This window comes from Haloferula sp. A504, assembly GCF_044385805.1.
In the GTDB taxonomy this organism is placed as follows: Bacteria; Verrucomicrobiota; Verrucomicrobiia; order Verrucomicrobiales; family Akkermansiaceae; genus Haloferula.
The window spans coordinates 1-57,671 of sequence record NZ_JBISBU010000031.1 but is presented as its reverse complement, the minus strand read 5'-3'; the positions used below and the strand labels follow the sequence as shown (position 1 = coordinate 57,671).

Here is a 57,671-nt window from a genome sequence, read left to right as displayed (position 1 = left end):
GTCCAATTTCCCCCGACTTCGCGACATCGTCGTCAGTATCATTCCGACGCTTTCGGAAGATGAGATTCGGGAGCTAAGGTTGCCTCTTGGTAAGGTTTTTGATGCGATAGCTGATGCCTCTCGCAACCAGTAGCATGAAGGGGCAATGCGCTATATTCTTGCCGATAACAAGCGTTCCAAGGAAGCTGGCACTGCGATAGCAAAGCTTCCTGTCGGCGACGTTAGGCTTGAGATTGTAAACGGTAAGGAACCCGATAGTGGTCAATCGGAACTGCTTTCAGCGGCAGAAGTAGTGTACTGTGTTTCCGTTCGAAAGAAATACCGGAAGAAGCTACAAGACCACGGTGTTTCGATACTTTCATTCGAGACCGTCGGTGCAGCAATAGCTGAAATTGAGCGGTCAGAACCTGCTAGCCAAGATGCGCCATTGCCAAGTGTCTCGCTGAAAAGATTTAGCGAGAATGGATTGGGTGGGGTGCTTTTCGCGCAGGATTGGGATCGATTCGCGGATGAAATCACCAAGGGGAGATGGCGGTTTGTTATGGAAGCAACCTCTGCCTTGATCGACTATGTGAAAGATCTTTCGGTGGCGCAGCAGGGTATGGATTCCTATTTTGAAAGCAGAAATCTTACCTTCGCGAACAATGGCGTGGTTATTTTCTCATATCGGGTTAAGGATAACAAAGGAGCGGTGGTTGTAGAGGGTTCTGCAAGATGGCACTTAAAAGAGGGTGATAAAACGACTCCTGAGGATGCGGCGAGGATCTATTTTGCTACCAAGCGTGTCGCTGGGGTATTGTTTTTGATTTTACTTAGAGTCGGGCCGCATCCGGCGAAGGGGACCATTTGCGTGGACGTTCCGTACCCCACATAATGTGAAAGCGAACGGCGGAGTTCGCCGCCAAGCACGGTCGCCCGTGGCTGCACCTGCGACTCGACGGGATGACCGACAGGGACGCTCAGGAGGCGCTGAGGGCCTTTGTCGAGGCGCACGGGGTCAAGTGCCTGAACGTCGCCGGGTCGAGGGGCAGCAAGGAGCCGGGGCTTCACGGGAGGGTCGTGGAGGTGTTGCGGGCGGCGCTGAGGGAGTCGGAAGGTTGAGGGGGCACAGGGGGGGCTTTGTCCTCCGAGGAAGGTGCAGGCAAACCTGCTGCCCTATAGGGTAAACTGTCACCTGCACCCTTACGGGAAGGTGCAAGCGGGGGCGCTGAAACGCCCCCCGCATGCACGCATCCCTTCCATCCGCTTGCAATCAACGTGCAGGCGGCCTGCACCCTCCCTTTTCCCTTTAGAATCAAGGATTTCCCGGGGAAGGTGCAGGCGAGGTGCAGGCTAGACCTCGGCAAAGTCCCCATCGAACCCCCCCCGACCTTCGGGCTTGAGGTTCCATTTCGTGGTTTTGCCCGGTCCGGGGGCGTCTTTGTGAAGCCATCCCCGCTTCACGAGCTTTTCGAGACGCGGCAGGGCGCTTTGCCGCTTCACGTTCCACAAGGCCCCGGCATCGGCGGTAGTGAACGCTCCACGTTCCGCAAGCTGTCGTATCCCTTCCAACCATCCCTCTTCCTCCTCGAAAGCCCTCTCCCGCCGTTGGCGCTCAAGCTCCGCCTCGGGGATGGAGTCGAAGGCGTAGGTCTCCGGGTTGAATCGTGCATGCACCCGGTTGACCCCGTAGAACGTCCGTGCATCGATGTTGAGGACGAGGACATCCTCCTTCGTTACCTCGATGGCAACGAGGGTGCTTGCGCTCGCCTGCTTCACGAATGTTCCCACGAAGCGGTTCCGCGCCTTGTCGTCACCCGCCTTGCGGAAGTGATCGACCACGATAACGCCCGCGTTCGTTTCCTTCGCGAAGCGTTTCGCGACGCCGAGGATGTCCGCGACTTTCTCCGTCTCGTTGCCGTCGGGCACAAGGCGATAGAGGCAATCGATGATGACAAGATCCCCGGGGGAGACCGTCGCCTTCAGCTCCGCAAGAAGCCTGCGGATCTCATCCCCGGTCAAGCCGTCGAGGGAGTATGCCCGGACGTTGTCGGTGGCACACTTCGCCAGTACTGGCGACTCCGCGAAACGGTGCGCCCGGGCCTTGGCGAAGCGGTATTTCACCTCCGAGTCGTTCAGCTCCAAGTCGAAGATATGCACCTTCGCCTTGTTGGTGGCGAATCCCCCCATGCCATCGGCGGCGGCGAGCCAAGGAGTCCCTGTTGCCAGAGAGAAGCCAGCATCCTGGACAAGCCACGATTTGCGGCTTTTCGACTCGGCTCCGACCATGGCCACTTCCGCTTGCCTGAGAAAACCGTCGATCACGTAGGGGGGGCGGAGTGCATCGATCTGCTCGGAGGAAAGCGAGAGGGTGGCGGAATGATCGACCCGATAGTCGGCAAGTGATCGTCGAGTCTGCACGGGTTCCGATTTCTCAGCGGCAACCCTGAAAAGGTCGGGCGGGTCGGACAGGTCCGGCAACGCGTCGAACATCTTAGCCGGATCGTCGGGATCCACGCCGAGTCCGTGGAGTGAGCCCCACGTTGCATCGAGAGTATCGGGAGGATCGCCCGCGTTATCATGGTCGGGTTTCACCGCCGGGAAGAACTCATCGACCAACGCGTTGCCGAGGTCGAAGCCGACCCCGTCCCGGGTCGCTCCGAGGATGTGGAGCCACTTGCGGCGCTTCTGGTCAGGGCCGATCTTGTCCACGAGTTGCTGCAAGACCTTGCGGACGTGCGCGGGGTCTTCCGTGCCGTTGCTTGGGGTCCGCTCGCGTTTCAGCTTCTCGGGGACGGCAACGGGCTCCAACTCCTTGGCGGACGCCTTCCACTTGGCATCGGGATCGTAGGAGACAAAGCAGAACCGGAACGGGTCCGCCGTGTTCTCGTCCAATGTGAGCCCGCAGGCGGCGAAGTGCTGGCGGGCGGCTTCCCAGCATCCGAGGTGCTGGTCGAAGTCCGCCGGAACCCTGACAAACGCCTTCAGACCGTCACCGGAAGGGGAGGCGAACACGCCTTGCACGAAGTCCGCCGCCAAGACGATTCGGCGGAGGTCGTCGAGTGTGTGGTCGGGGTTGTCCTTGCCGTCGAAGTCGAGACAGATGTAGCCGGAGTGAACAGCGCCCCGTTCTTCGTCGCTGACGCTTCTCCTGCGAGTCTTGACCGTGCCAGTTGAGATTACTGCGGGGAGTGTCTTCTTGGCTTCCTGGTAGGCCCTCAGCCCTGCCTCCGTTCCTTTTCGGAGATGCTTCCGGCATGCGTTGACCTCCGAACGCCAATCCCCTTCCCGGATGCGGCGGAAGAGTTCTTCGAGGGTGATGCTTTCCGTTTGCTCGGTTGCCGTTGCTTTCGGAAACAGGGACAGAAGAGGCGACGCCGGAGCATTGTCCTCGGACACTTGCGGAGCGGATTGGGTGGCTGGTGCGATCATTGGAGACCCCCTTCCGGTTCGACGGAGGCGATGCTGGCTCCGTAGATTGCGGCGAGGCAAAACGCGGTGGCCATGCCCTTGAGAAGGGCGTCTGATTCACGGCGGGTGAGGTCGCAGGCCCGGACCCCCTCGGGATGCTTCTTCGCCAGCCTCTCAAACAGGGGGCGGATGCCTTCAAGTTGGCTTCGATGGCACTTGTCGATTGAGTGGTCAAGGAGTGCCGCGATGCCTGCGGTGAAATCGGAGACAACGATGGTGCCTCGTCCTTGGGCGAATTGATCGAATGCGTTTATGCTCATGGCAAATCAGTCGGTTAGGTGTTGATTTGCCGGGGTGAACGGGTATCCTCCTCAGGCGTCCTAAGCATGATTCCGAAAGCCCTCGTCCTGACCCGGCGGGGTTTTCGGTTTTACTGGTTGGGGGTGAAGTTGTGGGCGGGAATCGGCTGGACACGGAAGCGACGATCCAAGGCACGCCGCACGTCCTCGGGATCAAAGAAGGTCCGCCGCCCGATGCGGTGGAACGGAATCCAGCCCCTCGCCTGCCACGTTCGAAACGTGCGAAGCGCGGGACGGGAATTCTCGCTTGGGAAGACGGCCGCGATGCACTCAGCGGCCCCGACTAGTTGCGTTGATGGATTCATTGCGCAACAAGCCTTCCACCAAATGCATCTTAAGTCTTCTGGCCAAAACTCCCCTAAGTTTTGGGGAGGCCCGAAAGCCCGAGCTTCTTTCGGATCTTCTCACTGTTGCTGTCCCCATGGTCCTGCTTGAGAAAGCCCGCCTTGTGATTGAAGGCCAAAATCGTTGGAAGCCGCTCGTTGTCGATCACATACCGGCAGAACGCCTCCCAAGCCTTTCTCTTTTCGACTTGGCTCTTGTCGGCACTAATCTTCCCAGACGCGGCCTTCAGCAAACGCTCGAACGCTTTGCTCCGCTCTTCTTGGGGCAAGGCTGCCATGCGACAAAATTCGTCTCCGATTCGTCCAACTGTCCATTCCCTCCCTTCATCGTAAGCGAGCAACTCCGGCGGCTCCCCGTCTCCAAAATACAGAAACTTTCGCTTGTAGGCCATCTCAGCCGCCTTGAGCAATTCAGTCTCCGCCCGGTGCCTTGACGCCACCAGACCGTCAATCGCCCGATGCCGGTTCCGCCACTTTTCGTAGGGATAAAACGCCTTCCAAAACGCTCTCTTCTCAGCGGTGGTGTTGTCCATGTGCTTCAGCATGACTTCCCAGAAGTAGGAATCTGCCATTTCGCGGATTTGGTCCGGATCGAAGTCTTTCCCCGAGAACTCCGACCAATACTTGTCGGCATCGATTTCGACCCAATCGCTTTCGAGTGGTTTCGCGTCTGGGAAGTTAGAGTTCCAGTAGGGGTTGAGCACCTTTGTAAATCTTCGACTCATACAGCCTTCAAATGTGTTGCAGCCGATTGCGTCGGAGCGTCTGTCAAAACCGCGCCCCGCCCACCCGGCGCGATGCGGAAAAAGGCACTCCCCTCTTCCCGCGTGTGGGTGTTGAGGTAGTGGCGCTTCACGATGCTCTCCGAGTTGCCTGCTTGGAGGGCCGCGTCTCCGATGCTCCGGTGAAGGGCGACATGGTAGGAAATGAAAGAGTGCCGCGCTTCGTCGTGGCTGAGGTCGTATTTCTTCCGAATCCGCTTTGCCAGACGGTCGAGGTTGCTAGGCACGGCGGGGGCGGGTGCGGCTTCCAGCCACGCGGCGAGATTGTCGGCAATGTGAATCTGCCGCTCGTGTCCCGTCTTCGACACGTCCGCAGGAACCGTGATCGTCCGGGTTGCGAGGTTGATCAAGTCCCCTTCCCTGTCCTTCATCCGCTTGAGTTCTTCGGGCCGGATTCCCGCAAAGTAGAGAAGCGCAAAATGCTTTAGCATCACGCCACTCCGCCAACGAGAAAGGGCGGTGAACATCCGCAAGACCTTCTCCGGGTCCGTGGTGGTCGGCTTGCCTGACTGCTCTTCCCGGACCTGACGCGCCGTGAACTTCCGCACGCTGGCCACCGGGTTCTCGAAAGTGAAGGGGCGGTTTGAGGCAACGTCCGGCGTCTTGGCCCACTTGAAGAAGCCGTGAAGGTCGTTGCGGTAGTTGTTCCAGGTCTTCCGGGTTGCCATTGATTCGCCGTCCTTGGCCCGCAGACCGCGCAAGAACTTCTCGACCGTCTGCGGCGTGACCTCATGTGTCCAAGGATCGTCCGCCGCGTCGCGGAACTGCTTCAAGACGCTCCGAATCGCCTTTCGGGATCGTTCCCGGATTCCATCCCGCTCCCTGTCTTCAAGGTAAGCATCAATAGCCTCTCCCAGCCTGATCGTGAATTCTGGGGGGCGGTGATGCCGGAGAAAGAAGCTAACCACTTCATCGAGCGAGTAGATTTCCCCGAGGCGGTCGAAAGCTTGCCGGGCTTCCTCATGCTGCTCTTCGGTGAGAACGCTCATCACCATACGGAGCGCCCTGCCCTGATTCTCCATCGACACCTTGAGTTCGGCAGCAAAGGTCTCCGCCTTCTCCCGGAGCTTGAACCGCTTCCGCTGCCACTTGCCGTTCACCTGCCAGCCTTGGACCATGTAGAAGGGGTATCCTTGCGCATCGACCTTCGAAACGATTGTGATTCCGGTCGAGGAGGTCTTGGGGGCGAGCGTGCGGGTCCGTTTAGCTGGTCGGCTCATGGATACATTTAGATGCATCGGAATAGCACTTACAAGACTTTATTGCATGGAAACACGCACGGAAACTCCCATGGCCCTTATTTACTTGGATGTGTGTCAGGCTCATAACCTGAAGGTCACAGGTTCAAATCCTGTCCCCGCCACCATGAAGGCCACAGTTCACACACTGTGGCCTTCGCCGTTTTTGGAGCGGTGAAGTACGACCACGTCTACGGGCTGAATCACAGTGATGCGGGTGACGGCGTCGGCTGAAATCGACGGCTTGAAGCCGCTCCATCGGTCACCGCCTGCGGAAGGTTGTGCAGAAATTCCTATCCGGTGTGCACTGCGCAAATTTTGCGGCTTACTCACGGTAGTCTCTGCAACGCGTCATTCCGTCGTCGAGATCCCGGTCCATCCATCCTGCCCGTGGGACGGTGCCCGGACTCCGGACGGCGCCAAACCCCGCCCGCCATGCACATCGTCGTCTGCGTCAAACAGGTACCCGACACCGCCAACGTCCGGATCAACCCCGAAACCAACACCCTGATGCGCGAAGGGGTGGAGAGCATCGTCAATCCCTTCGACGAATACGCCCTCGAACTCGCCCTGCAGCTCAAGGACCGCCACGAGGCCAAGGTGACCGTGCTGACCATGGGCCCGCCCCAGGCCGACATCGTCCTGCGCGACTCGATGGCGCGCGGAGCGGACGACGGAGTCCTGCTCAGCGACCGGACCTTCGCCGGTGCCGACACCTGGGCGACCTCGTATGTGATCGGCCAGGCCATCAAGAAGCTCAAGCCGGCGGTCGACATGGTGCTCTTCGGCAAGCAGGCGATCGACGGCGACACCGCGCAGGTCGGCCCGGGGGTTTCCGAGTTCCTCAAAATGCCGCTCGTCACCTACGTCAGGACGCTCGAGGTGAACGATGGGCGCTTCAAGGTCGAAACCCTGATGGACGACGGGGTCGACGTCCTCGAAGGACCGCTGCCGGTGGTGATGACGGTGGTCAAGGAAGCCGCCCCGCCCCGCTTCTCCAGCCTGAGCGGCTGGATGGATGCGAAGCACGCGAAAGTCCGCGTCTGGGGCACCAAGCAACTGCAGGCCACCCCGGACCTTTGCGGCCTCAAGGGCTCGCCCACCAAGGTGGTCAAGATCTTCGCCCCACCCGTCAAGTCCGGCGGCACCAAGATGGACGGTCGTGAACTGCCCTCCGCCGCGGTCGAGGCGATCCTCCAGGTTCTTCAAAAGAAAGGCATCAAGTCATGAGCGACTCACCGATTCTCGTCAACCAGGAGAACTGCAAGGGCTGTGGCAAGTGCGCCAGTGCCTGCCCCTTCGGCGTGATCCACATGGAAGGCAAACTCGTCGTGCTGAATGCCGACGAATGCCGCGGCTGCAACGCCTGCGTGGAGGCCTGCCCCTTCGACGCGATGACCTCGGTGACCACCGATGACATCAAGGACGAGAGCCTCAAGGAGTTCAAGGGAGTCTGGGTCTTCGCCGAGCAGCATCACGGCAAGGTCGAGGAGGTCGCCTACGAACTGCTGTCCACCGGCCGCCGCCTCGCCGACGACCGCGGCTGCGAGCTGGCCGCCGTGCTGCTCGGTCACGACATCACCTCCGCCGCCGGTCATCTCATCTCCGCCGGTGCCGACAAGGTCTATGTCGTCGACCGCCCCGAGCTCGCCGACTACGAGGCCAACGTCTACACCGACGCCCTTCACCAGCTGATCGCGAAGCACAAGCCGGAGGTCGTGCTGGCCGGTGCCACCGCCATCGGCCGGGCCTTCTTCGCCAAGGTCGCGGTGCGCTGCTACACCGGGCTCACGGCCGACTGCACCGCGCTGGCGATCGATCCGGAGACCACCCTGCTGCACCAGACGCGCCCGGCCTTCGGCGGCAACATCATGGCGACGATCATGACGCCGAACCACCGTCCACAGATGGCAACGGTGCGTCCTCACGTCTTCAAGATGCGGCCACCGGATCCGAAACGGAGCGGCAGCACGCTGGTTGAGGAGCTCGACCTGATCTCACCGATCACCCGCATCATCGAGTCGATCCCCACCCGCTCGGGGGTGAACATCTCGGAAGCCGAGATCGTGGTCGCCGGCGGCCGCGGCCTGAAGAAGGCCGAGAACCTCGAGTTGCTCAAGCGCCTCGCCGACCTGCTCGGCGGCGTGGTCGGCGTGTCGCGGGCCTGCGTCGATGCCGGCTGGATCTCGGCCGCCCACCAGGTCGGCCAGACCGGCAAGATGGTGGCACCGAAGCTCTACCTCGCCTTCGGCATCTCCGGTGCCATCCAGCACCTCGAGGGCATGCGTGCCGCCGAGACCATCATCGCGGTCAACAGCGACCCCAACGCCCCGATCTTCGACGTCGCCGACCTCGGCATCGTCGGAGACCTGATGGAGATCCTGCCGCTGCTGGTCCAGACGCTCGAGAAGCGCCGCCAGTCCAACTGACTCCAAGCCCCTACAAGCCATGTCCGACCCGGCCAAACAACCGATCCAGACCGACATCCTGTGCGTCGGCGGCGGCATCGCCTCCCTCGCCACCGCCCTCGCGACCCTGCGCAACCTCAAGGCACGCGGCGACGAGCAGGCATTGCCGCGGATCACCATCCTCGACAAGTCCCGCAGCATCGGCAACCACGTGCTTTCCGGCGCGGTCATCGACCCGGCCGGCTTCAAGGGACTGCTCACCGACGAGGAAATGGAGCAGTTGCCGATCGACGCCCACGTCACCAAGGAGTCGTTCCGCTTCCTGCTCAACGACAAGCGCTCGGTCCCGATCCCATGGGTGCCCGGCCTGATGAAGGCCCACGGCTATCCGCTCGGCTCGATGACCAAGATCACCCGCTACTTCGCCGCGCTCTGCGAGCAGGAGGGTGCCGAGATCTTCCCCGGCTTCGCGGCGGTCGAGTTGATCGAAGATGAAAGCGGCCGCGTGATCGGCGTGCGGACCGGCGACAAGGGGGTCGACCACAACGGCAAGCCGAAGTCGAACTTCACCCCCGGCGAGGAAATCCACGCCAAGGTCGTGGTGCTCGGCGAAGGGGGCTTCGGACGCCTCACGGAACAGCTCGTCGCCCGCAAGGGGCTCGCGACCAAACGCGGGCAGACCTTCGCCCTGGGAATCAAGGAAGTCGTCGAGGTGCCCGAGGACGAATCGCGCGCCGGTGAAATCGCCCACACCTTCGGCTACCCGTCCGACCAGACCACCTACGGCGGCGGCTTCATCTATCACGTGTCACCGACCCAGGTGATGGTCGGCTACGCCTACGCGCTCGACTACAAGCGCTCCGAGGCGGACCTCCACCACCTCTTCCGCGAGTTCAAGGCCCATCCCGCGATCCAGTCCCACATCGCCGGCGGCAGGGCGGTCGCCTATGGCGCCAAGGTCATTCCGGAAGGTGGCTACTACTCGATCCCGCAGCTCGCGACCGACGGCGCGATCATCGTCGGTGACGGTGGCGGCCTGCTCGACTCGCTGCGCATTAAGGGCGTTCACATCGCCGCCCAATCCGGCCAGGCCGCCGGTCAGACGCTGGCCGACTGCTGGGCCGGGGACGATTTTTCCGTGTCCGCACTCAAGGCCTACCCGGAAAAGTTGAAGAGCTTCTCCGGCTGGAAGGAACTGCAGCGGGTGAAGAACGTGCGGGCCCCGTTTTCGACGCATGTCGCCCTTGGCGTGATGAGCGCCGGATGTGCCTGGGCCACCGGCGGTCGCCTGCCCTTCTGGGAAGTGCCGATCCATCCGGACCACGAGGGGCTCAAGCCCGTCCGCAAGGACAAGGAGCCGAAAAAAATCGAGGCCACCCCGCTGTCACCGGACCGGCTGACCGACCTGTTCATGTCGGGCACGATCCACGACGAGGACCAGCCGTGCCACCTGAAGATCCTCGACCGCGACCAGTGCGTCGAATGCATCGAGCTCTACGACGCGCCCTGCCAACGCTTCTGCCCGGCGGAGGTCTACCGGCTCGAGGATGGAAAGATCCACATCGACTTCTCGAACTGCCTGCACTGCAAGACCTGCCAGATCAAGGACCCCTACCAGAACATCGAGTGGACCTTCCCGCAGGCCTCCGACGGCCCGCGCTACACGCGAATGTAGCGCAGGCAAGGGCATGGCCATGCCCTGGAGGGTCATGGGTGAAATGGCCCTCCGGGCCGTTTGGCAAAACAGTGGGCTTCACTTGCTCTCGCCACCCTTCACCATCGTCATCATGCGCGTGATCCATTTCCTCGCCGCCTCTGCTCTCCTGCTGCTCGCGACCGAAGCCGTTGCAGCGGACCGGCCCAACCTCGTCTTCATCCTCGCCGACGACATGGGCTTCTCGGACCTCGGTTGCTATGGCGGGGAAATCGAAACTCCAAACCTCGACGCCCTCGCCGCCAATGGACTGCGCTCGACCGAATTCTACAACACCGCCCGCTGCTGGCCGACCCGCGCGACCCTGATGACCGGTCGCTACCGAAACGGCCTCGATGACGGGCCGACGGTTGCGGAAATGCTCAAGAAGTCCGGCTACCAGACCGCCATCGCCGGCAAGTGGCATCTCGGCGGCGACGATCAGTCCCCGTACCGGCGTGGCTTCGACGACTTCTACGGGACCATCGAGGGCGGCGGGTCCTACTGGGATCCCCCGTCGCTGACGCGCAATGACCAACCGGTCGAACCGGATTCTCCCGGCTACTACTACACCGACAAGATCGGCGCCGAGGCGGCGCGGCAGATCCGGGAGTTGGCCACATCCGGCAAGCCCTTCTTCCACTACGTCGCCTTCACCGCGCCGCACTGGCCGATGCATGCCCCCGAGGCCACCATCCGCAAGTATCTCGACCGTTACCGCGGAGGATGGGAGGTGCTGCGCCAACAACGCTACGAGCGGATGCTTGAGATGGGTCTCATCGATCGCAAGCGCTGGCCCTTGCCGCCCCCCGAACCCGACGTTCGCGATTGGGAGACGATCCCGCACAAGGATTGGCACGTCCGCAACATGGCCGTCTATGCCGCCATGATCGACCACCTCGACCAGGCCGTCGGGCAGGTCGTCAACGCCCTGAAGGAAACCGACCAACTCGACAACACCCTGATCATCTTCTGCAGCGACAACGGTGCCTGCAGCGAGCACCTCAGCGGCAACGCGTGGAAGACCGCCATCAACGTGCTGGAGAAGGCCCGCAAGGAGGGCCGCCCCATCACCGTGGGCGACGACCCCTCGGTTCCCAACGGCGGCCCAGACACCTTCGGCAGTGTCGGACGCGACTGGGCCAACGCCCAGAACACCCCGCTCCCCCGCTACAAGGGCAACGTGCGCGCCGGGGGCACCCTGACCCCCGCCATCTTCCACTGGCCCGCCCGGATTCCCGCCGACGCCCGGGGCACGGTGGTCGCCGATCGCGGGCACGTGGTCGACCTGATGGCCACCGCGGGCGAACTCGCGGGCACCAAGATGCCGGAAAACCAGGGCCGCTCGCTGGTGCCGATGCTCACCGGAAGATCCCTCGACCCCGACTTCCCCTACTACTTCAACCACCAGCACACCCACGCCATCATTCGCGGCAACTTCAAGCTGGTCCGGGAAGGCAAGGAACCCTGGCGCTTGTTCGACCTGTCGAAGGACAAGACCGAGACCCGGGACCTCGCCGCCGACCACCCGGCCCGGGTCGAGGAGCTGAAGAAACTCTGGAACAGCTTTCCCGATCCCGGGCGCTGAGTCCCGAAGATCCAAGCGACCGCCCCTCCGCTCTCACCGCACCGGCCCCGGGGGGGAAGGTCGATGCGGTTCGGCGGGGGAGAACCGGGGTCACGGGAATGCCACCACCAGGTAGAATTTGCGCGTTGCGACGAGGTTCTCGCTCCACGTCAGTGTGGTGAGTCCCGATCCCGTGGGCTCCAGCGTCCAGCCTCCCGGGAAGCCACCGGAAAGCGTGGTCGAACTGTAGACACTGTAGGTCGTCGCCCCCGTTTTGGCAGGCCACGTCAGGACGACCTTGTGGGGCGTCGCGCTGCGATCGATGGAAATCCCGGCACGGATCGTCTCACCGACTGGAACCAGGTAGTCCTCGACCTCACCTCCCTGAACGAAGCCTCCGTAGCCCACGGACGTTCCCTGATGGAAAAGACGGAAACGCACGAAGGGCTGGGTCATCCCCGCCCCGGCGGGCACCGAGATCTGAATTGGATTGGGCCCCGGTGACATCGGCGCATTGACCACGGCATGGTTGGACGCCTGAGTCCATGTGCCATCGCCGTCCCAGTCGACCCAGGCCTCGAGATCCGCAGCCGGTGCACCCGATGGCAGGACGACCGTCAGGTCGGCCGTGGTACCGGCAATCCACGCGGTATCGAAGGACACCCCGTCCTCGTCGTTCGGTCCACCCGAGGCATCGTCTCCGAGGGCCGCGGAATGGGGCTGACCATCGATCTCGCTGTCCACGAACACACCCATGAACAGACTGTCGATGAAGTGGGCCGCCCCGAAGTCCGCCATCGTGGTCGGGAAGGCATGGGGCGGTATGGATCCATTCGGAGCGTCGCCGAAGTCCATCCCGCCCTCCTCATGGAGGAACACATCGTGATCCTCGACCTCCCCATCCGGCGCGAAGCCGGTGGGAGGCAGGCCACCCATGCTGCTGATCCGCACCCGTGCCTTGGTCGGACCCGTCATGCCGATGACGGGCACCGAGATCGTGACATAGTTCGGACCCGGATTCACCGGTTGGGCCATCAGCACCTGCTCACCCGGATCGAGCCAGGTGCCGTTGCCGTTCCAGTCGATCCACATGTCGACCGCTCCAGGGGCGGAGGCGATGATCTCGCACACCGTCGGCTGGCCGCCAATGAGAGCGTAGCCAAAGGTCACGCCGTCCTCGTCGTCGGGGCCGCCCGGATAGATCATGTTCAGGTCGTCCCCGAGTGCCGCGGGATCCGGTTGCCCGTCCACCTCGGCATCGACCAGCACGCCGAGAACCGGACCGGTCAGGGCGTGCGCCGCCCCGGCGCTGGCCGCAAGGGTCGGATAGCTCGGATCCGGTGCATCGCCGAAGTCGAACACCGCGGTGCCCTCGTCGAGCACGCTCACCGGATAGTCCTCCACCTCACCGTCGGGAGCCGGGCCGGTCGGAGCGGACACCCCGGCGCTGCTGTAGCGCACGCGGGCGAAGGTATTCACCGCCGCGGTGCCGCTTGGCACGGTGAAGGTCAGTTGGTTCTTCCCAACAGTCACGGGAACCCCCGCGAGGACCTTGTCTCCCGCATCGAGCCAGCTGCCGTTGCCATTCAGGTCGATCCAGACGTCGACCACACCCGCCACCGAGGCCCAGACATCGATGGCCGTCAGGGCTCCGGAAACCATCGGATACCACACGACGCCGTCCTCGTCGTCGGTGCCAGCATTGTCATCGCCCTGAGCATTCGGATCGGGCTGGCCGTCGGGTTCGGCATCGATCGTGAATCCAAGGAACATCCCCGGGACAATCACGTGATTTGCTCCAGTGCTGGCGCTCAGCGTGGGATACAGCGGATCGGGCGCATCGCCCCAGTCCACATCCTTGGGCTCCTCCTCGATCATCACCATGTAGTCCTCCACCTCGCCGTCCGCGGCAAAGCCGGTCGGGGGAAGGGCCGTGCCCAGGTTGTAGCGGAAACGCATGTAGTTTCCGCCGGGTGCCGTGCCGCCAGGCACGTTGATCGTGATCGTGTTCGGTCCGGCCACCACGGGTCCTGAGAAAACCAGATCCGCCGCTGCGTCGAAGGTCCCGTTGTTGTTCACGTCCAGCCACACGTCGAGTTGACCGTTCTGACTCACGGTCACCGTCACCGGTGTCCCCATGCCGGGCATCAGCGGACCACCGAAAGACACGCCGTCCTCGTCGGGCTGGTTGTTCACGTCGTCACCGTCGGCGGGCAGCGTCGGCTGACCGTTTGGCTCGGCGTCAATCACGGCCCCCATGAATACGCCCTGCACGATCAGGTGGTTCGCGCCGTTGTTGGCCGAGGTGGTCTGATAGTTGAATCCTCCCATCTGCTCGGGCGCATCGCCCCAATCAACTTCCTCGAACGGCTCCTCCTCGATCATCACCATGTAGTCCTCGACTTCGCCGTCCTGGGCGGGACCACCCGGCGGGAGCGGCCCGCCGGTGTTGTAACGGAAGCGCAGATAGTTCGGACCGGGCGTCGTCGTACCCGGTATGTTGAGCGGAACCGGGTTCGGCCCGGCGACCACGGCCACCGAGTGAACCAGATCGCCCGGAACGTCGAAGGTCCCGTTGTTGTTCACGTCCAGCCACACGTCGAGCCATCCGGGCTGCGAAACAGTCACCGTCAGCGTTGTTCCCATGCCAGGCATCAGCGGACCACCGAAGGATACACCATCCTCATCGGGTTGGTTGCTTAGATCATCCCCATCGGCAAGGATCGTCGGCTGACCATTGCCCTCGCCATCGATCAGCGTCCCCATGAACACACCCTGCATGATCAGGTGGTTCGCACCGTTGTTGGCCGAAGTGGTCTGGTAGTTGAATCCTCCCATCTGCTCGGGCGCATCGCCCCAGTCGAACTCTTCGAACTGCTCCTCCTCGATGTTGACCCTGTAGTCCTCGACCTCGCCGTCCTGTGCGGGACCGTCCGGCGGGAGAGATCCGCTGGTATTGTAGCGGAAGCGCATGTAGTTCGGACCCGGCATCGTCCCGCCGGGCACGGTGACGGTGATGTTGTTGACCCCCGGCACGACGGCCGCCGAGTAGACGAGATCACCCGGTGCATCGAAGGTTCCGTTGTTGTTGACGTCCAGCCACACATCGAGCCAGCCGGGCTGCGAAACGGTGACCGTCACCGGTGTTCCCAGTCCGGGCATCAGCGGACCACCGAAGGATACGCCGTCCTCGTCGGGCTGGTTGTTCAGGTCGTCACCGTCGGCCGGGATCGTCGGCTGACCGTTCCCCTCGCCGTCGATCACCACACCCATGAACACCGCCGGCACAATGAAGTGATGCGCGCCCCCCGGGCTCAAGGTCTGATAGAAGTAGCCCGGATTGACAGGATCCTGGGGCGCATCCCCCCAATCGAATTCATCTTCGGCCATCGCGACCGGCGTGAGGAGCGAGATCAGGGTCGCCCCGGTTCGAATCAAACTTTGCGTATTCATGACTGGTGCCCTCCATGCGGGTTTCGGACGGATTATCCGAGGCATGCCGGCACCGGAACGGCGCTCAATCGATTAAACTACAACTCCCGTACCGGGATGTGACGGAACCATCCGGTACAGTTACAAGTCCTCCAAAATGAGATTCAAGTTCCTTTCGGAATTTTCCCGAAAAAAGCGCCGAAGTTGCTCGCAACTCCAGCCAAGACTCCACTTTCAATCATTCATCAACTCTCGAAGCGTTGAAATGAAAGCTGCCTTCGCCGGGCCACCGCAAAAAACACAACTCCGACCCGCCGGGGATCGGAGTTGAAGTGGTGGGGTTCGCACGCCGGGACGCGCGTCCGATTCAAGCCTGGTCCAGCGCCTGGTCGAGGTCGGCGAGGATGTCGTCGATGTGCTCGATGCCGACCGACAGGCGCACGAGTTCGGGGCTGATCCCGCCGGCACGCTGCTGCTCCTCGTTGAGCTGGCTGTGCGTCGTCGTGGCCGGGTGGATGGCCAGGGTCTTGGCATCGCCGACGTTGGCGAGGTGACTGATCATGCCGAGCGAATCGATGAACTTCGATCCGGCTTCCGCCCCGCCCTGGATGCCGAAGACGACCATCGAGCCGCCCTTGCCCTTCAGGTATTTCCGGCTCCTCTCGTACTCCGGATCGCCCTCGAGGCCGGGGAAACGAACCCACTCGACCTTCGGGTGATCCTTGAGGTGCTTCGCGACGGCCAGGGCATTCTGGCAGTGCCGCTCCATGCGAAGGGCCAGCGTTTCGATCCCCTGCAGGAGCATCCACGAGTTGTCCGGGGAAATGCACGCGCCGAGGTTGCGCAGCGGCACGGTGCGCATGCGCAGGATGAAGGCCAGCGGTGCCAACGGCTCGGGCAGGTCGTGACCCCAGCGCAGGCCGTGATACGAGCTGTCAGGCTCGTCGTAGAGCGGGTGCCTGCCGCCCTTCCAGTCGAAGCGGCCGGAGTCGACGACGATGCCCCCGATGCCGGTGCCGTGACCCCCGAACCACTTGGTCAGCGAGTGGACGACGATGTCGGCGCCATGGTCGAGCGGGCGGGTGAGATAGGGTGTTGAGAAGGTCGCGTCGACGACGAGGGGAAGTCCGTGGGCCTTGGCGATCGCGCCGATCGCATCCAGGTCGGACACCTCGAGCGCCGGGTTGGAGACGGACTCGCAGAACAGGGCCCGCGTCTTGTCGTCGATCGCCTTGGCGAAGTTCTCGGGATCGGTCGAATCGATCAGCCGGACCTCGATGCCGAGCTTGGGCAGGATGTCGTTGAACTGCGTGTAGGTGCCTCCGTACAAATTCCGGGCCGAGACGATGTTGTCCCCGGCCTGGGCGAGATTGATGATGGTGTTGAACACCGCCGCCGTTCCCGAGGCATGGCCGAGACCTCCCATCTCGGGAGCGCCCTCCAGCAGGCAAACGCGCTTTTCGAGCACGTCGGTCGTCGGGTTCATCAGGCGGGTGTAGATGTTGCCGAGTTCCTTGAGGGCAAAGAGGTTCGCGGCGTGCTCGGTGTTGTTGAACACGTACGAGGCGGTGCGGTACACCGGCACCGCGCGGGAGTTGGTCGTCGGATCGGGCGTGTGGCCCCCGTGGAGGCAAAGGCTTTCGAGTTTCATGAGACGCGTATGAAAGCCGGAACCCGGCCCGACGCAAGGATGGACCTCAACAGAACTCCACTTCCCCCCAGCGGTCGGGCAGGTGCATGTTGACCGCTCCCTGGGGGCTCCAGACCCAGTTGTCCTCGGGGTGTTCCTGCTCCTCGGGATTCAGGCTCTCCGCCAGCGGGGTTCCATGGGGCGGGATGCGCACGTATTCCCCATCCTGAACTTCGTGCCTCCACTGGACCCGCGAGAAATTGATCCTCCAAACGTCTCCGGGCTCCGGCGGAGCGGCACGCCCACGGTGGTACTCGGCGAGCCCGCGCCACGGGAAGGCAATCTCCACCGACCAGCCCTCGTCCTCTTCACCCGGGTCATTGAGTGTCCCCGCCACATGCACCGCACGCCGAAGACCCGGCAGGTTGCATCCGAGGACGGGCAAGCCGCCCTCGCCGTAGGGCTTCGGAAGACTGAGTTCCCAGATGGTGCCCAGCGCGTTCATCTCGAATTCGTAGTAGTTGAGGCCGTCGCCATCGGGATCGATGAAGACCTCGAAATCGTTGTCCTCGAACATCACCGCATTCTTCTCGGTGATCGTGCCCCAAACGTGCGGTTCCTCGAGCACGGCACCGACGTAGAAGAAGTCGTCGTCCCAGCCCATCTTGGCACGGGTTCGGAATCGCGGTCGCAGGGCCGGATCCCCCGTGATGTCGACGAAGTCCTCCGTCCACGGCAGGGCATCCCATCCGGCTCCAAGCACCCTGCCGTCCATCGCCGGCACGGCCTTCATGCGTTGGCAAAGGTAGCGGCGCGGGATTCGCGGCTTCATGAGGATAGAGGAAACGGAATCACTCGGGGGTCAGGTCCGACCAGATCAGGTCGATGACCATCGCCCCCGGCTCGGACACTTCGAGCACCCGTCCGCGGCGCTCTCCGCCATGCGTCACCTGCAACCGGTAATCCTTCCCGGGTTGAAGTTTCACCGAGGGCATGTCGTTGAGGTCGGCGGTTCCGGCACGGGTCGTGACCGACCCGACCTGCTCGCCTCGGGCGTCGACCACCTCGACAGATGCCGCCATCCGCTCGCCACCCCGCCTGTCCCAGAACCGGAGGTGGAACTCCGCCGTCTTCGCGCCGGCCTCGCCCGGTCGGATGTAGCGCGTCGTCACATTGACGGCCGGCACCTGGTCGCTTGCGAGATTCCAGACCATCGGAAACCGCTCGCCGGTCCTTTTCCACGAAGTCGCCCAGATCGCATGCCGCCAGTCGTCGGCGATCGCCTTCGAAGCATCCTTGGCAAACCACGCGCGGTTCAGCCCTTTCGCGTCGTACTCGTCCGCGCCGGTGAAGAACCATTCGCCGCCGTCCTGGATCTCGACCCACGTGTGGTTGCCGCTTTTGTCCGACCACATGGGCGTGCCCGCCACCCGCGCCGGTACGCCGACCGCGCGGCAGGCATTGACGAGGATGATCGAAAGCCCGGTGCAGCTTGCCTTGCCCAACTTCTTCGACTCGGAAGGGCTTTGGTTGGGTGCCTTGCGCCCGGTGTCGTAGTGCACGCCGATGACGTCGAAAAACTCGCGGTTGAGCGCCTGGGCCGCCTCGGTGGCGGTCGTGCAGTCCTTCACGATCGCCGCGCACCGCGGGTAAAACTCATGGCGCCACCGCTCGCGGGTCTCGTCGAGCGAGGCGTAGGGCAACACGTCGTTGAAGAACACCTCCTCCGGCACTTTCACCGCCCACGGAAACTCCTTCCGGGCCCGCATCGCGAGATCGAGATTCTCGACCAGGAATTCCGTGTCCAGCGAGCTCAGATCGGAAGGCGGCATGCCCTCGACCAGAAAGGTGGCCGCCCGCTCCCCGAAAGCGCCGTGACGTTCCGCCGCCTGCGCCAGGAAACCCTGGATCTCCGGGGCGTTCTCGCCCGCCGACTTCAGGCTGCCCTCGACGCCGGCCAGGGCCACGCCACCGCCCAGCAATGCCCCGCAGATCATCCGAATGCACCCTCGCACCATTGGTCCGAACACTAGCGGCTTCCCGCCCCGCGGCAAGAGTGGCGGGCTGATCTTTGCGGGCTGGTGAGTGCCGGATGTCCACGGGGAGCTGCATCATGATTGGCAGGGCCGCCTTGAAATCATAGAAAGAGACTTTCCCGGAAGCAGTCATGAAGGCCCTCACCACCGTCCTCACCACATTTCTCGACAACCGGACAAGTCGCCGCAACCTGATGGCACTTTTCCGGCTGCTCGGCGTGCTGATCGCGATCGTGACCGCCTATTCGATCACCTTCCACGTCCTCATGGAGCGCGAGGGCCAGCACCACAGCTGGATGACCGGCTTCTACTGGACGCTCACGGTGATGTCGACGCTCGGCTTCGGCGACATCACCTTCGAGTCGGATCTCGGCCGCCTGTTCTCCATCCTCGTGCTGGTCACCGGTGTGATCTTCCTGCTGGTGCTGCTGCCCTTCACCTTCATCGAGTTTTTCTACGCGCCGTGGATGAAGGCCCAGCAGGAAGCGAACGCCCCGCGCTCATTGCCGGCATCGATGCGGAACCACGTGATCCTCACCTTTCACGGACCGGTCACCGAACTGCTGGTCAAGATGCTGCAAAAGCACCACCACCCCTACGCGATCCTCGTGCCCACCTTCCCGGAGGCCATGGAACTCCACGAGAAGAACGTGCCGGTGGTGGTCGGCGACCTCAGTGATCCCGACACCTATCGCAAGCTCCGCATCGGGGAGGCGGCAATGGTGGTCACCACCCGTTCGGACGTCATCAACACCAACGTGACCTTCTCGATCCGCGAGATCTCCGAGAAGATTCCCATCGTCGCCTCGGCCCGCTCGAAGGCCGCGCGGGACGCGCTCGAACTCGCCGGGGTCACGCACATCCTCCACCTCGAGGAGATGATGGGCCAGGCCCTGTCCCGCCGGGTGATCGGCGGCGATTGCTGCGCCCACGTGATCGGCGAAATGGGAGAACTCGTGATTGCCGAGGCCTCGGCCGCCAACACCGGACTGGAGGGCAAAACGGTCGCCGAGAGCGGCATCAAGCCCAACACCGGCGTCACCCTGGTGGGACTCTGGGATCATGGAAAGCTTCTTCCGGTCAGCCCCGAAACCGTGATCCAGGAAAGCACGATCTTCATCCTCGGCGGAACCCGCGAGCAGGTCGACCGCTACAACGAGATCCACGGGCATCGCGAGGATGCCGAGAACAACCGCGTCGTCATCATCGGCGGCGGCCGGGTCGGCCGGGCGACCGCGGAGATGCTCGACCAGCAGGGCATCGACTGGATGATGATCGAGAAGCTGCCCGAGCGGGTCCGTTTCAAGAACCGCACCCTGGTGGGCGACGGCTCGGAGTTCGACCTGCTGGTGAAGGCCGGGCTGCATGAAGCCTCGAGCGTCATCATCACGACCCACGACGATGACACCAACATCTTCCTCACGATCTTCTACCGCCGGCTGCGCAAGAGGCTGCAGATCATCAGCCGCGCCACCCGGGAGGCCAATGTCGCGCGCCTTCACCGGGCCGGGGCCGACGTCGTCCTGTCGTACGCGACCATGAGCGCGAACACGATTCTCAATCACCTGCGCGGGAGTGAAACCCTCCTGCTCGCCGAGGGCGTGAGCATCTTCACCGCGAAGACGCCCCGCGCCCTCGACGGGCTGACCCTGATCGACTCGCAGGTCCGCTCGCAAACCGGTTGCTCGATCATCGCCATCGAGCACGGCGGGGAACGCCGGATCAACCCCGACCCGGGCGACACCCTCCACACCGGCGACAAGCTGGTGCTCATCGGATCGCTGGAAGCCGAGGAGCGCTTCTTCGAGATCCATCCGCCGGACTGACTGACTGCTCGGAAATCGCTTTCTCAGAATTCGGCAGCCCCCCGGAGCCGGGTGTTGGCGTGGGTTGGCAAGACTCAGCTCGACCCGCACGATCCCGGGACGCGTCGAAATCATTGACTTGCGCCCGGCGTATGTTCAATCCCGGAACACCATCATGATTTTCCTGCGCCTCCTCGCTGCCATTTTCTGTTTCTGCGCGCCCCTTGCTGCCGCGGACAAACCCAACGTGCTCTTCATTGCCGTCGACGACCTCAACGACTGGGTCGGATACCTCGGCGGCCATCCGCAGGCCCGCACCCCTCACATCGATGCTCTGGCCAGGAAGGGAGTCGCCTTCCAGCACGCCTACTGCCCTGCCCCGGTCTGTGGGCCGTCGCGCACCGCCCTGATGTATGGAATGGCCCCGCACAAGAGCGGCTCCTACGGCCATCATGAGATCTATTCACCCGCCAAGCGGCTCCCGGAAAGCCAGATGCCTCTCAACGAGGTCTTCCAGAAGAACGGCTACTACACCGCGGGCTGCGGCAAGATCTTCCACTACCGCGAGGTCGAACGCGGCTGGAACGAATTCCGTTACCAGTTCTCCGGATTCAAGACCGAGATCCGCAAGGTCGGGATACTCGATTACGGCGTTCAGGAGACCGACAACGACTCCGATACCGCGGACGGTAAGCTGGTCGACTGGACCATTGCCCAATTGCAGCTCGAACACGACAAGCCCTTCTTCATCGCCATGGGCCTGCGCAAGCCGCACCTGCCGTGGACCGCCCCACGCAGATACTACGAGCAAATCGAACTGGAGAAGGTGCAGCTTCCACCCTGCCCCGAAGATGAGCTGGCGGACATCCCCGAAGCGGGCAAGACCTTCGCCCACAACATGGTTGGCTTCCACAAGAAGAACGACCACGCCGCGATCCTGGAAGACGGGATCGAGGGCTGGCGGCAACTGGTGCACGCCTATCTGGCCACCTGCTCCTTCGCCGATGCCAATGTCGGCCGCCTGCTCGAGGCTCTCGAGCAAAGCCCGCACCGGGACAACACCATCGTCGTCCTGTGGGGCGACCACGGCTGGCACCTGGGTGAGAAGGAGCATTGGCGCAAGATGGCGCTGTGGGAACGCAGCACGCGCACGCCCTTCATCATTGCCGCACCGGACATGAAGGCGGCCTCCATCGAGGCTCCGGTCAGCCTGCTGGACATCTTCCCCACCCTGGTCGAACTCTGCGGACTCGAATGCGGGCAACCACTGGACGGCAACAGTCTCGTGCCCCTGCTGACGGGAGCGGACAAGGACTGGGACAAGCCGGTGACCATCTCGCACGGACCGGGCAACTTCGCCATTCGCCAAGGGCCATGGCGCCTCATCCGCTACGCCGACAGCAGCGAGGAACTCTACAACATCCAAGAGGATCCCAAGGAGTTCACCAATCTGGCGGCCGTGCCGGGGCATGAAGCCACGCTCAATGCCTTGCGCGAGCAACTACCAAAGACCTGGGCCCATGTGATCGGCCCGCGCTTCAAGAACTTCCCGGGTGCCTTTGCCGCCCCTCAGGCAACGCAGGAATGACGGACGGGTCTCGGGAGATCCATTGGATCGTTCCACGCCAAAGCGCCCATCACTTGCCGGCACCGAGAGAGCGGCCGTCGGGCCGGATCGGATGGCGGGGAGAAGGGGTTTGCCAACCCGATGATCCAAGCCTTTGATCCACCGGTTTTCGGGGCGGGAGCAGGATGGGCTGGATCGATGGAATCATTCATCAGGGGCGAGTCTCGGATGGGAGGGAATCGAAGCTAGGGCTTTGCCAGCGGAAAGGAGGAAAGCCATCGGTCGTAGGCGAACCGAACGACCCATCAGTCCTTGTTCGACTTTCCCCCGAACGGTGGTGACTCCTCAAGCAGTCGGCTGACCACCCCCGACATGCCTCCGGGCTGACCTTGGGCGAGTGACTCCAACCGGCTCCGTGCCTCGGGAGTGAGGTTGAGCATGGTCGCCACGTAGTCCTTGGGCTTCCGCCCGGCTCCCGGACGCGCGCCGCCCCGCCGCCGCTTGAGTTCGCCCAGCCCGGTCCGGACCTCGGCGAGCTTTGCCTGAGAGGCGCCTTTGAGCTTCGACGGATCGATCGAGTCCTCGATCTCTTGCTCGGCGGAAGTCAGAGGCATGTCCTTCCAGTTCTTGATCTCGGAACGTTTCATGGGATGTAGCGGTTGGTCAGCTTGCGTGATGGATAGGCCGTCACCATGAGCCAGTGATCTTCGCCCAGCGGTTTGCATGGCACGGCCACCGCATAGCGGTCGATCTCCACGACGAGGATCATCTGGTCTTCATGTTTTGGATTCGGAACGAAATCGAGCACTGGAGCTTTCAGGATGGCATCAAAGCTCAAACCCCGGACGACCATGCTCTCCTTGTCGTCCCCGGCCTCAAACCTCACCCCGAAAAAGTGCACCGCCAACCCACGAAAATCAATGAAAAAGCTTATGCTTTTTCAAACTTCAGGGAGAGGCCTCACCAACGAAAAAGGCACCGGAGCGAGCTGCCCCGGTGCCTTGAGGCGCGACGGCGTCGCGCGGTCCGCTCGAAGTGTCAGGCCTTCTTGACGTCGACCCACTGCTTGGTCCTGCCCTCAGCGTCGGCGACGCAGCAGCAAGAGGGTGCCGCACGCGCCAAGCAGCGCCACCGAGGGTTCGGGAACCAGGATGTTGGCCACCGTGTTGCCCGCGGGTCCGCCATCAGACGCGAGGCGGTAGACCGCAAAATCAATGTTGGTTTCCGGATAGACCACCACATTGCTTTGGTTTACCAGGGAACTGCCATTGTAGCGGACGGTGTTCTCAATCCGACCCAGTCCGGAGCCGGGATTCTCACCGCCGGCCCAGTCATTGCCTGTCTCCAGATCAGCGGTGCCGATCAAGTTGCCGTTGACGTAGATGGAGAGCAGTTCGTTGCTGCCGGTGCCGGCTCCGATTTCGTACACGGTGACGATTTGAACGCCCAGAGTGGGCGAAGTCAGCCCGTGGTTACCGAAGACCACGTCGTCGTTGTTTTGTCCTGCGAAGAAATAGAGATCATCGCCCTGCAACACCAGTGCCGCTCCCCTTCCGGAACCGCCGGCTTCCCACAGATTGATGGGGTTGGTCTCGCTGTCGACTGCTGCCGTGAAATCGAAGATCAACTCATGCGCCACCGAATTGGTGGTGATGTTGGAGCCACCGAATGAATCGGCGCTGCCCATGTTCTGGATGCCGGAGGCGGTGAAATGTGCCACAGTGGCAGCATGAGCCGTAAGTTGAAAACTGAGCAAAGCTGTAGGTAAAATCAGCGCATTCATGGACAAGACGGACCGTTCTTATCGGTTGATGTGGGCTTGTCAAATCAACTCCCTGGCGCTCCAGCCAGGAATACCAGGAAGTCGCTCTTTTTCAGGGAACGATGAAAGAAACACCCGAGGTCGGCTTTCCCAAGAATACCATTGTTGATGGCTCCACCTGTTGTACGAGAAACCCACCGGAGGAGATCCCCCCGGTGCCTTGAGGCGCGACGGCGTCGCGCGGTCCGCTCGAAGTGTCAGGCCTTCTTGACGTCGACCCACTGCTTGGTCTTGGCCGACTCGAGGACGGCGTCGCAGACGTACTGGGTGCCGAGCGCGTTGCGGAAGTCCGGGTAGCGCTTCTGCGGCTGGGGGTCGTCGAGGTCTTTGAAGAACTCGTAGAGCGCGTGGGTGAAGCTGTGCTCGTAGCCGAGGCACAGGCCGGGCACCCACCAGTTGCCGGCGTAGGGCTGGTCGCCATCGGAACAATGAATGCTGCTCCACCCGCGGCGGTCGCCGGGCACGCCGTGGTCGAAATACTCGAGGCGGTTGAGGTCGTGCAGGTCCCAGAACAGCGACTTGTGCTCGCCGTTGATCTCGAAGGTGTAGAGCGCCTTGTGACCGCGGGCATAGCGGGTCGATTCAAAGATCGCCAGCGAGCCGTTCTCGAAGCGGGCGAGGAAGGCGCAGGCGTCGTCGATGGTGACCTCCTGCTTCTCGCCGGTCTCCTGGTGGACCCGCTCCTTGATGAAGGTCTCGGTCATCGCCGACACCGAAACGATGTCACCATTGATCCAGCGGGCGGTGTCGATGCAGTGCGCGAGCAGGTCGCCGGTCACGCCCGAGCCCGCGGCGGCGGCATCCAGGCGCCACAACGCCTCCCCGCCCTGCGGCAGGTCCTCGGAAATCGTCCAGTCCTGAAGGAAGTTCGCGCGGTAGTGGAAAACCCGTCCGAGTTCACCCGCATCGACGATGTTCTTGGCGTGGGTGACGGCGGGCAGGAAGCGGTAGTTGTACCAGACGAGGTTCGGCAGCTTGCTTTCCTCGACCGCCTTGACCATCGCCTCGCCCTGCTCGCCGTTCAGGGCGAGCGGCTTTTCGCAGAGGATCATCTTGCCGTTCTTCACGCACTCGAGAGCGATCTCGGCGTGGGAGTTGTTCGGCGTGCAGATGTCGATCGCGTCGATGTCGTCGCGCTTCACCAGCTCGCGCCAGTCGGTTTCGTAGGACTCGAAGCCCCACTTCTCGGCGAAGGCCTTGACCTTGTCCTCGCTGCGGCCGCAGACGGCCTGGCGGACGGGGTAGTGGTCGGTGTCGAAGAAGTGGGCGAGTTGCGAGTAGGCGTTCGAGTGGGTGCGGCCCATGAAGCCGTAGCCGATGAGTCCGATGCGGATTGGTTTGCTAGCCATGATTCTGGGATGGTGGATGATGGATGGAGGATGTCGAATGAAGGAATCAGCCCGTTCGGTTTAGAGCACCTTGCCCTTCCGGGCTTCGACTCCATCCGAAACACCCGTCCCGAGGCAACCCAAAACCTACTTCGCAACGGCCACGCCGGGCGTTCTGGAGTGGGCGTTTTGCGGGAAGTCGAAGGTCAGGACGAGCGGTTCGGTCCCCGTGTTCTCGATTTCCACGCCGCCGCGATTCAGCGCGGCCTGGGTGATGAATCCGATCTCCGGATAGACTTCGCCGAGCTTCATGTCCTGGTGATATCGCACTTCGAGTTTTCCGACGCGGCCGCGGCCGCGGTTCGTGTGGAACAGCGTGGGGCTCTCCGGCCGGAAATTCGTCCTGGCACCGGGTGCGACCGTGAGACGGAGCATCGAGCACTTCTGGTCGCCAAGGATGTCGCCGTAAACAATCCACTTCGCCTCCACGCCGTCGGTGGCGAATTCTTTAGCGGTGATGGCCGGGCGCGAGTTCTTCCGCACGAAGTCCGGGTCCTGGTTCGCCTCGAAGTCGAAGGTATCCACGAGAAACTCCCAATCCTCGTGCCGGTCCTTCGGATAGTCCTCTTCCCGGCAGGCGTAGAATGCATCGGCCGCCCCGATCCGGCCATCGAGCGTCAGGTCCTCGGCGAGGAAATGCTCGTCCATCGTGACGTGCAGTTCGTGCGTGCAAAGGTCCGTCGGTGAGTGCAGCACGCCGTTCGGCATCACGAAGCCGTCATCCAGCTTCATCATCGTATGCGGCGACAGGTGCCGCACGCCGTTGTAGTCCCCCTCCCCCCAACGCTTCATGCAGGCAAGGAACTCGTCCTTCGTCACGAACGGGTACAGGCCCATGGCCGTGGTGTGATAATGCGACGGACTGACCCCGGGATTGTCGAAGGAGTTGATGTCGTAAACCTCCCACTTCGACCAGTGCAGGTGGTGGGGGATGGGATTCAGGTTGTCGAACTTCTTCGACACGATCGGCCAGGTGGCCTTGCCGAACAGGGACCTCGAGAAAGCCGTGACCTTCTCTCCCATGACCGCTTCCGGATTGGCCTCGATCAGGTCCTGGAGTGAGATGACCTGCCGGTCCGGCGTCAGGACGTGGGCTTCTCCTTCACGAAATGGCGCCTTTCCCGTGCGGGTATCGATGACTCCGGTCACGATGGGCACGGTGCAGCACATCCAGACTTCATCGAGGCCCGTCCCATTCATGTAGTCCGGGTAGTACGACTTCGCATCCAGGCGAAGGCGCTTCCCCGGGGTGCAGAATGTCCGGCCGGCATAGCGGTGCAGAAGCTGCAGCACCCCGTCGTTCCGGTTGATGATGTCATCGAGAATCGAATCCGACGCTCCATCGATGACATCGTGTTGCGGGTATTCGTGAAGTTTCTCCGCGAGAATGGAAGTGGAGGCAGCCATGGGTGCTGGAATTTGAAGATTGGGTCGTGGAGTGGCAAGAGCGAACGGCCCGACTCGCAAGGGGTCCAGCCGGGGATTTCTCGATACCGGGAATTTGCTTTCTCAGGTTTCTCGGCAACGCCCCGGGACCCCGCATTGGACCGGGAAATGGGAGTTGGTTCTGAAGGAGGACTTGATGCAAAGTGGAGGGCGTGCAGAGCTTTCTGACCACCATCGCCAAGCTCATCGATGAGCAGGCACTGCCCGCCCTGATGATCGGCGGCCACGCGGTCACGGCCCTGGGCCATCCGCGCGCCACCTTCGACCTTGATCTGCTCGTCCCCCGCAGTTCGGCATCGCGTTGGAAGGCGGCCATGGCGGAAATGCGCTACCAACTGTTCGCGGAGTCCGCCAACTTTCATCAGTATGAAGCGCCTGACGGGTTTCCGCTGCCACCTGTCGATCTGATGCTGGTCGACGACGAGGTCTTCGCCGCCCTGGAACAGTCGAAGTCGCCCACCGAACCGATCGCAACCCCGGACGTGGTGGCGCTGATTGCCCTCAAACTGCATGCCATCCACCAACCTGCCCGCGAGGACACCGCCAAGGACTGGTCCGATGTGCTGGCGCTGGTGAAGGCACACCGGCTCACGCTGGACGATCCGGAGTTTGCTGCTACCGTGCGAAGGCATGGAGGACAGACGGCCATCGAGCGCATTCAAGCCATCCTCTCCGGCGGAGCTTGAGTTTCCGACCGGCGAGGGGCCCAAGCCACATGCCCCGCGCCCGATCGACCCGCGAGCGGTGGAAGCCCACTTCGCCGCCCTGCCTGCCAAGCCCGAGAGCGCGGAAGTCCGTTGGGCGAGGAAGCGCCACGCGCCTGCATTCCCAGGGTGAAAGGAAGGCTGGAGATTGGCTTCTTCACGCTCCGACAGCCCCCCTCATGGCCCCACCTCAGGAAGGGGAAAAGCTTCGCGCCCATTCTTCCACGTCGGCGGGCTTCACGGCCGGACATGACATCGAAGGAGGTGATGTTGTCCTTTCTCAGATAGGGGGAGGTCGTGGAGAAACAAAAATCCCGCCGGTGCGCATGGCACGCGGCGGGATGTGAAGGGATGGGGCGGCCTCAGAGCGCGTTGTCGACGTCGATCATCGCCTTGAGGATGGCGTTCCAAGTGGCCGGATCCTCGAGGACCGCGTTGTCGAACATGCAGCCGTCCCAGCAGATGTGCTTGATGCCGCGCTCGGCGGCGCCCTGCAGCCAGTAGGTCGAGCACTTGGCGATATCGAGCTTGCCGTTCGGGTCGTCCGCCGGGCAGTGGCGGCCGGTCTTGTCGTGGCTGCCGGTGCCGTGGACCGTGCCGTCGTTCTGGGCGACGTGGAAGTCGATCGTCCACGGGCGCAGGGCGTCGGTCATGGTCTTGTAGGCGGCCCAGAACTCCTCGTCGGAGTAGCCCTCCTGAAGCAGTGCGGCCTCGGGCGCATTGTAACCCAGCAGGTAGAGGTAGGTGTGAGCGAGGTCGGCCTGGAATCCGACGACACCGGGCATGGCGGTCGCTTCCAGCGTATCCACCGCGGCCTTCCACGAATGGAAGCCGCCCCAGCAGATCTCGCCTTCGGCGGCGACGCGTTCGCCGTGCTGCTCGGCCACCTTGCCCGCTTCGCGGAAGGTCTCGGCCACCTTGGCGGTGTTGCCCGCCGGATCCTTGGCGAAGTCCTCGGTGCCGCCGGCGGTGTCGACGCGGATCACGCCCGACTTGCGGACGCCGTGGTCGTTGAGGATGCCGGCGATGCGGCAGGTCTTCTCGACGGCGAGGACGAAGTTCTTGCGGTCCTCGTCGGAGCCGAAGGCGGGACCACCGACCGTGCCGGGCCAGACCGGAGCAACCAGCGAGCCGACGGAAAGTCCGGCGGCGGCGATCTGGTCGGCCATCTTCCTGATCTCGTCGTCCGATCCGTCCGGGTCGGTGTGCGGGTGGAAGATGAAGAGGTCGACGCCGTCGTATTTCCGACCGCCGACTTCGGCGGCGGTGGTGAGCTCGAGCATGTGGTCGAGCGAGATCGGCGGATGGTCGGTGTCGGGCTCCTTGCCAACCAGGCCGGGCCACATTGCGTTATGGAGTTTCATGATATTCTCAGGGTTGTGGGGTTTCGGGACCAAGATGAATGGGATGGATCGGATCACGACTCCAGAATCGAATCCATCCTATCCATCCTGGTCCAAATTCATTCAGACGTTCTTGCAGTTGCCCGGGGGCGAAGTCCTGGGTGGTTCTTGGAATCATGGATTGAGGATTTTCAGAGAACGTGGGACCAGTCAACGGAGCACTCGACCGTGCCACCGTTCTCGCCGGTTAGAAGAACCTTGCCATCGCCCTCCGGAGAGATCGAGACGACCTTGCCGAAGTTCGGCGGCACCTCCGCCACGGCCTGGACGAGACGCAGCGAAACCACCTCGGCGGGATCGAAGGAGCGAACCGTGGGGATTCCATCCTCGGCGAGCAGGCCCTGGCGGGACAGGTCGACGTCGTTGCTGAAGTGCGAGCAGACCTCCTCGAGGCCGATCCTTCCGACGTGACGACCGTTCCATGGTGCCCCGTCGCGGCCGCCATCCGACAGCCAGAACAGCGTCGCCGGAAAATCGGCGGGGTTCTTCAGGCAGAACCAGACGAAGTCCCCGAACACCGCCGCCGTCCAGGCGAAGGGACGATCCGGCTCGGGATCCTCGGCGACCATCATCACCAGATCGTCGGCACGTCCGCCGTGGGGAAAGCGGGTGAGGTCCGCGGAACCCATGCCATCGGCCAGTGGCACCGAGGTCAACTCGTCGAAGCGCGCCCCGGCGCAAAGCATCTGCCGCTCGCCCTTGTCGGGATCGGAGAACACCCCGGGATACACCGAACCCCAGCGGAAGGGGGAAACGCTGAGCCGCACCGAGCCGGGCGCCGCCGCCGAGGCGTCGAGGATGGGGTGGGAACCGTAGCTCCAGTCGCCCGCGAGGCCGGAAATGCGATGTTCCAGATAGACCGCGTGGTGGCCCGGCCGGACCGAGAGGATTTTCTCGATCGAGGCCCCGGAATCCGCGGCCTGCTGCCGCAGGGTGAGCGAGCGCTCGTCGCTCCCCTCGAGACTCCACGCCGCATTCGCCGGATCGCCGTGAGGCGGGCCGTCCTGCTGGGGCCCGAAGGGCAGGCAGAAAAAATCGCCACGCAGCACCGAGAGCAGGGCTGGCTGATCGGGGAACTCGGAGGGGACCCACGGCGACAGCGAGTAGGGTGAAACGTCGCGCCCCGGCAGGTGGAAGACGACCGGGGCCATCTGACCCGCGCGCCCGGTCACGTGGAGGTCGACTTCAGGGGTCGCAAGCTGGTGCGACGGCTCGCCGTGGATTTCTTGCATCGGGAAAGAATCAGCCGGGGAGAATGCCACGGACGAGGAGGTTGTTGAGACGGTGGGTGATCTCCGCCAGGCCGTCGGCCACCGTTTCGGTGTAGCTGCGACCGTCTCGGGTATCGAGCCCGAAGCCCGGCTCGAGGTCGCGCAGCGGCTGAAGCGCGTCGTCTTCGTGGTGGAACATCTCGACGTAGACCTTTTCCAGCTGCCCGGTGCCGGCCGCGGCGGCGAGCAGCGCGCCGATCCAGCCGTCGTCGGTGGTCAGGCAGCCACGGGTGGTCGGCGGCGTGGCGTGAAAGGCACCGAGTTCCCCGTCGGCCGCCAGCGCCCGGATCGTCTCGACGTTTTCCTCGATCGAAAGACCCGAATTGCCGCAGTGGGCGGCGTCGGTGATCAGCTTGAAGAACTTCTGGCCCAGCTTCGCATTGGCCGCCTGCACCAGCGCGCGACCGCGGTTGATGTTGGTGAAGGTCTGGAACTCGCCGGGGCGCAGGAACTCGATCTGCCAGCTTTTCACGCTGGACCCGATCACCCCCGCCTCTTCGATGATCCGCAGGTGGACCTTGACGTTCTGGGCCACCGCAGCCTCGAAGGCCTCACCGGAAAGCCCCGTTCCTTCGGGCCCCATCCAGACGTCGATCGAGGTCGAGGAAATCGTGCCGATACCGTGCTTCATTGCCGCCTTCACCGAGGGCAGCAACTGCTCGACCACGCCGTCCTCGTCGTCCGGATTCTTCGGGTCGACGCCTCCGAGCATCATGATCAGGTCGACGTCGAGCCCGAGCGCCCGGAGCTTCTCGATCATTTCGTCCACATCGCCATCGTCGCAGCCGGGAAAGACGGAGATCTGCACGCAGTTGAAGGGAACACGGGAGGCCTCGACCAGTTCGCGCATGCCGGCGACGATCTTGATCTCGCCGGCGTCGTTGCGCGGGTAGCGCCCGGAATCATCCGGCACCAGGCAGCCGACGAAACGCAGGTGGGTCGGCACGACGCCGAGGCCGATGCTCGGACGCAAGGGAATGGGTTGGTTCATGGGGGAGAATGAAGAGAGGAAAAGCGCGGATGAAAAGGGAGAATCGGAATCTCCGGCATGGACGGCTTCCAACGGGGAACCTGACCGCAATCTTCCACCATACGGCCGGGAACCGGACGATTTTGCCACCGACAGCCGCCCCACCGAGCCTCCCGCCCGTCCTTGATCCTCCAATTCCTCTCGGAACAACGCGCAGAAAGGATTCGCAATCGACGCGAAGGCCGCGCCAGCCCAGCATCTCGCCCGATACCGATCTTCCTCTTTCGTGGGTGCCGTGAAGCCCCGGCTCCCCATGGAGTGAAGTGAGCCCGCGAGAGCGGAGCCGCCGCGCCCGTCCTTCGAGAAGGGATCGCAAATCCCTTCTCACCAGACCGGTCCCGCAACTATTCCGGAGACCGCGTCTTGGGCAGGAACACGAAAAGGATGCCGGCAATCACCGCCAGGCCGGCCCACCACGCCACTTCGGGTATGCCGGTGATTTCGGGGAGGCGGACTTTCCCAAAGTCGCCGATTTTCATGAAGCCGTCCTGGATGGCGGGGAAGGTGAAGGCGTAGGCGATCCCGCCGGCGAGCATCCCGAGAAAGCCGACCATCGCGTGGATCCGCCCGGTGGCCACCGCCACCACGCCGGTGCCCGGGCAGTAGCCGAGAAGCACCATCCCGACACCGAAGATCAGCGCGCCGGTGATGACCGGGGCGAGCACCGCGGGCTTGATGTGGAAGGCCGCGAGACCGGCCTTGTGAAACAGCGCGATGCCGACGCCTCCGACGATGATCGCGGTGAACATGATGCGCAGTACGGTGAAGTCCTTGAGGCGGAACTGGTTGACGATCACGTTGTAGTTGCCGACGCCGCCGCGGTGCAGCAGCACGCCGAACACGACGCCAACGAGGGCGGCCACCACCAGCCCGGCGGTGGATGAGGTGCTGAAAGGAAGTCCCATGATGGAAAAGTGGATAGGGGTTTCGGGGGAGGTCAGCGCTTGCGGAACATCAACCAGGCAGTGAGCAACCCGCTGGCGAACATTGTCAGGAAGAACACCCAGCCCGAAAGCGCGAGCTGCAGGCTGCCGCTGATGCCGTGGCCGCTGGTGCAACCGCCGGCCATGCGTGCGCCGAAAATCAGGATGAAGCCGCCGAGGAAGGCCCCGAGGAAGCGCTTCCACGGCGAGCGCCCGAAATGTTCGGCCCAGACCGAGGGCACCGCCTCCGCCTTCAGGTCGCGGCTGGCCAGGGCCGACACGAAGGCACCCACCGCCGTCCCGAGCAGGAGCAGGGTGCTGTAGCCGAACTTCGGGGTGTGATCCTTCCAGTAAGCATTCTCGGCGACGGTCTCACTCCCGCCCGCGACGCAGGTCACCGCGCCGCTCCACTTCGAGACCTCGGTGGACATCCCGAGCGGCTTGTCCACGAGCAGAAAGACCAGCCAACTGAGAATGCCGATGCCGGCACCGACCAGATAAGGATTCCACCGCTTTTGGCGAATCCAGGATGTTTTCTCGCTCATGATGTCATCCCCATCGGGGCACTCTGATTGGTGACGTTGCCCGGGAGGAAGTGCAACCCGGAATCGGGTCATCCGCCCTAGGTTCTCCACGTATGCCGACTCCGGGTTTCCCGGGATATCCGCTATCATCTCACTGACTGCCCGGACTTTGCTTCCAAGGGGCCTGGAGCGAACGTTGGGCCGGATCGGAGGGCGAAAAAATGGGGGTGACTTGGGGGCTGACCTACCGAACTCCGCCAAGGGCAGCGCCCACCGCTTCCATTCATCCCACCGCCCACCGAGGCGGGTTGGAAAACACCCGCTCGGTTGTATCCACGCACTTGCATCGTCGCCACTGCAACCTAGCGTTCCGATCGTGTTCAACGGCATCCTCTCCCTCGTCGCCGTTCTCGCCATCGCCACTCCCGGCCATGCCGCTCCCGGCTACGGCGAACCGCTCACACTCACCCGGGGCCTGGCCGTCACGGTCAAAACCATTCGCGAACTCGAACTCGCCATCAATGCGGCGAACTCCGCCGCCAAGCCCGCCACCGTCCTCCTCGCCGACGGCGTTTACACACTCCGGTCCGCCGCCCTCCATCTCGATTGCGACGGTCTCGTCATCCGCTCCGCCTCCGGCAATCGTGACAAGGTGATTGTCCGTGGCCCCGACCAAGGCCCCAAGGCAACCGCCGCCCACATCTTTCTCGTCTCCGCCTCCGACGTTGTCATTGCGGACCTGACCCTCGGATACTGCCGCTTCCACGGCATCCAGGTGCGCGGCGAGGAGCCGCACAATGCCTCCGGCCTCCACGTCCACAACTGCCGCCTCGTCAACTGCAACGAACAGTTCATCAAGGGTTCATCCTCCAAACCCGATCCGGTCGGCGCCCGTGACGGCATCATCGAAAATTGCCTCTTCGAGTTCACCTCCGGCTGGGCCTACCAATACTACACCGGCGGCATCGACATCCACAAGGGGGTGAACTGGATCGTCCGCGACAACCTCTTCCGCAACCTCCGTGTGCCAAACGATCAAAAAGGCATGGCCGAGCATGCCATCCATTTCTGGAACCGGTGCGACACCGAACCGCAGAACATCACCGTCGAGCGCAACCGCATCGTCAATTGTGACCGCGGCATCGGGTTCGGCCTCATCAACGAAGCGGGTGGCCACAACGGCGGCACGAGCACCATTCGCAACAACATGATCTCCAACGATGGTGCCGGGCACTCCACCGATGCCGGCATCAGTCTCGAGTGTGCGGACCATGTCACGATCACACACAACACCGTACACATCGTCGGCTACCGCGGCGCAATCGAATACCGCTTTCCCTCCAGCACCCATCTCACGATCCGCAACAATCTCGTCAACCACCCGATCCTCCGCCGCAACGACGCCCCGCCCGCCACATGTTCCGGCAACATCGAGTCGGTCCAACCCCGATGGTTCCGCGACCTCGCCGGCGGCGACCTCCACCTCACCGCGCAGGCCACCCCCGTCATCGACCAAGCCGACGCCGGGACCGCGCCGGCGGACGACATCGACCGGCAGAGCCGCCCCGCCGGCCGGGCCGCGGACATCGGCTCCGACGAATACGTGGCCGAGTAGGTGCCACGCGGACCCGCACACTTCCCCGTGCCGGCCAGACTTCCCGCCGGGCCCGCGATCCCACCGCCAGTCCGATGTCACCCAGTGCCAGGGATGTGCTTCCGACGGGGGCCTGGAGCGAACGTTGGCCCGGATCGGAGGGCGGGGAAACGAGGGGCGGCACCCCGCACGCGGGCATTCGGCGTCTCTGCGTCGACAAGGCATCGCTCTCACTCGACGGAATCTCGCCGACGATCGCCGAACTTCACGACGACAGTGCGACCTTCTGCATCATTCCCCCCACCCGGGAGCAGGCCAACCTGCAAACCACCGAGGCCGGACAAGGTATGAACCTCAAGGCCGACATGCTGACGAGGCATGTGGCAACGTTGATGGAGGGGCGTTCTTAGTTCTTGGTTTTCAGTCGTGCTGGTTGGCCGGTTGATTCCCAAAACTCACTCAATGGCCGGATCGCGCGGGTGATCTCCAGAAGGACCGCCTTGTCTGACTCTTTCAGCTGGGACACTTCACCGGCGAGATCGGACATTACCAAGAACAACCAGTCTGGATATTCAAAGGGCCTGGCCGCCTCGATAATTTGCGAAAGGTTCCACGCACTGCCATGCAGGATCGCGATCAAATCAATGCTCGATTCTCGCATTTGGGCATCCTCGATCGCGTTGGCCGCGTCGAATGCCCGGGCCAGAATTTGTGATGCCTGCTCCATGTTCCCATGTTGAGCATGCACCGATGCGACATCGGCCAGGGCCCAGGATCGATCCTGCAAATCCTCAATCGAGTTGGCAGTCCCGAGCGCTTGGGAAAACAGCCGTGACGCCTTTCCCTTGTTGCCGACCTCAGCATACTCACCGGCAATCGTTGACAAGGCCCAGGGCCGGTCCTTGGCAGCCTCGATGGCCCCGGCCATCTCGAGAGCCTGGGTGAGTCGCTTCTCGGCCCGGGCCCTTTGCCCTTTCCGGCCGTAACTACCGGCAATATCAGCCAAAGCCCTGGCTTGATCATCCTTCTCCTTGATCGATGCGGCGGCCTCCTCGGCTCGGGAAAGAAGCCGCTCCGCCTGCTTCAATTGGCCGGCATGCGCATGCTGATCGGCAATGCCAACCAAGGCTCGGGCTCTGCCACCCGCATCCGCCATCCTCCCGGCAACCTCAAGCGCACGATCAAAATCGCCATACTCCGCATACCTGACAGCGATCACACGCAGCACCCATGATCGCTGACTCTGAATATGCTTGTCCGCTTTGGCGGCATCGAGCGCCTTCGAGAGCACGGGCAAGGCCAGCGCCATGTTTCCGATCTCGGCATATCTGGCGGCAATCTCGGTCAGCGCTTGGCATCGTTCATCAATACTCCGGATGTCCTGTGCGACCTCGGTGGCTTGCGAGAGAAGAGTCAGGGCCTGCTCCCCTTGCCCCTTTCTCGCATGGACGCCGGCAACCGCGGCCAAGCAGATGGATTGGGCCATTTTCTGCCGAATCATTCCGGCCATCTTGATCGCGCCTTCCATCTCGCCGGCCTTCGCATGACTGATGGAAAGTTTTCGAAGCACATCCGAATCCACTTCGGCGAGTTCATAGGTCGTCGCCGCATCCAGCGCTTGGGACAACCATGGCAACGCCTGCTCCCCTTGCCCGGCCTCGGCGCGCCCATCGGCAATCGCATACCATGCCCAGGCCCTGTCTGTCGGCCTCTGGATCCCCTCGGCTGCCTGCAGGGCTTCCGACAGGAGGCGCTCGGCCTGTTCGTCCTGCCCAAGCTCGCGAAAGCCGGCGGCAATATCAACCCGCCGCAGGAAGTCGTATCGCCTCGAACCGAGCGCGCCGTCAGCCTCCAGGGCTCGATTCAGCAGCCGCTCCGCTTGCTCGCGCTCACCGAGCTCCAAATGGACCTCTGACATCCTGGTCAAGACATTGACCCTGGCATCCCTGCCCCACCGCTTTTCCTCCTCCTCGACCGACCTAAGGATCCGTGACAACAGCAGCCTTGCTTGCTCATCCTTCCCCGCCCTCCCATGCGCTTGTGCGATCTCGGCCACGGCCAACCCTCGGTCATCCGCGCGAAGGCCTTCGATGCTGTCGAGGATCTCGAGGGACTGCTTGAGGGCGCCGTTGTCTGCGTGACTGACCGCCACTTCGGCCAATGCCTCCAATCGGTTGTATGAAGCCGGAATGGTCCTGGCTACCTCGAGGGCCCGGGACAGAACCAACGCCGCCTGAGCCCTTTCGCCCATCTGCACATAAGCGTCTGCGACGAGCGTCAGGGGTTTGGATCTGTCATACCCCCGTCTCTCACTCGCATGAGCCTCCGCGGCCTCCAGAGCTTGAGACAAAAGACGGGCCGCCTCCTCCTTGTGGCCGGCCTTCGCATGGGCAGACGCCATCCCGGCCCGTGCCCTGGCTTGATCCCCTGCTCCGCTTTCAATGAGTCGTGCGGTTTCAACAGCCTCTTGGAACGCTCCCACCTCCGCGAATCCGATGGCAATCCCGGGAATTTCTCCAAGCCCATTGAAGACAAGGCCGTCGTATCTTCTCTTTACGGTCCGTGCCAGGGCAAGCGTCTGGGACAGGATCCGGGATGCCTGCTCCTGTTGGCCGACCTCGGCATACGTGGCTGCAATCTTCCCCATCAGCTCCAGATCCGGCCATGGGTTCTCCCTGGCAGTGGCCGTTGCCTGAGACAGCAAGGCCAAGGCCTGCTCCCTTCGCCCGGAATCAGCGAGCACGCCGGCAACATCGGCCATGGCCCGGGAGCGATGGGCATTGCCTTCGATGGACTTCGCCAGCAGCAAGGCACAGGCAGTCGGCGAGCGTTCCGCTTCGACCAACTCCGCCAGTGAGCCCTCCAAGGCACGAAATTGATCGAGCGTCAGTCCGGATATGAGCGGGCTGCCGGTGGAAAGCCCCGTCGCCGTCTCGCTGGCGGGATATTCCGACAGGATGCGATCGATCAGTCCCTCGGCCCTCTGGTAGGAATGCCAGACCTCGGCATGGTTTTGGGCTTCCTTCCTGCCTTCGTCGATCGCCATGGAAGCCTCGGCATGGAGCTGCTCCTCCCTTTGCATGGGCTCACCTGAGCACCCCGGGGAAATCAGAAGTGCGACTGCTGCAAGCAGCAGTGCGCTTCCGATGAGTTTCAACCGGGGTTCCACCCTAGGTCATACAACCGGCAGTTCTGACTTCCTTGCATGAAAATCCATCCCGGCTGTCTGCACGGATCAACATTCAACCCGACAAGAACGGCAGGGCGATGCATCAACCTCGAAGCCGACATGCCCGCCAAGCACGTGATGAGGTTGGTGGAGGCAAGACAGCCTGAGGGTGCAGCGGGCCGAGGTTCTTGCGATGGCGGGATTCGTATTGGGCGCGGAAGCCGGGCCAGCCGTGATGAATGAGCTGCCAGAGCGGTCAGGCGCGGGGGCGGCGGGGCGGGTGGAAGGTCGGGGCGAGTTGGCAGGACCACCACTGACTGCCGGAACAACGCGCAGGGAGGATTTGGCAATCGACGCGAAGACGCCCGGGGGCGATCCGGCATGCTCTTGAGCTGCATCGAAAGGCGTCGGCAGCATCCGGCACGGAGTCGGCGGCACCTCGATTGCGCGTTCCCAAACCCCACATCGCCAGGATCCTCCCCATGTCAGACACCTCACTGCCCACCCTTCCCGGAGATGATGTCCGGCAGATCATGTGGCGTTTTTCGGACCGCTTCGACCTGCAGATGGCCGTTCAAAGCGCCCGCGGCGTCGCCCGCGGCACCGTCGCCCGCCTCGTCGCCGACGGCGTTCGCAACACCCACGAATGGAATGACGAGAAGGGAAAACTGCTGACCGCCTTCGACGAGTCGGGGCTGACCTCGCTCTACATGGACGTCGAACAGGGCGGCTTCATCGAGGGGCCCAAGAACATGGCGATGTCGCTGGTCGCCTTCGAGCTGTCGTGGGTCGATGCCGGGGCCGCCACCGGATCCCTCGCCGGCAATCTCGCCCTCGCCCCGATCCACGAGAAGGGCACCGACGAGCAGCGCAGGTTCTACATGGGCAAGGCCCTGCCCCCCCAGCCCGGCGAGGACCGGGTGCCGTGGCGTGGCGCCTTCGCGCTCACCGAGCCGCTGCCCTTCGTCGGGGTCGATACCGGGGTCGTCGGCGGCAAGGCGAAGATCGCCGACTGGCCGGAAGGCGGCGAACCGGTCCTGCAGATCGACAAGCGCGGCCGCTTCATCACGAACATGGATTTCGCCAACTTCGTGACCGCGGCGGTCGACTCGGACGACGAGCGGATCAAGGGCACCTTCATGGTCATCCTCGAGGAAACCGACCCGGGCACCTTCGACCGCGGCGCCCCGACCCTGAAGCTGGTCCACCAGCTTTCCTCGACCCGCGACCCGGTCTTCAGCCAGCAGGTCCCGGCCAGCCGCATCATCGGCGGCTACGACGTGGTCGACGGCGTGATCGTTCCCAAGTTCAACCACAGCGAGGTCATCGCCTCGGTCTTCCACCGCACCCGCATCCCGGTCGGCCTGATGACCGCCGCCAAGCTGCTGTCGGCGGTCGAGCCGGTCATCCGCTACCAGCGCTCGCGTTTCCACGGCGGCGAAGCCGGCGAGGGCAGCCCGCGCTACGATCTCGGTCTGCAGGTGAATGAAGACGTCACCCACCGCCTGATCGACGTCTGGGCCACCGGTGAGGCCGCGGCCTCGGTCGGCTTCGAGGCCGCGCGCCAGGCCGACATCTTCGACCCGGTCGAGCGCGAGAAAGACCGGATCTGCGCCGAGCAGGGCCTGACCGGGCGCAAGCAGATGATGGCGCTGCGCAAGAAGGAGCCGGAAGTCCTCGAATACCTCGATCTGCTCTACACCGACGAAGCCGAACGCGATGCCGCCCGCTTCGCCGACCTCGACGCCGACATCCTGGTCCAGTTCGCCCTCGGCGATGCCCGGGCCAATATCATGAACCCCGCCGTCAAGCTGTGGAACACCGGCCACGGGGCGACGATGATGCGCGAGGCGGTCGCCCTGATGGGCGGCTACGGCACCACCGAGGACTGCCCGGGCTTCCTGCCGCAGAAGTGGATGGATGCCCAGCTGGAGGCGACCTACGAGGGCCCCGAAGCCGTCCAGCGCCGCCACCTGACGCTCGGCATGACGAGCAGGATCTTCCGCCACGAAGTCGACCTCTGGATCCGGGAGTTGGAAGCCCAGGCCGGCGACGGCTACGGCGCCAAATCGCTGGCGGCGGGATTCAAGCTGTGGTCCTGGACCACCGATTATCTCCAGGGCCACAACGATCCCGACGGCAAGAAGCTCTACCACGGCAAGCGCCAGGCGGTGACCTTCCCGCTGGCCGACGCGATCTGCTGGTTGCTTTCGGCCCGCAGCCTGGTTCAGGACTCCATCGAGTTGAAAACCAAGGGCGCCGAAAACCCGGTGCTGGCCGAGTCGCTCGACGCCTTCAGCTCCTTCTACGCCGACCTCTGCAAGCTCCAGGCCGCAAGGGCGGCGGGCGAGGTTTCGCGGATCTGCGCGGACCTCGTCTACGGTTTCCAGGAGTCCGCGGATGAGGCCGACGCGGCGGAGTTCGCCGCACTCCGGGAAGCGGTGGACCGCTCGCTGGCCGGCACCGAGCTGGCCCGCGACCGGGCCGCCGACGCCCTGACCCACATCATGATCCCTGAGGCCCTCGACTACCCGGCCTGAACCGATGAGCACCGAGACTGCCACCATGCCCGAAGTCGAACGCCAGACGATGCCCGTCGACATCGCCTGCGTCGGCTTCGGCCCGGCGACCGGCGGTTTTCTCCACACGCTCCAGCAGGGGCTGATGAACGAGGACGGCACCCCGGCGGTCGAGAGCAAGGTGATGCCCGGCATGCCGCCGCAGGTCATCTGCTACGAGCGGGCCGACGACCTCGGCTTCGGCGTCTCCGGCGTGGTGACCGAAGGCAGGGCCATCCGCGAGAGCATGCCCGATCTCGACCTCGGCGAGATCCCCACCGCGGCGGAAGTCACCTCCGAGAAGGTCGCCTACCTGCTCGATCCCATCGGTGCCTCGCGCCGCTCGGGCCTGCTCAAGGTCACCGACACCCTGATCAAGCCTTTCGCCAAAAACCACGCCTTCACCATTCCCTGGATCCCGCCCTTCCTGCGCAAGGAACCCGGCATGGTCTTCTCCATCGGGCAGTTCTGCCAGTGGGTCGGCCAGCGGGTCACCGCCGACGGCACCGTGCAGGTCTGGCCCGGCACCCCGGTCAGCGAGGCGCTGATCGACGACGAAAAGGTCAAGGGCGTCCGTCTGCTCGACCAGGGGGTGGACCGCGACGGCAAGCCGGCCGCCGGCTTCATGCCCGGCATGGACATCGAGGCGGCGCTGACCGTCGTCGGCGACGGTCCCTTCGGCGCGGTTGGTCGGCAACTCGACGAGCACTTCGGCATGCCCGAGGGCCACCATTCGCGCGACTGGGCCGTCGGGATGAAGTTCGTCATCGACCTGCCGGAGTCCTGCAACCTCAAGCCCGGCGCGGTCCTCCACACGATGGGCTACCCCGAGCCGGAGATCTTCGGCTTCTTCTATGTTTTCCCGGACCGGGTCGCCAGCTGCGGCATCTTCGTCCCGTCGTGGTTCGAGAGTCCCACCCGCACCGCCTACCGCTACCTCCAGCACTGGCTCATGCACCCGTGGATCTGGCAGCACGTCGAGGGTGGGTCGCTCCGTAGCTGGGGCGCGAAATCGATCGCCGAGTCCGGCCGCAAGGGCGAGCCCCATCTGGTCGGCGACGGCTACGCCCGGATCGGCGAGGGATCGGGCGGCACCAACGTGCTCCGAAATTCCGGCGTCGACGAGGCCTGGGCCACCGGCAGCCAGCTGGGTGAGGCCGTGCTCGAGCTGCTCAAGGACGGCAAGCCCTTCACCAAGGAAAACCTCGAGGCCACCTACGTCCGGCGCCGCCGCGAAAGCTGGCTCGAGAAGGAGTCGGTCAAGGCCGAGAACGCCCGCAACGGTTTCCAGAAAGGCTTCGTCCGCGGCATCATCGGCACCGCCATGGCCGGCATGACCGGCGGCCGTCTCCATCTCGGCGGCGAAATCATGCGCCCCTCGGAGCATGTCCCGACGCTTGAGGATTACTACAAGGGCCGGGTCAGCGCCGAGGAGATCACCGAGATCCGCAAGGCCTGCGAGGCCAAGGGCGCCGGACTTCACGATGCGCTGATGGACAAGGTCGGCTGGCCGGAGATCCCGCTCGACGGCAAGCTGCTCGTTTCCCAGCAGGATGCGCTCCTGCTCGGCGGCAAGGTCCAGGCTCCGCCCGGCTATGCCGACCACGTCACCTTCCATGACACGACGATCTGCGAATCCTGCGAGGAACGGATCTGCATCGAGGCCTGCTCGGGCCAGGCGATCACGATGAACCCCGAAGGCGGCACGCCGCTCTTCGAGCGGGAAAAATGCGTCCACTGCGGCGCCTGCCTGTGGAACTGCTCCCACACCGACCCCTCCAATCCCGAGCGCGGCAACGTCAACTTCCAGGCCTCCACCGGAGGATTCCACTCGGCCGAGAACTAACAGCCCACCCCATTTCCCACCGCCAGAACCATGCCCACCACCTATCAGATCGTCGTCTGCGGCGGCATCGTCCCCGATCCCCTGCAGTCCCTCGAACCCGTCATGGGCCCCACCGGACCCGCGCTCAAGAATGAGATGATGCTCCCCTCGGTGCTCGACCCGTGGGCCTGGCACGCGCTCTTCGAGGCCGCCGACCTGGCCAAGCGCCATCCCGGCAGCAAGGTCTGGCTTGTGAGCATGAGCCCCAAGGCCAAGCTCCAGCAGGTGATGATGGGACTCGCCCAGAAGGTGCCCTTCGAGCTGGTGGTGGTCGACGGACCCGCCAGCGGGTTTGCCGATGCGGTCGAGACCGCCGCCGCGCTGGCCGGAGCCATCGAGGGAATCCCCGATCTTGATCGTTCCAAACTCCTGCTCTTCGGCGGCTGGCAGTCAGCCTCGCGCGGCACCGGCGCCGTGCTGCAGATGATCGGAGAAATCCTCGGCATCGACGAGCAGTTCCAAGGCGTCGACAAGCTCACCGTCGACGACTCCGGTGGGCTGGAGATTCTTGAACGGATCGAAGCCGGGGCCTGGCAGAAGTCGCGCTGCGCGGGCGCGCCCGCCGTCCTCGGCTGGGCCACCGGCGAACTGCCCGAGCCGCCGAACAACCCGCAGATCGGCATGCAGAACATGCGCGGGATCATGCCCGCCCTCCAGCAGGCGAAACCCGCCGCCCTATCCGGCGAAGGACTGAGCTACGATTCGGTCGAGTCGCCGAAGCAGCGGCGTGAAACCCGGGTCGAAACCGAGATGGACGCCGACGCCATCGCCGACGAAATCGCCGCCTGGCTGAAAGGCTGAACTCATTTCTGACATGGACACCAAAGTACTCTGGATCGGATTCACCGACGGCAGCGGAATGCTCGAAAAGCCCGCCCTTGAGGCCCTCACCGCCGCCTGCACCATCGCCGACGGACTCGGCGGCGAACTCGTTGCCGCCGTGGTCGGCGGCTCGGCGGAAACCGCCCTCGGCCAGATCGGCGGAGCATCGCCCGCCTCGGTCACAACGGTCACCGGCGAGACCTGGTCGGCACCCCGCTACAAGACCGATGCCGCGGCCTGCGAGCAGGTTGCAAAGACCACGGAGGCGGGCATCGTCGTTTCCGCAGCCGGTTCACGTTTCAGCCGGATCGCCGCCGGGCTCGCGCAGCGCCTCGGGGGCGCGGTCGACACCCAGGTCACCGCGGCCAAGGTCGAGGGCGGCACCCTCAAGGTGGACCGCTGGTTCTACCGCCAGCGCATGATCGGGACGATCCAGCGCAGCACGCGCCCGTGGGTCCTCTCGGTCGCCCCGGGAAGCTTCGCGCCCTGCGCCGAAGGTGCGGTTGAGGCGACCCCACTTGAAGTCGCGACCGAATCGCGCACCACTCCGCTCGGCGTCGAGGCCGGCACCTCCGGTGCGCAGACCATCCGGCCCGATGCCGACGTCCTGCTGGTCGCCGGCGCCGGCTGGACCAAGAAGCAGGCCGACGGCGAAGTCCACGTCGACGTCGCGGCCGACCTCATCCTCGATTTCGCGGAATCCGCCCGTGCCTCGCTCGGCAGTTCGAAGTCGATGGTCGATCTCGCCTCCGAGGGCCAGGCCGTCCTTCCCTTCCTCACCCACCTGCACCAGATCGGACAGACCGGCGCCAGTCCCCGGCACCCCAAGGGCCTGGCGACCTGCTGCCACGGCGAGGAACCCCACGCCGTCGGCTGGCGCTTCATCAACGAACGCCGGGCGATCAACACCAACGCCGCCTGCGGCTGGGCCCAGGGCAAGGCCGACGTCCTCTACGTCGCCGACGCCTTCGAGGTCATGCGCAAGGTCAACGAACGACTGAAGTAGGGCTGTGGCCGGGCCTTCCAGGCCCGTCGCCCATTCCTTGCATCCATCATGGCGACGGGGCTGGAAGCCCCGGCCACATTGGCTGCCGCCTCTCGGAAACCTCCGTTGGGAAGCCGAGCTGAAGAACAGGTTCTTGGGTACGGTGTCCGAATTGACCGGACTTCGAGATGATCGCTCAAGTAGCAATTCGAGGTCCGGATTACGGCATCGGATTGCCTCCAACGATGCGGGACGCTCCCTGCCGAGAGAGAATCTCTCTCCCAGGGCCGCCACAAGGTTTTGGGGTAGGTCTGGGGTCCCCCGATGGCGACCCTCCGTGCGAGGACGGGAGCCGCCTGGAGCGCTAACGACGAACGCCGTGCTACTGCCGCCATTGACGGTTGGCGTCACCAAACGCACCTTGACAGAATGGCGGAACCAGCTCGTATCGGGAGCTCCCAATCCGGACACCTCGAATGAAGCACTCCATCCTCTTCCTCCTCCCCACCCTCGCCTTCGCCCATCCCGATCACGGCGCCGAGCCCGGCGATGCACCCCAGACCGCACTCAAGACCGGCAACGGTGAGTGGACCTACGAAGTCGTGCCGAACTGGGACGACCTCCCCGACGGCGCCGACGTCGGCCCGACCCACGGCGGAGTGGTCGTCGACAACGCCTCCGGCCTGATCTACGCCTCGACCGACGCCTCGCACTCGGTGCTCGTCTACAAGCCCGACGGCACCTTGGTCAAAACGATCGCTCCGGAATGCCAGGGCTTCCACGCCATGGACATCGATACCGAGGACGGCAAGACCGTCCTCTACGGCGCCCAACTTGGTGGCCCGAACCCGCTGCGCGTGTGCAAGATCGACACCGACGGCAAGCTGCTGCTCGAAATCTCGGCCAAGGGCCACCCCGATCTCGAAGGCGGCTGGAAGGGCCTCACCAGCGTCGCCGTCGCCCCCGACGGCTCGATCTTCTGCTCGATGGGCTACGGCTCGCAGTTGATCCACAAGTTCGATGCCGCTGGCAAGCACCTCAAGACCTTCGGCGGACGCGGCGACGGCCAAAAGGTCGCCACCAAGACCAGCCACGGCCTGAAGGTCGACCTGCGTTACGACGAACCCCGCCTGCTGGTCTGCGACCGGGAAAACCGCCGCCTGTTTCACACCACCTTGGAAGGCGAGTGGATCGGTGAATACTGCACCAACCTCCGCCGCCCCTGCGCCGTCTCCATCGTCGGCGACTTCTGCGCCGTCGCCGAACTCGAGGCCCGCGTGACGATCATCGACAAGAACGGCACCCCGGTCGCCTTCCTCGGCGACAACCCGAACCGCAAGCAGTGGGCCAACTTCAAGGTCGAGCCCGCCGACATGGTGCCGAACATCTTCACCGCCCCGCACGGCCTGTCCTTCGACAAGGACGGCAACCTCTACGTCGAGGACTGGAACAAGACCGGCCGGATCACCAAGCTCAAGAAGCTGGCGAACTGACCTCGCCCGCGGCATGGGGCCGGGATCCACTCTTGCATCGGCGAATCCCTCCCCTAGCGTCCGGGCGACATGAAACCACAAACCATCCCCGGCGTTCTGGCGTTCTGCCTCGGGACGCTTCTCCCGCTCCAAGCCCAAACGGAGGACTCCGGGCAGCCCGAGGCCGCCACGCCTCCCGCCGAGGCACCCGATCCCGCCGCGGTGAAAACCGACTCGTCCTACGGGCTCGGCTTCAGCACCGGCAGCGACTTCGGCCAGCGCTATGGCAACTTCGGCGTCACTCCCGAGGACATCGACGTCGAAACCTTCGTCAAGGGCTTCCTCGACGGCTTCAAGGGCAACGAACCGCAGGTCGCCGAGGAGAAGGTCGGCGCCGCCATGCAGGCGCTCGGCGACATGCTCCAGCAACGCGAAAAGGACACCGCCGCCAAGAACCTCGAGGAGGGGAAAACCTTCCTCGAAGCGAACAAGGCCAAGGAGGGAGTGACCACGCTGAAGAGCGGTCTGCAGTACGAAGTCATCGAAAAGGGCGGCGAGGAAACCTACGTCGAGCCCAAGGAAGGCGAACCCGGCAAGCAGTTCCAGGTGAACTACAAGGGCTCACTGATCGACGGCACCGAGTTCGACGCCTCCCCGGAGGGCGAGCCGGTGACCATGAACCTGCAGGTCATCGACGGCTTCAAGGAGGCACTTACCAGCATGCCGGTGGGTGCCAAGTGGCGGCTCTTCATCCCCAGTGAGCTGGCCTACGGCGAGCAACGCCGCAGCCCCGACATCGGTCCGAACTCGACGCTGATCTTCGAGCTCGAACTGCTCAAGATCGAGGACGAACCCGCGCCCCAACCCGGCGGCCTGCCCTTCCCAATCCCGCAGCCCGGCGAGTAGTCGCGAGCCCTTCTTCTCCTACCCGGCCCCGCCATTTCGCGGTGCCGGGTTTTTCGTTTCCCGGAGGCGAATCGTTGATCCTCCCGGCATCCTCGGCTATGGCTGGGGCATGAGCAAGATCACCTTCTACGGCCACGCCTGCTTCTGCGTCGAACTCGCCGACGGTACCCGCCTGCTTTTCGATCCCTTCATCACGCCGAACGAGCTGGCCAAGGACGTCGACGTCGCCGCGATCGAGGCCGACTACGTGCTGATCACCCACGGCCACGCCGATCACATCGCGGATGCCGAGGACATCCTCCGGCGCACCGGCGCGACCCTGATCTCCAACTTCGAGATCGTCACCTGGTTCGGTGGCAAGGGCATCGAGCAGGCGCACCCGATGAATCACGGCGGCGGCTTCGGTTTCCCCTTCGGCCGCGTGACCTACGTCAATGCCATCCATTCCTCCTCGCTGCCCGACGGCAGCTACGGCGGAAACCCCGGCGGCTTCGTCATCGAGACCGCGAACGAGACCTTCCACGTCTCCGGCGACACCGCGCTGCATGCCGACCAGAAGATTCTCGGCGAGCGCTTCAAGCTGGATTTCGCCGTGCTCTGCATCGGCGACAATTTCACCATGGGCCCCGCCGATGCCGCGCTGGCGGCCGAGTGGCTGCACGTGAAGAAGGTGGTCGGCGTCCACTACGACACCTTCCCGCCGATCGAGATCGACCACGACAAGGCCAGGGGCGAATTCGCTCAACGCGGCGTCGAGCTCCTGCTCCCCGCCATCGGCGAAACGGTGGAGCTGTAGGAGGTGGCGCACCCCCGCGCCGCCAACCAGCACGGCCACGATGGATCATCAAGGGTTGCGGGACGAGGGCGCCCCGCCGCCTCACTCCATCAACTCACCCACCCGCTCCGGAGTTCCCTTCCAGCGATCGATGATCCCCTTCTGATCGACCCGCAGCGAGTCGTCCGGCTCGACGACGATGTTGAGATGGGCCAATTGCTTGAAATCCAAGCAGTACTGGCGCCCCTTGCGGATCAGATACACATTCCGACCGCCGAACTCATCCCGTCCGCCCGCGGCGTCGATGGCCTGAAGCACCGTCAGTCCGCCCCGGAACGGAACCGGCCCCGAACTCCGGACCCGGCCGCCGACACTGATCCGCGCGCCGCCGGGTTCCTCGGCCTTCGCCGCCACCACCTCGACCCGCGGCTTCTGGTAGATCCCCGCGTCCCGGTAGGCGCCCTCGATCTTCTCGGCCAGCTGCAGCGCGGTCAGCCCCACCGAGCGCACCCCGCCCTCGAGAAGCGGCGGGCGCACCTCGCCGCGCTCGTTGATCACGTAGTCCCCACTCACCTTCGCCGCATCCTCGGCCGGCACTCCCCGGAGCGTGACACTGACCCGGTCCCCGACCTTCAGTTCGGCACCAAGCATCGGCAAAACGAGGACGCCCATCAGGAAAAGCACTGTTTTCATGGCCGTTCCGTCTACCTGCTCTTTTACTTTGTGTCAAAAAGTAAATTCACCGGGCCGGCAATCGAAGGGTTGCCCACGGGGCACCGGCGGGCGACACTTTCCCTGTGACGGAGCTCTTCAACAGTCGCCTTGCGCGCCTCGCCCTCGCCTTGCTGGCGACGGCGCTGGCCTCCTGCGCGCCGAGCTACACGCTGGTGACTCACACCCCCGAGGAACAGGTCCGCAACGAGACCTTCCAGTATCGCAAGTGGGTGCGGAAGGATGTCGAGCCCGACACCGTGCTCATCGCGCTGCACGGCTTCAGCGGGGCCTCGATCGACTACGAAAATCTCGCCAAGCACCTGCTCAAGGAACAACCCGGCAGCGCGCTTTACGCCTACGAGGTCCGCGGCCAAGGCCGCGACCCGAAGAAGGACCGGCGCGGCGACATCGATGACCCGGACAACTGGTCGGTGGACCTGCTCAAGTTCACCTCCATCGTCCGCGAGCAGCACCCCGATGCGCGCATCGTCTGGTTCGGCGAAAGCATGGGCGGGCTGATCCTTTCCCACACCTACCGCCAGCAGATCGACGCAGGCCTCAAATCTCCCTGCGATGCGATCGGCATCAGCTCACCCGTGGTCGGCATCCGGGACGATTTTCCGGCGTGGAAAAAGGAACTCGTCCGCGGCGTTTCCAAGGTCGCCCCGAAGGCCCGCATCACGCTGGAAACGCTCTCCGGCGGCGAGGAGGTCCCGATGACCGAGGACAGCGTCCACTCCGAGCAGTCGGAGACGAACTCGTGGCACGTCGAGAAGCACACGCTGCGGCTGCTGGTCACGCTCGGCGACATGATCGAGGAAATGCCGGACTGCGCCGCCACCTTCCAGGTCCCCACCGTGGTGCTCCACGGCGGAAAGGACTTCTTCACCCAGCCCGAAGACGTGGAGGCGTTCGCCGACCGCATTCCCGAATCCACCCCGCACCGCCGCCTTTTCTACCCCGAAGGCCACCACCTGCTCATGTACGATACGGTGAAGGACGAGGTCATCACGGACATCGCCTCGTGGCTCGACAGCCTTCGCAAGTAGTCCTCTTGCCTCCGGCGTCCGTCGAGGCCAAGCTCCCGCCCAGATGAAACTCCTGCTCCTGCTGACTCCCCTGCTGCTGGTGGCCTGCGCGCCGCAGGCAATCCTCCTGCGCGAGGCCAAGGCGACCACTCCGCAGAAAACTCAGAAGGAGGAATCCATCGCTTCCACCCCGGAAACGGACCCCGGCGACCTGCCCCCGCGAACCAGTGACAACCTCGGCCTGCTGGAACCCAGCAACCTGACCCAGGTCCCCGACGAGCGCGAGATGCGCCCCACGGTGGACCCCGATGACAAGCCGCCGGTGATCGGGACGCCACCGGTCAGCGAATGATGACCGACGCGCCCCACTTGGGGTAGTGGATCGAAAAGCCCGGCCGATACGGCGTGGGATAGGCAGGTCGGCAGACACTCCAGCCCGGGTAGCCATACCACCCGCCATACCACCCGTGGCTGCCATACCAGCTGCGCCGCTGGCGGTAGCGGTGATCATAGCGGAACTCGAAACGGCCCTCGCCCTGGTCCCTGGCCCGGCGCTCCCATGCCGGCACGAAGGGCCGCGTGGATGACTCCGCCGCCGGACCCTCGACAAAGACAACCTCGCCCTCGGCGTCATACCAGACCTCACCCTCGATTTCCTCTGCGGCGAGGAGAGGGAGACTCGCGAAAATCATGCCCACCACCCATTTCATCCAATAAGCCTCGCACACCCTCGCAGCCTGATCAAGTCGCCGCTCTTGCCTCGCCCGCCAAAAGCCCGAAAGCTCCGCCCATGCCTCGCCCGCCGAAGAAGTTCCGTGCGTATCCCTTCGATTACCACCACGAACTGGACCTCACCATCGAGTCCCTGAGCAACCTCGGTGACGGCATCGCCCGGGTCGAGGTGCCACCCGCTCCCGGAGCCACGGAAAATGCCGGGGAGGGATGGGTCGTCTTCGTGCCCTTCACCCTGCCCGGCGAGAAGGTCCGGGCGCGCATTTTCCGCAACGACAAGAACCACTCGCGGGCCGACCTCCTCGAAGTGCTCGAGCCTTCGCCCGACCGAGCCGAACCGGGCTGCCCGCTGTTCGGCGAATGCGGCGGCTGCCAGTACCAGCACCTCGCCTACGACCGGCAGCTCGATTGGAAGACCCGCCAGGTCGAGGAACTGATGCGCCACATGGCGGGCATCGAGCATCCGGTCGAACCCTGCCACCCGTCGCCAAAACTGTGGGGCTACCGGTCGAAGATCACCCCCCACTTCGCCAAGCCGAAGAACGGCAGGATCGATGCGATCGGGTTCCTTCCCAATGCCCGGCGTTCGGGCCAGATCGACGTCCCGAAGTGTCCGATCGCGATGAACGAGATCAATGCCGCCCTGCCGGAAGTCCGCGACCGTGCCCGGCGCAACGCATCGAGCTACCGCCGTGGCGCCACGTTGCTGCTCCGGGCCAGCGAGGGGCGGGTCGAAACCAACCCGAATGCCGTCGTCACCGAACACGTCGGTGAGCTGTCGCTCGATTTCCTGGCCGGCGACTTCTTCCAGAACAACCCCTTCATCCTCCCCGACTTCACCGGGCACGTCGCCCGCGAGGCGGCCGCGGAAGGCGTGCGCTTTCTGGTCGACGCCTACTGCGGCTCCGGCCTCTTCGCCCTTTCGCTGGCGAAGCACTTCGAGCGGGTCGCCGGGGTCGAGGTCAGCGAAACCTCGGCCGACTGGGCTCGCCGCAATGCCGAGACCAACGGCATCACCAACGCCACCTTCCTCGCCGCCTCGGCCGAGGCGATCTTCGCCGACATCGATTTCGACCCCGCCGCCACCGCGATGGTCATCGACCCCCCGCGAAAGGGCTGCTCGGAGGACTTCCTCGACCAGCTCGCACAATTCGCGCCGTCGCGGCTGGTCTACGTCTCCTGCAACCCCGCCACCCAGGTCCGCGACCTGGCCCGCCTGCGGGATGCCGGCTACCGGCCCGAAACCATCCAGCCCTTCGACCTCTTCCCGCACACCCGCCACCTCGAGTGCGTGATGACCCTCACCCGGTAGAGATTTCAGATTTCAGATTTCAGATTTGGCATTTGGCCTTCGTCATTCCACTCCCGGCTTGCTCCATCCGGCCCGCTCCCCTTTCCTCGCGCCGTGACCCAGGAACGCACCGACGACCTCCGCATCTCCGGCCTCAAACCCCTGATTTCCCCGGCGGTCCTGAACTATTTCCAGCCCGTGACCGAAGAGGTCTCGGAGCTGGTCGCCACCGCGCGCGACGAATCCGCCGCCATCCTCAAGGGCGAGGACGATCGGTTGCTGGTCGTCGTCGGTCCCTGCTCCATCCACGATCCCGAGGCGGCCATCGACTACGCGAGGAAACTGGTGCCCCTGATCGAGAAACACCGGGACGACCTGTGCATCATCATGCGGGTGTATTTCGAGAAGCCGCGCACCACGGTCGGCTGGAAGGGCCTGATCAACGATCCGAAGCTCGACGGGTCCTTCGACATCAACGAGGGCCTCAAGGTCGCGCGCGGCCTGCTGCTTGAGCTGGCGCGGATGGGGGTGCCGGCCGGCACCGAGTTCCTCGACACGATTTCGCCGCAGTTCATCGCCGACCTGATCGCCTGGGGTGCCATCGGCGCCCGCACCACCGAAAGCCAGGTCCACCGCGAGCTCGCCAGCGGCCTTTCGATGCCGGTCGGCTTCAAGAACGGTACCGGCGGCTCGATCCAGATCGCGCTCGACGCGATCCAGTCGGCCTCGCGTCCGCACCATTTTCTTTCGGTCACCAAGCAGGCCGTCGCGGCCATCGTCTCGACCACCGGCAACGACTGCTGCCACCTCATCCTGCGCGGCGGCAAGAATGCCACCAACTACGAGGCCAAGAATGTGGCCGAAGCGGTTTCCATGCTCGAAGAGCAGGCCCTGCCGCCCTACGTCATGATCGACTGCTCGCACGCCAACTCGCTCAAGGACTTCCGCAACCAGCCGCTGGTCGCCGCCAACCTCTGCAAGCAGATCGCCGACGGCTCGAAGGCCGTGGCGGCGGTCATGATCGAGTCGAACCTCGTCGAGGGAAACCAGAAGCTCGACCCCGACCTGTCGAAGCTGACCCGCGGCCAGTCCGTCACCGACGCCTGCATCGGCTGGGACGACACCGTCGAGGTCCTCGACAAGTTCGCCACAGCCGTGCGCGAGCGACGCGGATAAGGAGGGCGGACACTCGTTCGCCCGACCCGTCGGTGCCTGTCCGCCTCTGCCAAGCTGATGGCCCAACGACCCAAGCTCTGGATCCACCGCACCCGGCGGTTCTGGGTGGGGGCGGGGGTGCTTCTCTTATTGATCGGAACCACCGCCACATTTGGATTCTGCGTGTTTCGGGCCACGATTGCCCTCCCGGCAGAATCCAACCTCAAGATTGGGATCTGGCAAATCACCACAGCCCATGGAATCGCCACCCATGAGGGAGGCATCATCTACTGGCGGGAAGCTACCATCATCGATGATAGCAGAACCCAGTTCGACTTCGCGGCCCGCTATCAACGTCCACGGTATCGCTGGCTGCCCGGGCACATTTCGTTCCCTCCCGAACTTGGAGCAGACCCAGCCTTCTTCCTCCCCCTCTGGCCCCTCCCCGTCCTCTGGGCCATCTTCTGGATCACCCGCATGGTCCGCGCCGAGCGACGGGAGCTGAAGAAGTTCTCCGAGCCGGACGCCTGAGCGGACCGCGAGCTTCAGCTCGCATCTGAATCGCTCGGGCTCCGGGGCGAGCTGAAGCTCGCGGTCCATTTTCACTCGCCACCTGCGCCGCCTCCCCCGACTCTCCCGCCATGCGCAGTGCGCCTTTGGGCTTCTTTGATTCCGGCGTCGGTGGTCTCACCGTCGTCCGCGCGGCCCAGCATTTGCTCCCGCACGAGGACATCGTCTACCTCGGCGACACCGCCCGCGTGCCCTACGGATCGAAGAGCCCGGAGACGATCCGCGAGTTCGCCGCCCAGGACGTGCGCTTCCTCATGGACCACGGTGTGAAGGCGATCGTCATCGCCTGCAACACCGCCACCGCCCACGCCTTGCCGGCCCTCCGCGAGGAGTTCGACCTGCCCATCCTCGGCGTCATCGGCCCGGGGGTGGAGGCCACCCTCGCCGATCCCGACACCGAGCGGGTCGGCATCATCGCCACCCGCGGCACCATCCGCTCGCATGCCTACCAGCACGCGCTGGCCCAACGCCGCACCGGCCTGATCCTCCACGCCCAGGCCGCCCCGCTGCTGGTTCCGCTCATCGAGGAGGACTGGCTCGAGCACCCCGCCACCGAGGCCGCGCTGCACACCTATCTCGACCCGATGGTCGACAAGGGCATCGACGCGCTGCTGCTCGCCTGCACCCACTACCCGCTGCTGATGCCGGTGCTGCGCAGCTTCCTACCGGATGAGATCCGGCTCGTCGATTCCGCCAGCACCTGTGCCATTCACCTGAGCGAGGAACTCTCACGGCTCGACCTGCTGAATGATTCCACGGACCCCGGCACCCTGCAGATCCACCTCACCGACCTCAGCGAGCAGTTCGAGATGCTCGCCCGCCGCTTCCTCAACCACCCGCCCGGCAAGATCCGCCGCGCGACGCTGTAGGGAGTGGCGCTTTCCAAGCGGCATAACGGGGCCGGGCGATCTCCGGATCGCGGGGCAAGCTCCGCCTTTCCCAAGAAGGCCGATTCCCGAAAATGATCAGCCGGCCTTGACCAGCATCTCCACCCGCATTGGTTGACCCTAACCTCATCCCGCGGCTGAAAGCCGCCTCGCCCCGTCATGGCGCTTGGAAAGCGCCACTCCTCCCATGCTCCGCCCTCCGCTACTCGAATGGCTCCATCGCGAGAAGGGCGAGCCACTTCCCTTCCAGAAGCAACTCTGGAAAGCCCACGCCGAGGGCAGGTCCGGGCTGCTCCACGCCCCCACCGGCTTCGGCAAGACCCTCGCCGCCTGGCTCGGCCCGGTCGCCGCGGCGCTCGACCGTCACCCCGCCGACAAGCCCGCACCCTGCTCCGTTCTCTGGATCACGCCCCTGCGCGCCCTGGCCGCCGACACCCTGATGTCCCTGCGGGAACCGATCAAAACCCTCGCACCCGCCTGGGAAGTCGAGGCACGAACCGGCGACACTTCGTCCTACCGTCGGGCCAAGCTTCGTGAGCGACTGCCCTTCGGCCTCGTCACCACGCCCGAGAGTCTGTCGCTGATGCTGACCTACCCGGACTTCCGGGAAAAGCTGAAGCACCTGCAAACGGTCATCGTCGACGAATGGCACGAACTGCTTGGCACCAAGCGCGGCGTGCAGACCGAGTTGGCTCTCGCCCGCCTGCGGCGCTGGTGTCCCGAAATCCAGATCTGGGGGCTTTCCGCCACCCTCGGCAACCTCGACGAAGCCCGCGACGCCCTGATCGGGCCCGAACATCCCCACGCGATCACCGTTTCCGCCAAGGCCACCAAACCGCTCGAGATCGAGACGCTGATCCCCGACGAGATCGACCGCTTCCCGTGGGCCGGCCATCTCGGCACACGCATGGTGGGCGCCGTCGCCCGGCGGGTCGAAGCCGCCGCCTCGACCCTGCTCTTCACCAACACCCGTTCGCAGACGGAGATCTGGTTCCAGGAGCTCAAGGAGGCCCTCCCGAAGCTCGCCGATTCCATCGCCATGCACCACGGCTCGCTGGCGAAAAAGGAACGGGCGAGCGTCGAGGCCGGCCTCAAGGACGGATCGCTGCGCTGCGTCGTCTGCACCTCCTCGCTCGATCTCGGGGTCGATTTCTCGCCGGTCGACCAGGTCATCCAGGTCGGCAGCCCGAAGGGCATCGCCCGCCTCGCCCAGCGCGCCGGGCGCTCCGGCCACCAACCGGGTCAGACCAGCCGCATCGTCGGGGTGCCGACCCATGCCTTCGAGTTGCTCGAATTCGCCGCCGCACGCGACGCCTGGAAGGCACGCCACATCGAGTCGCGCCGGCCGCTTCACAAGCCGCTCGACCTTCTCGTCCAGCACACCCTCACCTGCGTCCTCGGCCAGCCCGACAGGCCCGCCGACCTGCTCGGGGAATTCCGCACCACCCTCGCCTATCGCGACCTCGACGACGAGGAATGGCGCTGGGTCGTCGGCTTCATCACCGAGGGCGGCGACGCGCTCAAGGCCTACCCGCAATACCGCAAGGCAACACTGCGCAACGGCGTGCTGCACTTCGAGGACAAGCGGGCCGCGCAACTCCACCGGCTCAACATCGGCACCATCACCAGCGGCTCCGCCATCGCGCTGAAGTTCGCCTCCGGCAAGACGCTCGGCACGGTCGAGGAAAGCTTCATCACCCGTCTCAAGCCGGGCCAGGCCTTCATCTTCGGCGGCCGCCAGCTCGAACTGGTCCGCTTTCACAAGCTCACCGCCACCGTCCGCGCCTCGACCCGCAGGCACCGCGGCCAGGTTCCGGTCTGGAACGGCGGCAAGATGCCGCTTTCCACCGAACTCGCCTCGGCCATCGCCACCCGCCTCCACGGCCGGCCCGCGCCCGCCCCGGAGCACCGCGCGGTGCGGCCGATCCTCGCGATCCAGCGGAAATGGTCCGCCATACCGGGCACCCGCGAGCTGGTGATCGAGTTCACCCGCACCCGCGAGGGCGAGCACCTGTTCCTCTACCCCTTCGCCGGGCGACTCGTCCACGAGGGTCTGGCCGCGCTCGCCGCCTACCGGATCTCCAGCCGCATCGGCGAGTCGATCGACCTCACCCAGAACGACTACGGCTTCTCGCTCATCGCCCGCCGCGGTCTGAGTCTCGACGAAGCCCTGATGCGCGACGCACTTACTACGACAAACCTCGTAGAAGACCTGCTCGCCAGCATGAACACCGCCGAAATGGCGCGGCGGCAGTTCCGCGAGGTGGCGCGCGTCGCCGGCCTGCTGGTCCCCGACTTCCCCGGCAAGCGCCGCCCAACCCGCGACCTGCAGGTCTCGTCCTCTCTGCTGTTCGAGGTCTTTTCCAAGTACGACCCCGCCAACCTGCTGCTCGACCAGGCGCGCCGCGAGATCCTCCAGCGCCAGCTCGAATGGACCCGCCTCAAGGCGACCCTCGACGAACTCGCGGACCGGCCCTTCCGCATCATCGAGACCGAGCGCCTCACGCCGATGGCCTTCCCGCTGTGGGCCGACCGCCTTTCCGCCCACCTCCCCGCCGGCGACGCCGCCAGCCGGCTCGAAGCGATGCTGGAGCAACTTTCCGAGGACGCGATGGCAGTCTAAGCTCAGACCCGTGAACCTGAGACTCGCCAAACTCGAACTCGAACTGCTGCCGAATTTGGCCGTGTGGCTCCCCGACCACCGCACGCTGCTGGTCTCGGACCTGCATTTGGGAAAGTCCGCCACCTTCCGGGCACGCGGGATTCCGATTCCCGAGGGCGAAACCCGGGCGGATCTCGTCAGGCTCCAGGAACTGGTCGTCCGGATGGAGGCCGCCCGATTGCTGATCCTCGGCGACCTCGTGCATGCGGCCGAGGGACTCGGGCCAGGCACCGTGGACCAGATCCACCGCTTCCTCGACGCCTCCAGCGTCCCCGTCACCCTGATCGAAGGCAACCACGACCGCTCCGCCGGCCTCCGCAGACTCGATCTCCCGCTCGAAATCCAGCGAACGCAGGAAATCGACGGCGTCACCCTGATCCACGATCCCGCCGACCTCAGCCAGCCCACAGCGGCCATCTGCGGCCACCTGCACCCCTCCGTCCGCCTCCCCCAGAGCCCCCGCCGCCGCACCCGCCTCCCCTGTTTCCATCTGAGCAACCAAATCCTCGCCCTTCCGGGGTTCGGCTCGTTTACCGGCACCCATCCGATTCATCGAGGCCCCGACGACCGGGTTTTCGTTCCGCTGCGAGATCAGGTGCGCGAGGTCCCCGCCCCAAAAACATGAAGTTTCCAGAGCTGCAAACCCCTCATTTTACAAGGATTTGAAGGTAATTCATAAAAAATTGCCATATTGTTTGAACGTCTGGATACCTGAAGGGTCTACTCCCCTGAACGCCACGCAAGTGGCTTCAATGTAAGGGTAAAACAGCACAGTCGATTTCCCATGGGTGTGGGATCTTGACAAACTTGAGGCCGCCGGAAGTGGGACTCCGGCGGCCTCGCTGTTTTTCAGCGACGAGCATCCGGAACGCCCCCTCTCGTCGGAGTATCCCATCGTTCGGGTCCTCCGGGACGAGGGACGGAGGGGTTGGGGTCCAAGCGGGTGCGAAACGACGACCCATGTCTCTCAAGGGGACACGGAGTTCCCTTCGGCTCGCGACAGGCCGCACCTCGCTTCGTCCCCGGCTCCAAGCCCCCTCGTCCCCCGGCCTGCAAGACCGTTCGGGTCTCTTCGTTCAATGCAGGGGAAAGCGCCGCCTCAACCCGGGTAACTCCCCGAAATGTAGCCCTGCAGGTGCTCGATGGTCGATTGCTGGGATTCCATCACCCATCGCACCAGGTCCCCCATCGAGACCAGCCCGATCAGGCGCTCGTCCTCGACCACGGGCAAGTGGCGGAAGCGGCCTTCGGTCATGCGTTGCATGCAGCCCGCCACCGGCTCCCCGGTGCCCACCGTGACGGGTGAGCCGCTGAGAATGTCGCCCACCTTGGTATCGCGCGAGGTTCGACCCTGAAGAGCCACCTTGCGGCTGTAGTCCCGCTCAGAGAGCACCCCCACAACCTTTTGTTCCTCATCGACCACCACCAGCGCACCGATGTTTTTCTCGCCCATCAGGCGGATCGCCTCGTAGACGGTGGCTTCCCGGCTCGTGGTCCACACCTCGCCCCCCTTGCCTTTCAGGATGTCCCTGACTGTTCCTTGAATGTCCATGTCGTTTCGTAAACTTGCCCGATCCGGGTTTTGAGACGACTACGAATTTCAGTCGGTGAAGTCAACAGGCCTCCGAGTGCCCCCGAAAAGCGGGAGATACTTCGATACTGGCATGCGGACGTCCGGAGGAGTGGCCGGGGCTTCCAGCCCCG

48 protein-coding genes and 1 pseudogene (1 of these 49 running past the window's edge) are annotated in these 57,671 nt (G+C 64.2%); 27 read left to right on the top strand and 22 right to left on the bottom strand.

Annotated features, from left to right (window positions below; genetic code table 11):
- The 3 genes and pseudogenes from ACG2LG_RS14560 to ACG2LG_RS14550 all read left to right on the top strand — a co-directional run.
- Nucleotides 1-133 carry the final stretch of a hypothetical protein gene (locus ACG2LG_RS14560; RefSeq protein WP_396260130.1) on the top strand. Its footprint begins 752 nt before the window's first position, so the window shows 133 of its 885 coding nt (coding positions 753-885); its start codon lies off the left edge, out of view; it ends in the stop codon at nt 131-133.
- 12 nt (nt 134-145) lie between these two features.
- Complete coding sequence (locus ACG2LG_RS14555; protein ID WP_396260128.1) at nt 146-874, top strand: hypothetical protein; 729 nt, start codon at nt 146-148, stop codon at nt 872-874.
- 20 nt (nt 875-894) lie between these two features.
- Nucleotides 895-1,101: pseudogene (locus ACG2LG_RS14550) on the top strand (YpsA SLOG family protein); the annotation flags it as partial.
- Nucleotides 1,102-1,332: 231 nt separating this feature from the next.
- Here ACG2LG_RS14550 and ACG2LG_RS14545 read toward each other — a convergent pair.
- The 4 genes from ACG2LG_RS14545 to ACG2LG_RS14530 form a co-directional block, all read right to left on the bottom strand.
- Entirely contained in the window at nt 1,333-3,378 is a 2,046-nt protein-coding gene (locus ACG2LG_RS14545; RefSeq protein ID WP_396260127.1) for an AAA family ATPase, read from the bottom strand.
- 29 nt (nt 3,379-3,407) lie between these two features.
- The gene (locus tag ACG2LG_RS14540; protein ID WP_396260125.1) at nt 3,408-3,710 is read right to left on the bottom strand and encodes a hypothetical protein; all 303 of its coding nucleotides are present in this window, start codon (nt 3,708-3,710) and stop codon (nt 3,408-3,410) included.
- Between the two features lie 397 nt (nt 3,711-4,107).
- Nucleotides 4,108-4,797, bottom strand: a complete 690-nt coding sequence (locus ACG2LG_RS14535) for a hypothetical protein (RefSeq protein WP_396260123.1) — start codon at nt 4,795-4,797, stop codon at nt 4,108-4,110.
- 17 nt (nt 4,798-4,814) lie between these two features.
- A complete protein-coding gene (locus ACG2LG_RS14530; RefSeq protein WP_396260122.1) occupies nt 4,815-5,897 on the bottom strand; it encodes a tyrosine-type recombinase/integrase in 1,083 nt (360 codons plus the stop codon).
- Nucleotides 5,898-6,548: 651 nt separating this feature from the next.
- Here ACG2LG_RS14530 and ACG2LG_RS14525 point away from each other — a divergent pair.
- The 4 genes from ACG2LG_RS14525 (at nt 6,549) to ACG2LG_RS14510 (ending at nt 11,802) form a co-directional block, all read left to right on the top strand.
- Entirely contained in the window at nt 6,549-7,343 is a 795-nt protein-coding gene (locus ACG2LG_RS14525; RefSeq protein ID WP_396260120.1) for an electron transfer flavoprotein subunit beta/FixA family protein, read from the top strand.
- The gene (locus ACG2LG_RS14520; protein ID WP_396260119.1) at nt 7,340-8,542 is read left to right on the top strand and encodes an FAD-binding protein; all 1,203 of its coding nucleotides are present in this window, start codon (nt 7,340-7,342) and stop codon (nt 8,540-8,542) included. Before ACG2LG_RS14525 ends, ACG2LG_RS14520 begins: the two co-directional genes overlap by 4 nt.
- A 19-nt stretch (nt 8,543-8,561) precedes the next feature.
- Nucleotides 8,562-10,196 carry a 4Fe-4S dicluster domain-containing protein gene (locus ACG2LG_RS14515; RefSeq protein ID WP_396260117.1) on the top strand — a complete coding sequence of 545 codons (1,635 nt, stop codon included), beginning with the start codon at nt 8,562-8,564 and terminating at the stop codon, nt 10,194-10,196.
- A 112-nt stretch (nt 10,197-10,308) separates the two neighbouring features.
- The gene (locus ACG2LG_RS14510) at nt 10,309-11,802 is read left to right on the top strand and encodes an arylsulfatase (RefSeq protein WP_396260116.1); all 1,494 of its coding nucleotides are present in this window, start codon (nt 10,309-10,311) and stop codon (nt 11,800-11,802) included.
- 90 nt (nt 11,803-11,892) lie between these two features.
- Here ACG2LG_RS14510 and ACG2LG_RS14505 read toward each other — a convergent pair whose 3' ends face one another.
- The 4 genes from ACG2LG_RS14505 to ACG2LG_RS14490 form a co-directional block, all read right to left on the bottom strand.
- Nucleotides 11,893-15,234 (bottom strand): GEVED domain-containing protein, encoded by a 3,342-nt coding sequence (locus tag ACG2LG_RS14505; protein WP_396260114.1) that lies wholly within the window; start codon nt 15,232-15,234, stop codon nt 11,893-11,895.
- A gap of 346 nt (nt 15,235-15,580) precedes the next feature.
- On the bottom strand, nt 15,581-16,864 hold the full coding sequence (locus ACG2LG_RS14500) for an O-acetylhomoserine aminocarboxypropyltransferase/cysteine synthase family protein (RefSeq protein WP_396260112.1): 1,284 nt from the start codon (nt 16,862-16,864) through the stop codon (nt 15,581-15,583).
- A gap of 46 nt (nt 16,865-16,910) precedes the next feature.
- A complete protein-coding gene (locus ACG2LG_RS14495; RefSeq protein WP_396260111.1) occupies nt 16,911-17,675 on the bottom strand; it encodes a carbohydrate-binding family 9-like protein in 765 nt (254 codons plus the stop codon).
- A 19-nt stretch (nt 17,676-17,694) separates the two neighbouring features.
- Nucleotides 17,695-18,840, bottom strand: a complete 1,146-nt coding sequence (locus ACG2LG_RS14490; RefSeq protein WP_396260109.1) for a transglutaminase family protein — start codon at nt 18,838-18,840, stop codon at nt 17,695-17,697.
- A gap of 170 nt (nt 18,841-19,010) precedes the next feature.
- On the opposite strand from ACG2LG_RS14490, the gene ACG2LG_RS14485 reads away from it, so the two are divergent.
- The gene (locus ACG2LG_RS14485; protein WP_396260108.1) at nt 19,011-20,705 is read left to right on the top strand and encodes a potassium channel family protein; all 1,695 of its coding nucleotides are present in this window, start codon (nt 19,011-19,013) and stop codon (nt 20,703-20,705) included.
- Nucleotides 20,706-20,859: 154 nt separating this feature from the next.
- A complete protein-coding gene (locus ACG2LG_RS14480; protein WP_396260106.1) occupies nt 20,860-22,272 on the top strand; it encodes a sulfatase in 1,413 nt (470 codons plus the stop codon).
- Between the two features lie 284 nt (nt 22,273-22,556).
- On the opposite strand, the gene ACG2LG_RS14475 is transcribed toward ACG2LG_RS14480, so the two are convergent.
- From ACG2LG_RS14475 to ACG2LG_RS14455, 5 genes are all read right to left on the bottom strand, one after another.
- Complete coding sequence (locus ACG2LG_RS14475) at nt 22,557-22,898, bottom strand: hypothetical protein (RefSeq protein ID WP_396260104.1); 342 nt, start codon at nt 22,896-22,898, stop codon at nt 22,557-22,559.
- Complete coding sequence (locus ACG2LG_RS14470) at nt 22,895-23,089, bottom strand: hypothetical protein (protein WP_396260103.1); 195 nt, start codon at nt 23,087-23,089, stop codon at nt 22,895-22,897. The genes ACG2LG_RS14475 and ACG2LG_RS14470 overlap by 4 nt, the downstream gene beginning before the upstream one ends.
- 240 nt (nt 23,090-23,329) lie before the next feature.
- Nucleotides 23,330-24,034 (bottom strand): hypothetical protein, encoded by a 705-nt coding sequence (locus tag ACG2LG_RS14465; RefSeq protein WP_396260102.1) that lies wholly within the window; start codon nt 24,032-24,034, stop codon nt 23,330-23,332.
- Between the two features lie 236 nt (nt 24,035-24,270).
- A complete protein-coding gene (locus ACG2LG_RS14460; RefSeq protein WP_396260100.1) occupies nt 24,271-25,422 on the bottom strand; it encodes a Gfo/Idh/MocA family protein in 1,152 nt (383 codons plus the stop codon).
- 126 nt (nt 25,423-25,548) lie between these two features.
- Nucleotides 25,549-26,868, bottom strand: coding sequence for a hypothetical protein (locus ACG2LG_RS14455; protein WP_396260099.1), 1,320 nt, complete (start codon nt 26,866-26,868; stop codon nt 25,549-25,551).
- Between the two features lie 182 nt (nt 26,869-27,050).
- Here ACG2LG_RS14455 and ACG2LG_RS14450 point away from each other — a divergent pair, with 182 nt between their 5' ends.
- A complete protein-coding gene (locus tag ACG2LG_RS14450; protein WP_396260097.1) occupies nt 27,051-27,593 on the top strand; it encodes a nucleotidyl transferase AbiEii/AbiGii toxin family protein in 543 nt (180 codons plus the stop codon).
- 380 nt (nt 27,594-27,973) lie between these two features.
- Here ACG2LG_RS14450 and ACG2LG_RS14445 read toward each other — a convergent pair whose 3' ends face one another.
- The 5 genes from ACG2LG_RS14445 to ACG2LG_RS14425 all read right to left on the bottom strand — a co-directional run bounded on the left by ACG2LG_RS14445 (nt 27,974) and on the right by ACG2LG_RS14425 (nt 32,783).
- Nucleotides 27,974-28,975, bottom strand: a complete 1,002-nt coding sequence (locus ACG2LG_RS14445) for a sugar phosphate isomerase/epimerase family protein (RefSeq protein WP_396260095.1) — start codon at nt 28,973-28,975, stop codon at nt 27,974-27,976.
- 170 nt (nt 28,976-29,145) lie between these two features.
- Nucleotides 29,146-30,246 (bottom strand): hypothetical protein, encoded by a 1,101-nt coding sequence (locus ACG2LG_RS14440; protein WP_396260093.1) that lies wholly within the window; start codon nt 30,244-30,246, stop codon nt 29,146-29,148.
- Nucleotides 30,247-30,256: 10 nt separating this feature from the next.
- Nucleotides 30,257-31,276, bottom strand: coding sequence for a hypothetical protein (locus tag ACG2LG_RS14435; protein ID WP_396260092.1), 1,020 nt, complete (start codon nt 31,274-31,276; stop codon nt 30,257-30,259).
- Between the two features lie 383 nt (nt 31,277-31,659).
- Nucleotides 31,660-32,220, bottom strand: a complete 561-nt coding sequence (locus ACG2LG_RS14430) for a YeeE/YedE thiosulfate transporter family protein (RefSeq protein ID WP_396260090.1) — start codon at nt 32,218-32,220, stop codon at nt 31,660-31,662.
- 32 nt (nt 32,221-32,252) lie between these two features.
- Nucleotides 32,253-32,783, bottom strand: coding sequence for a YeeE/YedE thiosulfate transporter family protein (locus ACG2LG_RS14425; protein ID WP_396260088.1), 531 nt, complete (start codon nt 32,781-32,783; stop codon nt 32,253-32,255).
- A gap of 355 nt (nt 32,784-33,138) precedes the next feature.
- On the opposite strand from ACG2LG_RS14425, the gene ACG2LG_RS14420 reads away from it, so the two are divergent.
- Together ACG2LG_RS14420 and ACG2LG_RS14415 are read left to right on the top strand one after the other, a co-directional pair.
- Nucleotides 33,139-34,377 (top strand): hypothetical protein, encoded by a 1,239-nt coding sequence (locus ACG2LG_RS14420; RefSeq protein ID WP_396260087.1) that lies wholly within the window; start codon nt 33,139-33,141, stop codon nt 34,375-34,377.
- A gap of 74 nt (nt 34,378-34,451) precedes the next feature.
- Nucleotides 34,452-34,766: a hypothetical protein gene (locus ACG2LG_RS14415; protein WP_396260086.1), complete on the top strand. Its 315-nt coding sequence runs from the start codon at nt 34,452-34,454 to the stop codon at nt 34,764-34,766.
- Here the strand turns inward: ACG2LG_RS14415 and ACG2LG_RS14410 are convergent.
- On the bottom strand, nt 34,763-37,513 hold the full coding sequence (locus ACG2LG_RS14410; protein WP_396260084.1) for a hypothetical protein: 2,751 nt from the start codon (nt 37,511-37,513) through the stop codon (nt 34,763-34,765). The two genes, ACG2LG_RS14415 and ACG2LG_RS14410, sit on opposite strands and share 4 nt — an antisense overlap.
- Before the next feature lie 494 nt (nt 37,514-38,007).
- On the opposite strand from ACG2LG_RS14410, the gene ACG2LG_RS14405 reads away from it, so the two are divergent.
- The 7 genes from ACG2LG_RS14405 (at nt 38,008) to ACG2LG_RS14375 (ending at nt 46,949) form a co-directional block, all read left to right on the top strand.
- Nucleotides 38,008-40,065, top strand: a complete 2,058-nt coding sequence (locus ACG2LG_RS14405; protein ID WP_396260083.1) for an acyl-CoA dehydrogenase family protein — start codon at nt 38,008-38,010, stop codon at nt 40,063-40,065.
- 4 nt (nt 40,066-40,069) lie between these two features.
- Nucleotides 40,070-41,929: a 4Fe-4S ferredoxin gene (locus ACG2LG_RS14400; RefSeq protein ID WP_396260081.1), complete on the top strand. Its 1,860-nt coding sequence runs from the start codon at nt 40,070-40,072 to the stop codon at nt 41,927-41,929.
- 30 nt (nt 41,930-41,959) lie between these two features.
- A complete protein-coding gene (locus tag ACG2LG_RS14395; protein ID WP_396260079.1) occupies nt 41,960-42,769 on the top strand; it encodes an electron transfer flavoprotein subunit beta/FixA family protein in 810 nt (269 codons plus the stop codon).
- Between the two features lie 13 nt (nt 42,770-42,782).
- Entirely contained in the window at nt 42,783-43,796 is a 1,014-nt protein-coding gene (locus ACG2LG_RS14390) for an electron transfer flavoprotein subunit alpha/FixB family protein (protein ID WP_396260077.1), read from the top strand.
- Nucleotides 43,797-44,251: 455 nt separating this feature from the next.
- The gene (locus ACG2LG_RS14385) at nt 44,252-45,268 is read left to right on the top strand and encodes a 6-bladed beta-propeller (protein WP_396260076.1); all 1,017 of its coding nucleotides are present in this window, start codon (nt 44,252-44,254) and stop codon (nt 45,266-45,268) included.
- A gap of 69 nt (nt 45,269-45,337) precedes the next feature.
- The gene (locus ACG2LG_RS14380; RefSeq protein ID WP_396260074.1) at nt 45,338-46,153 is read left to right on the top strand and encodes an FKBP-type peptidyl-prolyl cis-trans isomerase N-terminal domain-containing protein; all 816 of its coding nucleotides are present in this window, start codon (nt 45,338-45,340) and stop codon (nt 46,151-46,153) included.
- A 109-nt stretch (nt 46,154-46,262) separates the two neighbouring features.
- Nucleotides 46,263-46,949, top strand: coding sequence for a metal-dependent hydrolase (locus tag ACG2LG_RS14375; RefSeq protein ID WP_396260072.1), 687 nt, complete (start codon nt 46,263-46,265; stop codon nt 46,947-46,949).
- Between the two features lie 81 nt (nt 46,950-47,030).
- Here ACG2LG_RS14375 and ACG2LG_RS14370 read toward each other — a convergent pair whose 3' ends face one another.
- The gene (locus ACG2LG_RS14370) at nt 47,031-47,621 is read right to left on the bottom strand and encodes a polysaccharide biosynthesis/export family protein (RefSeq protein ID WP_396260071.1); all 591 of its coding nucleotides are present in this window, start codon (nt 47,619-47,621) and stop codon (nt 47,031-47,033) included.
- A gap of 104 nt (nt 47,622-47,725) precedes the next feature.
- Between ACG2LG_RS14370 and ACG2LG_RS14365 the strand changes: the two genes are divergently transcribed.
- Together ACG2LG_RS14365 and ACG2LG_RS14360 are read left to right on the top strand one after the other, a co-directional pair.
- Nucleotides 47,726-48,691, top strand: a complete 966-nt coding sequence (locus ACG2LG_RS14365) for an alpha/beta fold hydrolase (RefSeq protein WP_396260070.1) — start codon at nt 47,726-47,728, stop codon at nt 48,689-48,691.
- A gap of 43 nt (nt 48,692-48,734) precedes the next feature.
- On the top strand, nt 48,735-49,022 hold the full coding sequence (locus tag ACG2LG_RS14360; protein WP_396260069.1) for a hypothetical protein: 288 nt from the start codon (nt 48,735-48,737) through the stop codon (nt 49,020-49,022).
- Here the strand turns inward: ACG2LG_RS14360 and ACG2LG_RS14355 are convergent.
- Nucleotides 49,012-49,380 (bottom strand): hypothetical protein, encoded by a 369-nt coding sequence (locus tag ACG2LG_RS14355; protein WP_396260067.1) that lies wholly within the window; start codon nt 49,378-49,380, stop codon nt 49,012-49,014. The two genes, ACG2LG_RS14360 and ACG2LG_RS14355, sit on opposite strands and share 11 nt — an antisense overlap.
- Before the next feature lie 80 nt (nt 49,381-49,460).
- Between ACG2LG_RS14355 and ACG2LG_RS14350 the strand changes: the two genes are divergently transcribed.
- From ACG2LG_RS14350 to pdeM, 6 genes are all read left to right on the top strand, one after another.
- On the top strand, nt 49,461-50,714 hold the full coding sequence (locus tag ACG2LG_RS14350; protein WP_396260066.1) for a class I SAM-dependent RNA methyltransferase: 1,254 nt from the start codon (nt 49,461-49,463) through the stop codon (nt 50,712-50,714).
- 93 nt (nt 50,715-50,807) lie between these two features.
- The gene (locus ACG2LG_RS14345; RefSeq protein WP_396260064.1) at nt 50,808-51,869 is read left to right on the top strand and encodes a 3-deoxy-7-phosphoheptulonate synthase; all 1,062 of its coding nucleotides are present in this window, start codon (nt 50,808-50,810) and stop codon (nt 51,867-51,869) included.
- Nucleotides 51,870-51,926: 57 nt separating this feature from the next.
- Complete coding sequence (locus ACG2LG_RS14340; RefSeq protein WP_396260062.1) at nt 51,927-52,379, top strand: hypothetical protein; 453 nt, start codon at nt 51,927-51,929, stop codon at nt 52,377-52,379.
- 110 nt (nt 52,380-52,489) lie between these two features.
- Nucleotides 52,490-53,287 carry a glutamate racemase gene (gene murI, locus ACG2LG_RS14335; protein WP_396260061.1) on the top strand — a complete coding sequence of 266 codons (798 nt, stop codon included), beginning with the start codon at nt 52,490-52,492 and terminating at the stop codon, nt 53,285-53,287.
- 205 nt (nt 53,288-53,492) lie between these two features.
- Nucleotides 53,493-55,928 carry a ligase-associated DNA damage response DEXH box helicase gene (locus ACG2LG_RS14330; RefSeq protein ID WP_396260059.1) on the top strand — a complete coding sequence of 812 codons (2,436 nt, stop codon included), beginning with the start codon at nt 53,493-53,495 and terminating at the stop codon, nt 55,926-55,928.
- Nucleotides 55,929-55,938: 10 nt separating this feature from the next.
- Nucleotides 55,939-56,592 (top strand): ligase-associated DNA damage response endonuclease PdeM, encoded by a 654-nt coding sequence (pdeM, locus tag ACG2LG_RS14325; RefSeq protein ID WP_396260057.1) that lies wholly within the window; start codon nt 55,939-55,941, stop codon nt 56,590-56,592.
- Between the two features lie 474 nt (nt 56,593-57,066).
- On the opposite strand, the gene ACG2LG_RS14320 is transcribed toward pdeM, so the two are convergent.
- Nucleotides 57,067-57,519, bottom strand: a complete 453-nt coding sequence (locus ACG2LG_RS14320) for a CBS domain-containing protein (RefSeq protein ID WP_396260055.1) — start codon at nt 57,517-57,519, stop codon at nt 57,067-57,069.
- Nucleotides 57,520-57,671: the final 152 nt, after the last annotated feature.

What these genes read in the sequence shown, in the direction of transcription:
- ACG2LG_RS14555 (WP_396260128.1), top strand. Translation starts at nt 146, where the DNA reads ATGCGCTATATTCTTGCCGATAACAAGCGTTCCAAGGAAGCTGGCACT.
- ACG2LG_RS14540 (WP_396260125.1), bottom strand. Translation starts at nt 3,710, where the DNA reads ATGAGCATAAACGCATTCGATCAATTCGCCCAAGGACGAGGCACCATC.
- ACG2LG_RS14530 (WP_396260122.1), bottom strand. Translation starts at nt 5,897, where the DNA reads ATGGAGAATCAGGGCAGGGCGCTCCGTATGGTGATGAGCGTTCTCACC.
- ACG2LG_RS14525 (WP_396260120.1), top strand. Translation starts at nt 6,549, where the DNA reads ATGCACATCGTCGTCTGCGTCAAACAGGTACCCGACACCGCCAACGTC.
- ACG2LG_RS14520 (WP_396260119.1), top strand. Translation starts at nt 7,340, where the DNA reads ATGAGCGACTCACCGATTCTCGTCAACCAGGAGAACTGCAAGGGCTGT.
- ACG2LG_RS14515 (WP_396260117.1), top strand. Translation starts at nt 8,562, where the DNA reads ATGTCCGACCCGGCCAAACAACCGATCCAGACCGACATCCTGTGCGTC.
- ACG2LG_RS14510 (WP_396260116.1), top strand. Translation starts at nt 10,309, where the DNA reads ATGCGCGTGATCCATTTCCTCGCCGCCTCTGCTCTCCTGCTGCTCGCG.
- ACG2LG_RS14505 (WP_396260114.1), bottom strand. Translation starts at nt 15,234, where the DNA reads ATGAATACGCAAAGTTTGATTCGAACCGGGGCGACCCTGATCTCGCTC.
- ACG2LG_RS14500 (WP_396260112.1), bottom strand. Translation starts at nt 16,864, where the DNA reads ATGAAACTCGAAAGCCTTTGCCTCCACGGGGGCCACACGCCCGATCCG.
- ACG2LG_RS14495 (WP_396260111.1), bottom strand. Translation starts at nt 17,675, where the DNA reads ATGAAGCCGCGAATCCCGCGCCGCTACCTTTGCCAACGCATGAAGGCC.
- ACG2LG_RS14490 (WP_396260109.1), bottom strand. Translation starts at nt 18,840, where the DNA reads ATGATCTGCGGGGCATTGCTGGGCGGTGGCGTGGCCCTGGCCGGCGTC.
- ACG2LG_RS14485 (WP_396260108.1), top strand. Translation starts at nt 19,011, where the DNA reads ATGAAGGCCCTCACCACCGTCCTCACCACATTTCTCGACAACCGGACA.
- ACG2LG_RS14480 (WP_396260106.1), top strand. Translation starts at nt 20,860, where the DNA reads ATGATTTTCCTGCGCCTCCTCGCTGCCATTTTCTGTTTCTGCGCGCCC.
- ACG2LG_RS14475 (WP_396260104.1), bottom strand. Translation starts at nt 22,898, where the DNA reads ATGAAACGTTCCGAGATCAAGAACTGGAAGGACATGCCTCTGACTTCC.
- ACG2LG_RS14465 (WP_396260102.1), bottom strand. Translation starts at nt 24,034, where the DNA reads ATGAATGCGCTGATTTTACCTACAGCTTTGCTCAGTTTTCAACTTACG.
- ACG2LG_RS14460 (WP_396260100.1), bottom strand. Translation starts at nt 25,422, where the DNA reads ATGGCTAGCAAACCAATCCGCATCGGACTCATCGGCTACGGCTTCATG.
- ACG2LG_RS14455 (WP_396260099.1), bottom strand. Translation starts at nt 26,868, where the DNA reads ATGGCTGCCTCCACTTCCATTCTCGCGGAGAAACTTCACGAATACCCG.
- ACG2LG_RS14445 (WP_396260095.1), bottom strand. Translation starts at nt 28,975, where the DNA reads ATGAAACTCCATAACGCAATGTGGCCCGGCCTGGTTGGCAAGGAGCCC.
- ACG2LG_RS14440 (WP_396260093.1), bottom strand. Translation starts at nt 30,246, where the DNA reads ATGCAAGAAATCCACGGCGAGCCGTCGCACCAGCTTGCGACCCCTGAA.
- ACG2LG_RS14435 (WP_396260092.1), bottom strand. Translation starts at nt 31,276, where the DNA reads ATGAACCAACCCATTCCCTTGCGTCCGAGCATCGGCCTCGGCGTCGTG.
- ACG2LG_RS14430 (WP_396260090.1), bottom strand. Translation starts at nt 32,220, where the DNA reads ATGGGACTTCCTTTCAGCACCTCATCCACCGCCGGGCTGGTGGTGGCC.
- ACG2LG_RS14425 (WP_396260088.1), bottom strand. Translation starts at nt 32,783, where the DNA reads ATGAGCGAGAAAACATCCTGGATTCGCCAAAAGCGGTGGAATCCTTAT.
- ACG2LG_RS14415 (WP_396260086.1), top strand. Translation starts at nt 34,452, where the DNA reads ATGTCACCCAGTGCCAGGGATGTGCTTCCGACGGGGGCCTGGAGCGAA.
- ACG2LG_RS14405 (WP_396260083.1), top strand. Translation starts at nt 38,008, where the DNA reads ATGTCAGACACCTCACTGCCCACCCTTCCCGGAGATGATGTCCGGCAG.
- ACG2LG_RS14400 (WP_396260081.1), top strand. Translation starts at nt 40,070, where the DNA reads ATGAGCACCGAGACTGCCACCATGCCCGAAGTCGAACGCCAGACGATG.
- ACG2LG_RS14395 (WP_396260079.1), top strand. Translation starts at nt 41,960, where the DNA reads ATGCCCACCACCTATCAGATCGTCGTCTGCGGCGGCATCGTCCCCGAT.
- ACG2LG_RS14390 (WP_396260077.1), top strand. Translation starts at nt 42,783, where the DNA reads ATGGACACCAAAGTACTCTGGATCGGATTCACCGACGGCAGCGGAATG.
- ACG2LG_RS14385 (WP_396260076.1), top strand. Translation starts at nt 44,252, where the DNA reads ATGAAGCACTCCATCCTCTTCCTCCTCCCCACCCTCGCCTTCGCCCAT.
- ACG2LG_RS14380 (WP_396260074.1), top strand. Translation starts at nt 45,338, where the DNA reads ATGAAACCACAAACCATCCCCGGCGTTCTGGCGTTCTGCCTCGGGACG.
- ACG2LG_RS14375 (WP_396260072.1), top strand. Translation starts at nt 46,263, where the DNA reads ATGAGCAAGATCACCTTCTACGGCCACGCCTGCTTCTGCGTCGAACTC.
- ACG2LG_RS14370 (WP_396260071.1), bottom strand. Translation starts at nt 47,621, where the DNA reads ATGAAAACAGTGCTTTTCCTGATGGGCGTCCTCGTTTTGCCGATGCTT.
- ACG2LG_RS14360 (WP_396260069.1), top strand. Translation starts at nt 48,735, where the DNA reads ATGAAACTCCTGCTCCTGCTGACTCCCCTGCTGCTGGTGGCCTGCGCG.
- ACG2LG_RS14355 (WP_396260067.1), bottom strand. Translation starts at nt 49,380, where the DNA reads ATGAAATGGGTGGTGGGCATGATTTTCGCGAGTCTCCCTCTCCTCGCC.
- ACG2LG_RS14350 (WP_396260066.1), top strand. Translation starts at nt 49,461, where the DNA reads ATGCCTCGCCCGCCGAAGAAGTTCCGTGCGTATCCCTTCGATTACCAC.
- ACG2LG_RS14340 (WP_396260062.1), top strand. Translation starts at nt 51,927, where the DNA reads ATGGCCCAACGACCCAAGCTCTGGATCCACCGCACCCGGCGGTTCTGG.
- murI (WP_396260061.1), top strand. Translation starts at nt 52,490, where the DNA reads ATGCGCAGTGCGCCTTTGGGCTTCTTTGATTCCGGCGTCGGTGGTCTC.
- ACG2LG_RS14330 (WP_396260059.1), top strand. Translation starts at nt 53,493, where the DNA reads ATGCTCCGCCCTCCGCTACTCGAATGGCTCCATCGCGAGAAGGGCGAG.
- ACG2LG_RS14320 (WP_396260055.1), bottom strand. Translation starts at nt 57,519, where the DNA reads ATGGACATTCAAGGAACAGTCAGGGACATCCTGAAAGGCAAGGGGGGC.